This is a genomic window from Gordonia aurantiaca (assembly GCF_039939235.1).
Classification (GTDB): Bacteria; Actinomycetota; Actinomycetes; order Mycobacteriales; family Mycobacteriaceae; genus Gordonia.
Map to the genome: position 1 here is coordinate 171,838 of NZ_JBDUUF010000003.1, position 57,671 is coordinate 229,508.

The window sequence follows — 57,671 nt, forward strand, 5'->3', positions numbered from 1 at the left end:
GTGAAAACGCCGTGGTGTCGGCGTTCGCCGGTGCCGTCACCGCGAACGACGCTGCCATCGCGCATCCGAGAAGCGCGATGGCCGGGCGGCGAACGCGGTCACCCTGGAAGTGGAACCGGCGTGTTTCGGACGTCCCTGACCTGCTCATGGACTGACCTCATTTCTCGATGGTGAATCTCCCATTGTTGAAAACGCTTGACCCCGAACGGTCGTCCTCACGGCCGTGTGCGCGGGTCATGTGTTGATCGAGAACTTCGGCGATCTGCTCGATCGCCTCGTTCTCTGTCATACCCAGGTGGTGCACGTCGACGTCGACGTTCACGACGTCGCCCTGGACGAACGGCAACCACCCGTTGTGCCCCGACGCATCTGCGCGCCGGTCACGTGTTGCGGTGAAATAGGCCAGATCGACGTCGACGACGGGAGGCCGCCAGTCGCCGATGGCCCGGATCAGCATGTTGTACGTCTCGGTGAGACGCTCGATCGCCGCCGCGTCGATACCGGACCCGTCGGTACCGAACATGGCGCCGGCGAAGTCCGCCCCGAGATGGTCGACGATCTGCTGCGCGGCCTCCTGCGCGGTCGCGTCCTCGTCCACGAAGTCGATGCCGAGCACCGGCCCCAGGTTGCCGAGGAGTTCACCGGCCGTGATGTCGCGGATCTCGCCGACGTCCACCGCATCGGCCTCGGTGTCGAGCATCGCCAGCAGGGCGACCTCCTCCCCCGCCGCCCGCATCTGCGCGGCGACCGCGTGGGCGATGACACCGCCGAGCGACCAGCCGAGCAGGTGGTACGGCCCGTGCGGCTGCACCCTGCGGATCTCCTCGAAGTACCGCCGGGCCAGCGCCGAAACCGTTGTGGGCCCTGGTGTCTCACCCGCGAGCTGTGGCGCCTGCAGGCCGTACACCGGATGTCCGGGAGCAAGTCGGCGTCCCAGCGTGTGATAACACCAGGACAACCCCGAGGCGGGATGGACGCAGAACAGCGGCGGCTCGTCGCCCATCGGCCGGATCGGCAGCAGGACGTCGAAGCCGAGCGGCGCCATGGCGTCGAACTCCATGGACTCGTCGAGGTCCTCACCCATCTCCAGACGGTCGGAGATGCGCCGCGCCAGATCGGCCGGGCTCGATGCCGACAGCATCATCCTGATCGGGATGTCCACGTGCAGTTCGTTCCTCAGCTCGTTGACGACCTGCACCGACCGCAGCGAGTTGCCGCCGAGCCGGTAGAAGTCGTCGTCGGCGCCGACCCGCGACACCCCGAGGACACGCTCGAAGGCGTGCACGATCTCGCTCTCCAGCCAGGTCGACGGCGGGCGGTAGTCCGCAGTGCGCAGTTCCGGCTTCGGCAGTCGCTTGCGGTCGAGCTTGCCCGACGAGGTGAACGGGATCTCGTCGAGCACCAGCACCGCGGTGGGCATCATGTAGCCCGGCAGCGACCCCGATGCGAACGCCAGCACGTCGTCGGTGTCCACCGACTCGACCGGTGCGCCGTTGGCCGGGACCACATAGACGACGAGGAACTCCGCGGCGCTCGTCGTCCCGTCGGCGCCCACGTCGTCGGCCGTGGTGACGACCGCGACCGCGCGTGCGACGGCGGGGTGGGCCGCGAACACCGCCTCGATCTCACCGAGCTCGATCCGCAGTCCGCGCAGCTTCACCTGGAAGTCACTGCGGCCCAGGTATTCCAGCTCGCCGGTCCGGCGCCGCCGGACCAGGTCGCCGGTGCGGTACATCCGCTCCCCCGGCACGAACGGATCGGCGACGAAACGCTCGGCGGTCAGTCCCGGCCTGCCGTGATAGCCGCGGGCGACCTGCGTACCCGCGAGGTACAGGTCGCCGACCACCCCGTTCGGCACCGGATGCAACCGCGAATCCAGCACGTAGGCACGGGCATTCCACACCGGGTGGCCCATCGGCACCGGGCCGGCGTCGTCGGGCCGCGCTCGGAATGCGGTCGCGTGCACGGTGAATTCCGTCGGGCCGTACAGGTTGTGCAACTCGACGCCGGGCAGCATCCGCCGGGCGGCGGCGACCACGTCGGGACCGAACGCCTCGCCCGCGACGAGCAGCGCGCGCAGCGAGTCGAGCGATCCGGCCGGCGCGGCGTCGGCGAACACCGCCAGCATCGACGGCACGAACGAGGTGATGGTGACGCGCTCGGCCGCGATGACCCCGGCGAGGTGGTCTGGATCGGTGTGCCCGTCCGCGCGCGCGATCACCAGCCGGGCGCCGACCGCGAGTGTGCCGAACAGCTCCCAGACCGACACATCGAAGGTGGCCGGGGTCTTCTGGAGCACCACGTCGTCGGGGGTGAGCCCGTACTCGTCGCAGATCCAGCGGATCTGGTTGACCACCGCCCGGTGGGTGATCGAGACGCCCTTCGGCCGGCCCGTCGACCCGGAGGTGAACAGGACGTAGGCGAGGTTGTCCGGCCGCAGCGGCGCGCGACGATCGGCGTCGGTGAGCGGTGCGTCGGCGAAACCGGCGAGGTCGATGCCGTCCAGCGAGGTCAGTTCGACGACGGGTTCGGCGGTGGCGACCATGTGGTCGATGCGCTCGGCCGGATGGTCCGGATCGAGCGGCACATAGGCGCCACCGGCCGCGAGGACGGCGTACATCGCGGTGACCTGGTCGAGCGAGCGCCTCATCCGCAGCGCCACCCGGGTGTCGGGTCCGACGCCGCGGGAGACGAGCCACCGCGCCAGCCGGTTCACCCGGCGCGCGAACTCCGCGTAGGTCAGCGTGTCCCCGCCCGCGGTGACCGCGGGGCGGTCGGCGAACCGCTGCGCCGCCCCGGCGAAGACCGACGCGAGGGTCTCGGCGGGATCGAGCTCGTGCGCGGTCGCGTTGCACCGCACCAGCACCTCGTCGCGTTCGGCCTCGTCGAGCAGCTCGACGTCGCCGATCGGCCGACGCGGATCGGCGGCGAGCGCCTCCAGCATCGTCACGAGGCGATCCGCGAACCCGGCGACGGTCGACGCGTCGAAGAGATCGGTGGCGTAGGTGATCCCGCCGGTGATGCCCGCGGGCGCCCCGTGCTCGTCGTAGTTGTCTGCGACCGTGACCTGCAGGTCGAACAGCGACAGACCGGTGTCGGGTTCGACGGCCGTCACAGAGAGGTCCGGCAATTCGATGCCGGAGCCGGCCATGTTCTGGAAGGCCAGCATCACCTGGAACAACGGGTTGTGGGCGTCCGAGCGAACCGGGTTGAGCTCCTGGACGAGTCGCTCGAACGGCACGTCGGCATGCCCGAATGCGGCGAGGTCGGTCTCGCGGACCTCGTCGAGCAATTCGCGGAACGACATCCCGGGCCGCAGCCGGGTCCGCAGGACCAGCGTGTTGACGAACATGCCGATCAGGTCGTCGAGTTCGCGTTCGCCGCGGCCGGCGTACGGGGTACCGATGGTGACGTCGTCGGTCGACGCCAGGCGTGCGAGCAGGGCGGCCAGCGCCGCGTGGAACACCATGAACAGCGTGGTGTTGTGGGCGCGGGCGACCTGTTGCAGCGCCGCGTGCAACTCGGCGTCGATCCGCATCGGGACGGTGTCGCCCGCGTACGACTGCACCGGCGGGCGCGGACGGTCGGTGGGCAGTTCCAGCAGCGCCGGCGCGTCCTCGAGCTGCCGTGTCCAGTACCGGATCTGGGCACGCAGCAGCGAGTTCTCGTCGTCATACGAGCCGAGGACCTCGCGCTGCCAGATCGCGTAGTCGGCGTATTGCACCGGCAGCGGATCCCACCGCGGCGCCTCCCCCTCGACCCGCGCGACGTACGCGGTCATCAGGTCACGGGCCAGCGGCGGCAACGATGAGCCGTCGGCGCCGATGTGGTGGATGATCACCGCGAGCACCCACTCGCCGCCGCCGAGGTCGAACAGCCGGATCCGCAGCGGGACCTCGGCGGTGACGTCGAAGGGCTGGGCGAGCAACTGCGACATCGCCTCGTCGAGCCGGTCCTGTGACACCTGCTCGGTGACGATCGGGACACGTTCGGGTTCGGGCGGCAGGATCACCTGCGCCGGTTCGGAATCCATGTACGGGTACACCGTCCGCAAGATCTCGTGGCGTGCGACCACGTCGTCGATCGCGGCACGCATCGCGTCGACGTCGAGCCGTCCGGACAGTCGCACCACGATCGGGATGGAGTACGCGGCCGAATCGGGTTCGATGCGGCTGAGGAACCACATCCGCTGCTGCGCGAACGAGAGCGGAACCCGCTCCGGACGCTCCCGTGCGACCAGCGGGACACGCCCGCTCGCCGCGTGGGATTCGGCGCGCGCGGCGAGCTTCGCGACCGTGGGTGCCTCGAAGATCATCGCCACCGGGACCTCGGTGTCGAGGGCCGCGCCGATCCGCGACACCACGCGGGTCGCGGCGAGGCTGTTGCCGCCGAGGTCGAAGAAGTCGTCGTCGGCGCCGACACCGCCGGTCACGCCGAGGACGTCGGCGAAGACCCCGGCCACGATCTCCTCGACCGGCGTCGACGGGGCACGGAACCGCTGCGACGTGATCATCGGGGCGGGCAGCGCCTTGCGGTCGAGCTTGCCGGACGGCGTCAGCGGGATCTCGTCGAGGACGACGACGGCCGCGGGCACCATGTACGGCGGCAGCACGTCGGCGAGCAGGCCGCGCAGCTTCTCCCCCGACACCACCGCGCCGGGCGCGGGCACCACGTAGGAGACCAGACGGGTGCCGACCGCGGCGTCGCGACGCGGCACGGTCGCCGCGAAGCTGATCTCGGCGTGGGCGGACAGTGCGGCGTCGATCTCACCGAGCTCCACCCGGAAGCCGTGGATCTTGACCTGGAAGTCGTTGCGTCCCAGGAACTCCAGATTGCCGGCGGTGTTCCACCGGACGACGTCGCCGGTGCGGTACATCCGCTCGCCGGGCCGGCCGTACGGATTGGCCACGTACCGCGACGCCGAGACCCCGGGCCGGTTCAGATAGCCGCGCGCCAGGGCCCTACCGGCGACGTACAGTTCGCCGGCCACCCCGACCGGCACCGGCTGCATCCGGTCGTCGAGGACCAGCGCCTGCATCCCGGCGACCGGGGTGCCGATGGTGGACCGCTCCCCCGCCGGGATCGGCTCGGTCGCGGTCGCGACGATCGTCGCCTCGGTCGGGCCGTAGAGGACCCGGAAGCGACGGGCGGTCGCCGGGTCGTCGCCGACCCAGCGGCTGATGAGGTCGGTGGGGACCTCGTCGCCGCCGGACATCACGAAGCGCAGGTCGTCGAGGTCCTCGGGTTCCACCGACGCCAGGGCCGCGGGGGTGACGAACGCGTGGGTGATGCGCTTCTCGCGCAGGAAGTCACCCAGTTCGCGCCCGCCGCGGACGGCGGTCGGGGCGACCACGAGCGCCGACGACGCGCTGATCGCGTACAGGATCTCCAGCAACGACGCGTCGAAGGACGGGGACGCGAAGTGCAGGACCCGCGACCCGGGGCGCTCGTCGTCGTCGACGTGCAGCGTGGCGAGGTAGTCGGCGATGCCGGCGTGCGTGACCACCACGCCCTTGGGCACGCCGGTGGACCCGGAGGTGAACACCACCCAGGCGGCGTTCTCCGGACGCAGCGGCCGGATGCGGTCGGCCTGGGCGATCTCCCCGTCGTCGGAATCGGCGATGTGTGCCGCCTCGTCCGGGTCGTCGAGGACGACCCACGAGACGTCGTCCGGCAACGCGGACCGCGCCGCCCGCGTCGTGATACCCAGCGTCGCACCGGAATCGCCGATCATCTGGGTGATCCGTGCAGTCGGGTAGTGCGGGTCGACCGGCACGTAGGCGGCGCCGGTCTTGACGATGGCCCACCACGCGACCACCGAGTCGAGCGACCGCTCGATCGCCATCACGACGCGATCCTCGGGGCCCGCGCCGGCCGCGATGAGCCGGTGCGCGAGCCGGTTCGAGCGGCGGTCGAGTTCGGCGTAGGACAGTTCGGTGTCGCCGGCGATCACGGCCGGGCCGCGGGGGTCGCGGCGCACCGCGGCGGCGAACACCTCGGGCAGCGTGACCGTCGCCGGCAGCGGATCGAAGCCGGGCCGCGGCCGGCCGATCCGCGACAGCAGGTCGGCGCGCTCGTCGGCGCCCAGCCAGTCGATGTCGCCGACCGGGGTGTCGGGCCGGACCACGACCGCCTCGAGCACACGGCGCAGGCGCTGGACGAAACCGGCGACGGTCGCCTCGTCGAAGAGGTCGCGGGCGAACATCATCGCGCCCGAGATACCCTGTGGCGCACCGTCTTCCCGGTAGGAGTCGGAGACGACGAGTTGCAGGTCGAACTGGCAGACCCCGGCATCGGCCTGTTCGCGGGTCACCGTCACGTCGGGCAGCTCGACCCGCGCCCCGGCCAGGTTCTGGAAGGCCAGCGCCACCTGGAAGATCGGGTGGTGCGCGGAGGAGCGTTGCGGGTTGAGTTCCTCGACGATCCGCTCGAACGGGACGTCGGCGTGCTCGAACGCCCGCAGGTCGGTGTCGCGGACCCTGCCGAGCAGGTCGGTGAAGGAGCCCTGCCCGTCGACCGCCGTGCGCAGAGCGAGCGTGTTGACGAACATGCCGACGAGATCCTCGAGGCCGGGCTCACCGCGACCGGCCACCGGGGTGCCGATGACGATGTCCTCGCCACCGCTCAACCGGCCCAGCAGCGCGGCGAGTGCGGCGTGCACCACCATGAACAGCGAGGTGTTGTGGGCCCGCGCCAGTTCCGTGAGCCGGGCGTGCAGGTCGGGTTCGATCTCGACCGGCACGTGGCCACCGGCCAGGCTTGCCACCTGCGGCCGCGGCCGGTCGGTGGGCAGGTCGAGCACATCGGGGATCTCCGCGAGCTCGGTGCGCCAGTACTCCAGCTGCGCGTGCATGAGGGACTGTGGATCGTCTTCCTCGCCGAGCACCTGGCGCTGCCAGAGCGCGTAGTCGGCGTACTGGACCTCCAGCGGTTCCCAGTCCGGCTCGTGCCCGGCGTGGCGCGCGGCGTACGCGGTCATCACGTCCCGGGCCAGGGGAGCCATCGACTGCCCGTCGCCTGCGATGTGGTGGACGACCAGGACCAGAAGGAATTCGCCTGAGGTGTCGCCGGTTCCGGCGGAACCCGTGGTGCGGTTCTCGTCGAGGCGGATCAGCGCCACCCGCAGCGGCGGACGGGTCGTGACGTCGAAGCCGCGGCGGACGAACTCGCCGACGACCTGCGGCGCGTCGGTCTCGGGGACCTGCCGCATCTCGACGGTCGCGGCGACCCGGTCGAGGACATGCTGGTACGGCTCGCCGTCGACCTCCGGGTAGATCGTCCGCAGGACCTCGTGGCGGCACATCACGTCACCGAGCGCGGCCTCGAGCGCCTCGATGTCGAGGTGCCCGGACAGCCGCAGGATCACCGGGATGTTGTAGGCGGGTGACTCCGGTTCCATCCGGTTGAGGAACCACATCCGCTGCTGCGCCGGCGACAGCGGGATGCGTTCCGGACGCCGGGCCGGCGCCAGCGGGATGCGGACGCCCTGCAGCGACCCGGCGAGTCCGGCGAGGGACGCGACGGTCGGCGCCTCGAACAGCGCGCGGACCGGGATGCGCACCCCGAGTGCGGAACCCACGCGGGCCGCGACCACCGAGGCGCTGAGCGAATCGCCGCCGAGGGCGAAGAAGTCGTCGTCGGCGCCGACCCGCTCGACCCCGAGCACGTCCGCGAAGGTCTCGGCGACGAGGGTCTCGGTCGGGGTCGACGGGGCGCGATAGGCGCGCGCCGCGAAGACCGGCGCGGGCAGTGCGCGACGGTCCAGCTTGCCGGTCGGGGTACGCGGGATCTCGTCGAGCACGACGACGGCCGCGGGCACCATGTAGGCGGGCAGCCTGTCGGCGAGGGCCTCGCGCAGCTCGTCGCCCGACAGCGTCGCCCCGGGCGCGGCGACCACGTAGGACACCAGCATCTGCGGCGAGCCGTCGAAGCTGCGCGCGAGCGTCGCGGCGTAGGCGACGTCGTCGCGCGCCCCGAGCACGGCATCGATCTCCCCGACCTCGATCCGGGTGCCGCGAATCTTCACCTGGAAGTCGTTGCGGCCCAGATATTCCAGTGCGCCGTCCGCGGTGCGTCGCACGAGGTCGCCGGTGCGGTACATACGCTCGCCGGGTCCGCCGAACGGGGACGCGACGAAGCGGGTCGCGGTGGTGTCGGGCCGGCCGCGGTAGGCAATGGCCAGGCCGGGCCCGAACAGGTACAGCTCGCCGACCACGCCGTCGGGAACCGGACGCATCCAGGTGTCGAGGACGACCGCACCCACCGACGCGATCGCGCGGCCGATCGTCACCGGGCGGCCGGGGTCGAGGACGGACGCGGTCGCCCAGATGGTGCCCTCGGTGGGGCCGTACAGGTTCACCATCCGCCGGCCCGGCGCCCACCGGGCGATCAACTCGGGCCCGACGGCCTCGCCCGCGGTGGCGAGGACACGCAGGCTGTCGAGGCCCTCGTGGGGAACGGTGGCGATCGCCGACGGCGTCAGCACCGCGTGCGTCACCGCCTCGTGGCGGATCAGTTCGGCGAGTTCGGGACCGCCGTAGACGTCCGGCGGCGACACCACCAGCCGCGCCCCCGCCCCGTGCCCGATCAGGAGCTCGAACACCGACGCGTCGAAGCTCGGCGAGGACACCTGCAGGACACTGGCGCCCGGATCGACGTCGAGGACACCGCCCTCGGCGGCGACGATGGCCGACAGGCCCCGGTGGCTGACCTCCACGCCCTTCGGAGTGCCGGTCGAACCGGACGTGTAGATGACGTATGCGGGCTGGTCGGGCAGGATCGACGCATCGCGCTCGGCGTCGGTGACGGGCTCGGTGGGTTGGGCGTCGAGCAGGCCGAGGACCTCCTCGTCGTCGAGGACCAGCCATTCGAGGCCCCTGGGCACGCCGGGACCGTCCAGGGTAGCGATCCCGGCGTGCGTGAGACCCAGCCTGACCTGACCGTCGGAGAGCAGGTATCCGATCCGGTCGGCAGGCAGGGTCGGGTCCACCGGCAGGAACGCCGCGCCGGTCTTGGCGACAGACCAGACGGCGACGACTGCGTCGAGCGAACGCGGCAACACACAGGCGACGACGTCGCCCCGCCCGATCCCGTGGGACAGCAGGAGCCGGGCCAGCTGGTTCGACCGTTCGTCGAGCCGGCCGTACGAGACCGAGGCACACGCGGTGGTCACCGCGATCGCCTCGTGGTCGCGCCGGACGCTCGCCGCGAGGATGTCGGGCAGCGTCCGGGGATTCGGCGAGCGCACCGGTTCGGGCACGTCGAGCGCGCCGCCACCGTGGACGAGCATGCCGAGCCGGGTGTCCGGGTCGTCGGCGATGCGGGCGAGGCATTCGACGAACAGGTCGACGATCTCTCGCGCGCGCCCGGCCCCGAATTCGTCACGCCGGTACCGCAGCGTGACCGTCAGACCCGAATCCCCGTCGTCGACGACGTTCTTCGGCGCGACGACGACGCTCAACGGGTACGGCGTGGCATCGACCCCGGAGATCCCGTCGACCCGCAATCCTGCCGAGGCGACGAGGTCGGCGAGCATCTCCTCGCGCAGCGGGAAGGACTGGTAGGCCAGCGCGGTGTCGAACAGGTCGGTGTGGCCGACGGCGCGCTGGATGGCCGGCAGGCCCACGAAGTGGTGGTCGAGCAGCCGGGCGTTGTCCTCTTGCGCGCGGATCAGCATCTGCCGCAACGTGGACGACGGGTCGAGCCGCACCCGGACCGGCACCGTGGTGAGGAACATGCCCAGGGTCCGGTCGACGTCGGGCAGTTCCGGCGGGCGGCCGGCCACCGCCGACCCCAGGATCACGTCGGTCTCGCCGGTGAGGACTCGCAGCACCAGCGCCCACGCGGTGGACAGCGCGGTGGAGACGGTGACCGCGGAATCCGCGGCGACCGAACGCAGTCGCGTGAACTCCTGGGCGGGCAGCTCGGCGACGATCTCGTCGGCGACGTCCCCGGTCATCGCGGTGTCGAGGCGGCTCACCCGCGTCCCGGCCTCGACGTCGCCGTACGCCCGGGCCCAGGTCGCGACCGAGGCCTCGTGGTCCTGCTCGCCCAGCCAGACCAGATAGTCGCGGTAGGACGGCGCCGGACCGGCCGTCGCGATCCGCGGCGGGTCGCCGTAGAACTCGAGGAGTTCGCCGATGAGCAACGGCATCGACCAGCCGTCGAGGATCACATGATGATTGGTGATGTGCAGCGCGTAGGTGTCGGCGCCGAGCCGGACGAGGGTGAACCGGATGAGCGAGGGGACGCCGAGATCGAAGCCGGTGGTGTCGTCCTCGGCGGCGATCCGTTCGGCCTCGGCGGCCGCCGCCTCGGGCGTCCGGTCGCCGAGGTCGATCTCACGGAAGGCGACGTCGACCCGGCCGACGACGACCTGGCGCGGGCCGCGCGAGGTCTCGACGAACGCGGCGCGCAGGATGTCATGCCGGTCGACGAGGGCCTGTGCGGCGGCACGCAACCGGGCGGCGTCGACCTCGCCGGACAGCCGGATCGTCGACCGGACGGTGTAGTTGTCCACCGCGTCCGGGTCGAGCGTCGAGTGGAAGTGGATGCCCGCCTGCGTCGGGGAGAGGGGCCACACGTCGACCAGGCCCGGGTAACGGTGGCGGAGGACCTCCTCGTCGGTCTCCCCGAGTTCAGCGAGATCGGTTGCCCGCGAGGGCGTCCCGGCCCCGGTTCCGGCGGATGGAACCTCGGCGAGCTCGGCAAGCGCAGCCACCGTCTGGGCCTCGAAGACCTGTCGGCCGGTGATTCGCAGTCCGGCGTCCCGCGCGGCAGCGACCAGCCGCATCGAGACGATGCTGTCGCCGCCGAGTGCGAAGAAGTTGTCGTCGGCGCTGACCTCGTCGACCTCGAGCACCTCGGCGAACAACCGCGCGAGTAGTTTCTCGGCCGGGGTCTCCGGCGGCCGGCCGCCTGCGGTCTCCGCACGGAAGTCCCAGATGGGCAACGCCTTACGGTCGATCTTGCCGGTGCGGGTGACCGGCATCGCGTCGAGTTCGACGACCGCGGCCGGAACCATGTAGTGCGGCAACCACTTCGCGAGATCCTCGCGCAGGGCGTCGACGTCGAGCGCCTCGCCCGGCGTGCCGACCACGAACGACACGATGAGCGGCTGATCCGCTGGGCCCGGCTGGACGACGGTGGCCGCCTGCGCGACCGACCGGTGCCGGCTGAGCCGCGCGTCGATGTCACCGGTCTCGATGCGCAGGCCGTGGACCTTCACCTGGTCGTCGTTGCGGCCGAGGTACTCCAGCTCCAGACCGTCGCGGCCGCGAACCCAACGCACCTGGTCACCGGTGCGGTAGAGCCGCTCCCCCGCCGGCGACCGTGGGTCGGGGACGAAGCGGCCGGCGGTGAGCCCGGGCCGGTCGTGGTAGGCGCGGGCCACACCCGGGCCGCCGAGGTAGAGCTCGCCGACCACCCCGACCGGGACGGGCCGCAACCACGGGTCGAGCACCAACGCCGAGACCCCGTGGATCGGCCGGCCGATGGTCACCGGCTGCCCGGGCCGCAGGTCGTCGGCGGCGGTGGCCCAGATGGTGCACTCGGTGGGGCCGTAGTGGTTCATCAGCCGCCGGCCGGGCGCCCACCGGTTGACGATGTCCGCGCCGGTCGCCTCCCCGACGACGGTGACCGTCGTCAGCGACGGCACCTGTGCGGGATCCATGGTGTTGAGCGCGGTCGGGGTGATGATCGCGTGGGTGACCTGCTCGGTCCGGATGAGGTCGGCGAGTTCGGCGCCGCCGTAGACGTCCTGCGGCGCGATGACCAGGCATGCGCCACAGCTGTGGGCGTTGAGCACCTCGGACACGCAGGCGTCGAACCCCGGCGAGGCGACCTGCAGCATCCGCGACCCCGGTCCCATGCGGAAGTGGTCGGCTTGCGCCACGACACGATCGGCGATGCCGCGGTGGCTGATCTCGACCGCCTTCGACCGGCCCGTCGACCCCGACGTGAAGATGAGATAGGCGGCGGAGTCGGGATGGACGAGGTCCGGACGCATCGGCTCGGTGTCCGGACCTGCCGCGGACTCGTCTGTCGCCTCGTCGATCCGCAGCCACTCCACGCTCTCCGGCAGGCTGGGCAGCATCGACGTGGTGGTGACGCCGATGGCGCACTTCGCGTCGCCGATCAGTTCGGCCAGCCGGTAGGCGGGATTGCCCGGGTCGAGCGCGACGAACGCCGCACCGGTCTTGGCGATCGCCCACATCGCGACGACCAGGTCGACCGACCGCGGCACCGCGAGCGCGACGAACCGCTCGGGGCCGGCGCCCCGCTCGGCGAGGTCGCGCGCGATCGCAACGGCGCGGCGGTCGAGCTCGCGGTAGGTCGACGTCCGACCCTGCCAGCGCACGGCGGGCTCGTCGGGGAACCGGCGCGCGGTGTCGGTCCAGATGTCGCCGAGCGCGCGCGGCGGCACCGGCGCCGGGCCGTCGACCCGGACCAGTTCGGCGAACTCGGTGTCCCAGCAGGGCGACACCGCCGCGACCTTGCGGTCGGGTTCCGCGGTGATCTGCTGCAGCAACAGCGTGAACCGTTCGAGCAGCAGTTCCGCGGACTCGGCGTCGAGGCGCGTGGTCGCGTACTTGAGGATCAGCTCGAAGCGGCCGTCGCCGCTCGGGCGCGGCGGGGTCACCTGGAGGCTGACCGGGTACGGCGTCGCGTCGCGGGCGACCCGCCCCTTCCACTGCAGGCCGGCCTGCGCCAGCAACCGGTTGACGCCCTCGGCGTCGAGCGGATAGGACTCCAGAACCGTTGCGGTGTCGAAGATGTCGGACATCCCGGCGGCCCGTTGCAGTTCCGCGAGACCGATGTTGCGGTGATCGAGCATCGAGGCCTGCTCGGTCTGGATGCGCGCCAGCAGCTCGGCGACCGTCTCGTTCGGCTCCAGCCGCACCCGCACCGGGAGCGTGTTGATGAACAGGCCGACCATCTGGTCGACGCCCGGGATGTGGGCGGGACGGTCGGAGACGGTGTTGCCGAAGACGACGTCGGTGCGGCCGATCATCGTCGACAGCAACAAGGCCCACGCGACCTGGATCGCGGTGTTCGGCGTGACGCCGTGGGCACGGCCGAGTCCGAGGATCGCCTCGGAGGTCGCGGGATCGAGGTCGCAGTCGACCTGTGCGACCCCGGCGGTCCCGGCGTTGCGGTCGCCGCCGCCGGTCAGATGCGTCGGGCCTTCGATGCCGGAGAGCATCTCCTGCCAGGCGCGGACCGTGGCGTCGTGGTCCTGGGAGGCCAGCCACTGCAGGTAATCCCGGAACGAGCGGGGCTGCGGCAGCCCGGAGGTGTCGCCGTCGGCGAGGTAGCACAACAGCAGCTCGTGGACGAGCAGCGGCGTCGACCAGCCGTCGAGCACGATGTGGTGATTGGTGAGGACCAGCGTGTACTCGTCGTCGTCGACCCGGGCGAGGTGGAACCTGATCAGCGGCGGCCGGGCGAGGTCGAAGGGGGCGTTCTCCGCGTCGATGATCCGGCGCAGCTCCCGCTTCCGCTCGACGGGGTCGGCGATGCGGGTGAGGTCGGAGTCGGTCCATTCGACCCAGACCTGACCGAGCACCAGTTGCCTTGGTCCGGAGGGGGTTTCGACGAACGCGACGCGCAGGCTGTCGTGTCGGTCGAGCACTTGCTGCGCGGCCCGCCGCATCCGATCCGGCTGCAGCGTCCCGGCGAAGGCGAGTTCGGCCTGGACGACGTAGCCGTCGGTCGCGGCGTGAGCTTGCCCGCCGGTGCTGTCGGAATGGGGGTCGTTCCCGTCGGGGCCGTTCCCGTTGAAGGTCGCGTGGAACAGGAGCCCGGACTGCAGCGCGGTCAGCGGCCACACGTCGGTCAGCGACGGATACTCGCGCGACCAGCGGTCGATCTCGTCCTGGGTGACCTCCACGAGCGGGAAGTCCGACGGGGTGAACCCTCCGGAGTGCTCGTCGCGCACGTGCCGGGCGATGGCGCCGAGCGCGTCGATCCACAGCCGGGCGAGTTCCTCGACGTCGGCGCGGTCGAGGATCTTCGACGCGAATTCCCAGGTGGCGTCGAGTTCGAGACCGGCGGGCCCCGGGTCGGCGATCGCGTTGATGTCGAGGACCGCGGGCAGCGCCATCATCGGGTCGGCGGTGCCGGCCAGCGCGTCGAACTCGCGCGACGGCGCCCAGGGACCGGCGTGCTCGCGGGTGCCCGCGCGGCCCAGGTAGTTGAAACCGATCTGCGGCTCGGGTCGGTGGCCGAGTGCGCTGCGGCCGGCCGGATCGAGGTGGCGCACCATGCCGTACCCGATGCCGTTGTCGGGAATGGCCCGCAGCGTCTCCTTGACCGCCCTGATCGCCGCGCCCGCGCTCGCACCGCCGGAGAACGCGTCGTCGAGGTCGAGGCCGGCGAGGTCGAGGCGCACCGGGTACCGCGAGGTGAACCAGCCGACGGTCGAGGTGAGGTCGGCGCCGGGCACCGCCGCCTGCTCTCGGCCGTGGCCCTCGAGGGCGATCAGCTCGGCGGCGGGATGCGAGCCGCGACGGGCACGCCAGCGCGCCAGCGCGAGCGCGAGGGCCGCGAGCAGCGAGTCGTTCGGACCGCCGTGGAACCGACCGGGTGCGGTGGTCACGACGGCCTCGGTGACCTCTGTGGGGATGCGCAGCCGGATCCGGCCGGCGGTGGACACGACGTCGCGCCGCGGGTCGAGCGGCCGGGGGCCGAGGGGCCGCTCACCCGGCGCGAGGGTGCGCCTCCAGTGGTCGAGTTCGGCGGCGGTGCGACCCGAGGCGCGTTCGACGAGACCGTGGACCCAGCGCCGGACCGATGTGGTCGGACGACTCAGCTGCGGCGTCATGCCCGACGCGACCTGCTGCCAGGCGACCGCGAGGTCGGCGAGCAGGATGCGCCAGGACACCCCGTCCACCCCGAGGTGGTGGACGACCAACCACAGCAGATCCGGACGGTCGCGGTGCCGCGAGGTCATCCAGACGAACCGGGTCAGCACGCCGGCACGTGGATCGAGATCGTCGGCGGCCGACTGCAGGTGCTGGTCGACCTCGTCGGCGTCGCGGCGTTCGAGGACGACCTCGACGAGCGAGTCCGCGGCGTCGACGGTGCCGCGGTCGCGGACCTCGACGTAGCCCTCCCCCGGCTGCTCCTCGTGGAGTACCGCGCGCAGGATGTCGTGGCGGTCGATGACCGCCTGCAGCGCGCGGATCAGGCGGTCGCGGTCCACGTCGTCGGGCAGCTCGATCAGCGCGGCCTGCCCGAAACGGTCAAAGTGACCGCGTTCGAGCATCTCGTGCATGATCGGCGCGAGTGGGAACGACCCGACCGCGCCGCCGGGCAACTCGTGCAGCGCGGCGTCGTCGGTGACCGCACTCGCCCGCGTCGCCAGCGCCGCAACGGTCTTGCACTCGAACACGTCCTGGGTGGTGAACGCCAGACCGGCCGCCTTCGCGCGGGATACGAGCTCGATCGAGGAGATGCTGTCGCCGCCGAGGACGAAGAAGCTGTCCTCCGCACCGACCGACTTGACCCCGAGCACCTCGGAGAACAGCTGTGCGATCTTGTATTCCGCGGGTGTCGATGGCGGCCGCCCGGCGCGCGTCGACGCGAACACCGGGGCGGGCAGCGCTTTGCGGTCGACCTTGCCGAACGGGTTGAGCGGCAACGACTCCAGCGGGGTGATCACCGCCGGGACCATGTGCGGCGGCAGGGTCTCGCGGGCGTACCGGTTGAGCTCGGAGACGTCGATCCGCCGGCCCGCGGACGGCACCACGTACGACGCCAGCACCGTCGCGCCGGCGTTGTTGCGCACCGGCACGGTGATCGACGCCTCGACGTCGTCGTGCTCGACGAGCGCCGCGTCGATCTCCCCCGGCTCGATGCGGTAGCCGCGGATCTTGAGCTGGAAGTCGGTGCGGCCCAACAGTTCCAGCGACAGTTCACCGTTGCGGACCACCCAGCGGGCGAGGTCGCCGGTGCGGTACATCCGCTCCCCCGGCGCCCCGTGCGGGTCGGCCACGAACCGTGCGGCGGTCTGCGCGAACAGGTTGCTGTAACCGCGGGCCAGACCCGGCCCCGCGAGATAGAGTTCGCCCGCGGTGCCGACCGGGACCGGCTGCAGCGCGGGGTCGAGGATCATCATCGACGCCCCGCGGATCGGGCGTCCGACGGTGAGGTCCTCGTCGGGTGCGATCAGGCCGCCGGCCGCGGTGATCGTCGCCTCCGTCGGCCCGTACTCGTTGATCATCCGTGCCCGGCGCGTCCAGCGTTCGACGACGTTCGGCGCGGTGCGGTCACCGCCGACGACGACCACCCGCAGCCGGGTCAGCGGCTCGGGGTCGACCGTGGCGAGCATCGACGGGGTGAGGGTCAGGTGGGTGACACCCTCGTCGGCGAGCAACTGTGTGAGCCGGTCCCCGCCGATGACCTGCGGCGGCACGACCACCAGCGCGGCACCGCTCGCGAAGCAGGTGAGGAACTGCTCCATCGACGCGTCGAAGCTCGGCGACAGCGCGTACGACACCCTCGACTCGGCGTCGAGGCCGTAGACGGCGATGCGATCGGCGATGAGGTTCGCGAGGCCGTTGTGGGTGACCTGCACGCCCTTAGGCACACCGGTCGACCCGGACGTGTAGGTCATGTAGGCGACGTTGTCGGGGCGCAGCGGCCGGATACGGTCCTCGTCACCGACGGGGTCGGCCGGTCCGGCGCCCGCGTGGTCGAAGTCCTCGAGGATGACGCGGCTCGTCGACTCCGGCAGGCGATCGGCGAGGTCACCGGTCGTGACGGCGACATCGGCGCCGCTGTCGGCGACGATGTGCTCGATACGTTTGCGTGGGTAGTCCGGGTCGACCTGGACGATGGCCGCCCCGGACTTCGCAACCGCCCACGCAGCGGCGACAGTCCACCCGGACCGTCTGAGGAGTATCGCCACGGACGTGTCCGGCCCGCAGCCGGCCTCGATGAGGCGGTGCGCCAGGGACGTCGAGATGGCGTCGAGATCGGCATAGGTCCACCGGTGGTCCTCCGCGACGACCGCGGTGCGGTCGGGGTGGCGCCGAGCGGTGTCGGTGAGGATGTCCGGGAGCATCCGCGGCGCCACGCCCCGCGCGCCGCGGACCGGCAGCAGTTCGGCGCGCTCGGATTCGGTGAGCAGTTGCAGGGTGCCGACCTGGTCGTCGGGTGATGCGCTCAGGAACGCGTGCAGGAAGCGCAGGAAGCGCTCGTGATGCCCGGCGAGTTCCTCGCGTGTGTAGATGTTCGGGTTGCCCTGGAAGTCGATGTGCGTGCTGTCCGGGCCGGCCCCCGGGTAGATGTTCACGAACAGGTCCGAGGTGGGACCGGACGTGAGGACGTGCAGACGACCGGCGACGTCGCCGAACACGACCTCGCTGTCGACGAGCATGAGGTTCACCGCGGGCCCGAACGACGACGCCTCGTCGCGGGAGATCCCCATGTCGCGGAAGATGTCCTCCTGGCGGTAGCGCTGGCGCCGTAGTGCGCTGAGCAACTCGCCCTTGGTGGCGGTCACGACCTCGTCGAGGGTTCGGCCGGCCACCGGGACGCGCAACGGCACGACGTTGGCGACCATGCCGCCGGAGCGGCGGAGCACCGCCGAGTGCCGGCCCGAGACGGGCAGGCTCAGCAGGACCTCGCCACTGCCGGTCATGCGGGCGAGGTAGGCGGCGAACGCCGCGACGATCACCGGGGTGACGCCGCCGTCGCGCGACGCGTCGTCGAGCAACCGGGCGGTCTCGTCGGGCAGCGGCGTGCTCACCAGGATCGGATGCAGCGTCGGCTTGCCGGGACGTCCCGCGAGGCTGACGACCGGCGGTGCGCCATCGAGGTGTTCCTTCCAGTACTTGCGGTCGTTCTCGTATCTCGACGACCCCGGGTACGAGGCGTCCTGCTCGATGATGTCGGCGAGATCGCTTGCGGCGCAGGGCGGTGGCTCCTCCCCGCGGATCGCGGCGTTGTAGCGCTCGGTGATGCGCCGGACCATCGTCACCGCACCGAACCCGTCGAGCGCGATGTGGTGCGCCCGCAGGTACCAGAGCCAGTGCTCGTCGCCGACGCGGTAGACGATGCTGACCATCAGGTGGTCGTCGAGCAGGTCCAGCGGACGCGAATAGTCCTCGGTCATCAGGCGATGCGCGGTGGCAACGGGATCGTCGTGGTCGCGCAGGTCCACCGTGTATGCCGGCGCACCCCGGGACTCGTCGACGTACTGCCTCGGCTCACCGTCGACCACTACCAGTCGCAGGTACCCGGAACCGAACTCGCGGCCGGTGCTCCGGGCTGCCTCCTCGAGCGCGTCGGGGTCGAGCGGGCCGTTGATCTCGACGTATTGCGCAACCGAGATGGGCAGGTCGCCCGCAACGTGCTGGGCGAACCAGATCCCGCGCTGAGCAGCGGACAGAGGGAGGGTGTCGGCTCGTGACCGCACACCCTCCGACGCAGCGTCGTGAGACGTCACGAAGTTCTTCTCCGAGATGGTCACGCGGCCTCCCATGCGTCGTCATTGACTGCACCCGTCGGGACTGGGGGCTGACCCCGAACGGATCCTCAGGACCACACGAGATGCACTTCCACTTCAACGGAAGAATGGGCGTGTGGGCCCCCTGGATAGTTGTCGCCCCGTCGACAAGAACGAACCTTACGCCCGCGATTATTTCCGTCACAACGAATTTCGAGAAGCGGCGCAACACGATCAACGCCGCCGCGAAATGTCTCGGAAAGGTGACGGCGCAGAATTCGTTCGATCGGACTACCCGGTGATGAATATCGATTTCTCACGGTCGGCGACGATATGAGTTCGCGGATCGTGCAGAGACGAGGGTACGTCCGCCATCGGTGACCTGCAACACTCAAACTAGTTGATGTAGACCACATTTCACCGCCCACGCATACCGGCGAAGCCGGACATTCCGCCCATATCTCACGTTCCGGAATGATGATTAGCCATGTTAGCTAAGGGGCCGTTTCAGATCACCTCACGCAATCGTGACCATTCGTACATATCAGCTATACCATTCGGTGAAGTGTCCGAATAATGTTTCGATTTACGCAACTGTCGTCCCATCGATGGACACGACAGAATCGAACGCCGAGCAGCGGATATCGTTGGCGTCTTTTCATTGTCTCAGGCGTCACATTTGTTTCAGACGTTTCTGCCGGAAACCCGGCATGGTGCGCACATCGGCGGTGGTCGCACCGGCATCAACCGGCGCCCGAGATCTCGGACATGCCGGGTCGGCGACGGCTGGCGTGCCGTCGATCATCAGGCGCGCAGGCACATTAGGGTGTGAGCATGGCAGGGCGCAGCATGGACTTCGACCCCATCGCCGAGGCCCGGGAGAACTGGACCCAGGCCGGCTGGGGCGACGTCGCCGACGGCATGGTGGCGGTCACCTCGGTGATGCGCGCACACCAGATCCTGCTGGCCCGTGTGGAGGCCGCGCTGCGGCCGTTCGACCTGAGTTTCTCCCGCTTCGAGCTCTTGCGGCTGCTGGCGTTCTCGCGACAGGGTGCGCTTCCGATCACCAAGGCCAGCGACCGCCTGCAGGTCCACGTCACCAGCGTCACCCACGCGATCCGTCGTCTGGAGGAGAGCGGCCTGGTCCGCCGGGTCCCCCATCCCACCGATGGCCGCACGACACTCGTCGAGATCACCGACCTCGGGCGGTCCACCGTCGAGGAGGCGACGACCGTCCTCAACGAGAAGGTCTTCGCCGACGTCGGGATGTCCTCCGACGAGATGGCCGCCCTGGTGCGGGCGATCCAGTCGTTGCGGAAGCACAACGGGGACTTCTGAGCGGCCTGTGTGACGATGTGCCCGGATCCGGCCCGACGTCATACAGAAGTTGCCGGTCGCACGCCACGGCCCGCGGCTGCGCCCGCTGCGTCGAGAATTCGTGGACATCGCCGAACCGACCGTCGCGACGCCGTGTTCTCCACCGGGGAGGCACGCGAATGAGGTCTCAGCTCATCGTCGATTCAGCGGGGGTGGCCGGCGGGGGTCGGAGGGCGTCGCGCGAGACGTCCGACTCGCGGCCGGGCACGCCCGGTCGGCGCGGACCCGGGCCCGCATCACCGTCCTCTCGGTACACGAGGGTCTGCGGGCCACTGCGATCGCTGGACCGTCGACCCAGGCGCATGCGGGCACACCTGCTCGACTTCACCTGGGCACATCTGACGGAGTGGCCCGGCGCCGTCGTCGCAGAGGTCGATACAGTGCTCCGGCGGCCGGCGTCGTGATCACGTTGCTCTCGTGCCCGGTTGCCGGGCACAAGCGCAGCCGGAGCCGGGCAGTTCCACGAAAAAGATCCCGTTGCGTTCTGCCCCGGCGGCAACCGGGACGGAACGCAACGGGATCTCCGTCAGACCCGGGTCAGTGCAGCGTCTTGATGATCGCGCTGAAGTCCAGGTCGCCGTGCTGTTCGGCGAAGGCGCGGTACAGCTGTGCGGCGTGGGTGCCGAGCGGTGCACGCGAACCGGTGCTGGCGATGGCGTCCATCGCGAGACCGAGGTCCTTGTTCATCAGGGCGGTGGCGAAGCCCGGCTTGTAGTCGTTGTTCGCCGGCGAGGTCGGGACCGGGCCCGGGACCGGGCAGTTGGTCTCGATGGCCCAGCAGTTGCCGGTCGCACCGGTGACCACGTCGTACAATGCCTGGTCGGACAGACCGAGCTTCTCGGCGAGGACGAACGCCTCGCCGACCGCGATCTGCTGGACGGCGAGCAGCATGTTGTTGCACACCTTCGCCGCCTGGCCCGCGCCGGGACCGCCACAGTGGATGATCTTGCCCGCCATGGGATCCAGGGTTCCGCGGGCGGCCGAGAAGGCCTCCTCCTCGCCGCCGACCATGAAGGCCAGGGTGCCCGCGGTGGCGCCCTTGACGCCGCCCGACACCGGGGCGTCGACCTGCGCGAGGCCGTGCTCGACGGCCCGACGATGGATCTCCCGGGCGTCGTCGACCGAGATGGTCGACGAGTCGATGAGCAGGGCACCGGTCTGCGCGGCCGGCAGGATCTCGTCGTAGACCTTCTTCACGATGCCGCCGTTGGGCAGCATGGTGATCACGACCTCGGCCCCGGAGACGGCCTCGATGGCCGCGGGGAACGTCTCGATGCCGTTGGCCTTGGCGGTCTCGACCGCCTGGGGCCCCAGGTCGAAGCCGCGCACGGTGTGACCGGCCTTGACCAGGTTGGCCGCCATCGGGCCGCCCATGTTGCCGAGGCCGATGAAAGCAATCGTCGTCATTGTCTTTGCTCCCTAGTGTTTGCCTGCGAAACCGATGCGCCGGAGAGCCGGTCGCGTCAGTTCTCCCGGTACCGCGCCGCGATCGAGCGACCGAGTACGACCCGCATGATCTCGTTGGTCCCCTCCAGGATGCGGTGCACGCGGAGGTCACGGACGATTTTCTCGATTCCGTACTCGTTCAGATACCCGTAGCCGCCGTGCAGCTGCAGCGCCTTGTCGGCGACGTCGAAGCAGCTGTCGGTGACGAACCGCTTGGCCATCGCACACAGGTCCACCTTGTCCGGGGCGCCCTCGTCGAGAGCGGTCGCCGCGTGCCACAGCATCAGCCGCGAGGTCTGCAGCGAGGTCGCCATGTCGGCGAGGGTGAACCGGATCGTCGACTCGTCGATCAGCGCGTTGCCGAAGGCGCGGCGACTGGCGACGTAGGCGGCCGCCTTGTCGAAGGCCGCCTGGGCGCCGCCGAGCGACGACGCCGCGATGTTGAGGCGGCCGCCGTTGAGGCCGTTCATCGCGATGCCGAAGCCGATCCCCTCCTGCTGTGCCAGCAGGTTCTCCGCCGGCACCCGCACCTCGTCGAGGATGACCTGCGCGGTGGGTTGCGCGTTCCAGCCCATCTTGCGTTCCTGCGCACCGAAACTCAGACCCGGCGAGTCCTTCTCCACGAGGAAGGTGGAGATACCCTTGGGACCGGCGTCGCCGGTGCGGGCCATGATGACGTAGAGGTCCGACGACCCCGCACCGGAGATGAACTGCTTGACGCCGGTGAGCACGTACTCGTCACCCTGGCGTTCGGCGCGGGTCGCGAGCGCCGCAGCGTCGGACCCGGCACCGGGCTCGGTGAGGCAGTAGCTCGCGATGGTCTCCATGGTCGCCAGTCGCGGCACCCACTTGTTGCGCTGCTCGTCGGTGCCGTAGGCGTCGATCATCCACGCGCACATGTTGTGGATGGACAAAAACGACGCCACAGCCGGATCGGCGTAGGCCAGTTGCTCGAAGATGCGGACGCCGTCGAGACGCCGCAGTCCGCTGCCGCCGACCTCGTCGGAGCAGTAGATCGCGCCCATCCCCAGCTCGGCCGCCTCGCGCAGCTCGTCGACCGGGAAGTGTTTGGCCGCATCCCATTCCAGCGCGTAGGGCGCCAACTTCTTGGCCGCGAAGGCCGCCGCGGTCTCGACGATGACGCGCTCGTCACCGTCGAGCCGGGCGACCGCGGCCTCGGCAAGTGTGGTCATGTGGCCGCGCTCAGTCCATGGTCGGGATGACGAACTCGGCGCCGTCCTTGATGCCGGACGGCCAGCGCGTCGTCACCGTCTTGGTCTTGGTGTAGAACTGGATCGACGCCGGGCCGTGCTGGTTCAGGTCGCCGAAGCCCGAGCGCTTCCAGCCGCCGAAGGTGTAGTACGCCACCGGAACCGGGATCGGCACGTTCACGCCGACCATGCCGACGTCGACGCGCGAGGTGAAGTCCCGGGCCGCGTCGCCGTCCTGGGTGAAGATCGCGACACCGTTGCCGTACTGGTGATCCGACGCGAGGGCGAGGGCCTCCTCGTAGTCCTTGGCGCGGACGATCGACAGCACCGGGCCGAAGATCTCGTCGGTGTAGATCGACATGTCCTTGGTGACGTGGTCGAACAGGGTCGGGCCGATGAAGAAGCCCTTCGAGATGTCCTCGTCGCCGAAGGTCTGCTCGTCGCTGGTGCGCTCGCGGCCGTCGATGACGAGCTCGGCGCCCTCCTCGACACCCTTGCCGATGTAGCCACGGACGCGCTCGAGAGCGGCAGCGGTGACCAGCGGACCGTAGTCGGCCTTCGGGTCGAGGCTGTGGCCGACGCGCAGCGCGTTGACGCGGTCGACCAGCTTGGCGCGCAGGCGATCCGCGGTCTGCTCACCGACCGGGACGGCGACCGAGATGGCCATGCAGCGCTCACCGGCCGAGCCGTAGCCGGCGCCGATGAGTGCGTCGACGACCTGATCGAGGTTGGCGTCCGGCATGATGATCATGTGGTTCTTCGCGCCGCCGAAGCACTGCGAACGCTTGCCGTGCGCGGCCGCGGTCGAGTAGATGTACTGCGCGATGTCGGAGCTGCCGACGAAGCCGAGGGCCTTGACGTCCGGGTGCGTCAGCAGCGCATCGACGGCCTCCTTGTCGCCGTGGACGACCTGGAAGACACCGTCGGGAAGCCCTGCCTCGGAGAACAATTCGGCCAGGCGGACCGGAACCGAGGGATCGCGCTCGCTGGGCTTGAGGATGAAGGCGTTGCCGCAGGCGAGAGCCGGCCCGGCCTTCCACAGCGGGATCATGGCCGGGAAGTTGAACGGGGTGATGCCGGCGACGACGCCGAGCGGCTGGCGGATCGAGTGCACGTCGATGCCGCCGCCGGCGCCCTCGGTGAACTCGCCCTTGATGAGATGCGGGATGCCGACGGCGAATTCGATGACCTCGATGCCGCGCTGGATGTCGCCCAGGGCGTCGGCGTGGGTCTTGCCGTGCTCGAGCGACAGGGTGGTCGCGAGCTCGTCGGCGTTCTTGTTCACCAGGTCGATGAACCGCATGAGCACGCGGGCACGGCGCTGCGGATTCCACGCGGCCCATTCCTTCTGCGCCTTCTTCGCGGTCTCGACCGCGGCGGCGACCTCGTCGGTCGAGGCCAGCGGCACCTGCGCCTGCACGGCGCCGGTGCTCGGGTTGAAGACGTCGGCGAAGCGACCGCCCTCGGCGGGGACGCGCTTGCCGTCCAGGTAGTGCGGGATGGACGTGATTGCGGGTGCGGACACTTCAGATCACCTTTGATTCTTGTCGGGGTTGTTCACGGGTCTTCACGGATCGTGAGTCGGTCTCGGGGCATCTGTTCGCGGTGCGCGGGCCACCCCTCGGCCACCGTCGCGCCGGCAACCGGCGCGGTGTGAGGTATGGCCTTCGTCACCACATAGTAGGACTTCCAAGTATTCATGCATAGTAGGACATCCAAGTAATTCTTCCAACCCCGCCTCCACCAGCGATTTCCGCGAAGTGATCGGGGTGGGCTAGCCTCTGTGGGCGAAACGACGACCCTCGAGAGGAGTCCTGCACATGTCGGTCCTCATCCTCTATGGAACCGAGACCGGAACGGGCGAGCTCGTCGCCGACTCCGTCGCGGATGCGCTGAACCAGCACGATCCGTCGATCTACGACATGAGCGAGTTCGCGGTCGAGGACCTCGACCCGGCGGACTTCCTGGTCGTCATCTGCTCCACCTACGGCGAGGGCGAGCTGCCGACCGGCGCCGTCCCGTTCGCCGAGGAACTCGACGAGGTCGATCCGGATCTGACCGGCCTGCGATTCGCCGTCTTCGGGCTCGGCGACACCGTCTACGGCGAGACCTACAACCGAGGCGGCGAGATCATCGCCGAGATGCTGACCAAGCGCGGCGCGGTGCAGGTCGGAGAGCACGGTCGCCACGACGGGTCGTCGGCGGTCAAGCCGGCCGCCCAGGCCGAGGAGTGGGCAGAGGCCATCGCCCCACTCATCGAGGGCTGAGCACCCTTTTCTCGAAGACCTCTGATCAGGCCGCCGGACGACCGGCGGCCTGATTCCTGTCAGCGGCGTCCGCCGCGGCCGCCTGCTCCCACCCGCGGACGGCCGACAGTTTCGCCAGCTCGCTCACCGCTCGGATCATGAGCGCGAGCACGACCCCGAGGAACAGCGCCGTCGGGACCGAGACCTTCAGGTTCTCCCCCAGCAGGAGCACGCCGAGCACCATCGCGACCGCGGGTTCGGCGACCGTCATCGAGGGGAACGAGGTCTGCAGGTCACCGGCTGCGAAGCCGAGCTGCTGGGCGATCACCGCACAGACGACGACCACCACGAACAGATAGATCGCGGGCTCGGTGAAGGTGCGCCAGAAGCCGTGGGTGATCTGATAGACGACGGCCTTCACCAACAGCGCCGACACCCCGAACAGGATGCCCGCGACCAGGCCATAGAACAGGGCCTTGTAGTGCGGGCTGGACCGTCGGGCGACCAGCACCAGCGCGACCACGATGCCGACCACCGACCCGACGGTCGACCACATCAGCAGGGCGTCGGGGCGGCGCACCGACGGCTCGGGCCGGGCGACGGAGAGAAAGGTGGCCACACACACCACCAGGACCCCTCCCCAGGCCCATTCGATACGCGCCGGATGCCGGTGATCGGCCCACGCCTCGAGCGGTAGCGCGAACAGCACCGCGAGCACGATGAGCGGTTGGACCAGCAGGATCGAACCCAATCCGAGTGCCGACGCCTGCAGCGCGAAGCCGCCGAGCGCGATCGCCGCGCCGAGCCACCAGCCCGGCGTGATGGCGCCGTTGACCCGGCTCGCACGCTGACGGAGCACGGTACCGGCCGCGATCATCAACGCGGCCAGCACCGCAAGCAACGCGGGAACCCAGGTGTGCACGCACCCAAGGGTAGGTGTGGCCGTCCGGGCGCGCCGAGGTCGGTGCGCAGGTGGGCGAAACGCCCGGGTGGGTCGCAACCACGACGTGTCGGCCCGGCGTCGTACATTCGGACCATGCGTTATCGGTCGGATCTGGAACGCCTGGCGACACTCGACGCCGCGGCGATCGAGGCGGTCTGCACCGACTGCACCACGCTCGACGAGTTCATCGCCTGCGCCGTCGACGAGTCCATCGAGCACGACGCCCTCGCCGACGAGGCCGAGGCCCGCGACGACGTCGAGGAGGCCGCCTTCCTTCGCCAGGAGGCCGCGGCGTGGCGGGCGACCGCGCGTCTGCTGCGCGGCATCGCCGCCGATCCCGACGCCTACTCCGGGTCGGATGACCGGGGCCGCGCACACGGGGCCGCATGACCGGCACCCGCTGGCTCGTCCTGATGCGGCACGGCAAGTCGGGGTATCCGCCGGCCACCCGCGACCACGACCGTCCACTCGCCGAACGCGGCCGCCGCCAGGCGGCACTGGCCGGGCGATGGATGACCGACGAGGGACTCACCGTCGACGCGGTGCTGTGCTCCACGGCCACCCGCGCCCGCCAGACCCTGGAACGCACCGGCATCGACGCGCCGGTCACCTACGTCGACGACATCTACGGCGGCGACGCCGACGACGTCCTCGAGGCCATCCGCATCCACGCACCCGCCGACGCGACCACGCTGTTGGTCGTCGGGCACGAGCCGGGGATGCCGCTGACCGCGCTCGCCCTCGACCCGGAGGGTTCCATCGACCGCTTCCCCACCTCGGCGTACGCGATCGTCACCGTGTCGCAGCCCTGGGACGAGCTCGGGCTGACCCCGGACCCCGATGCATGTCTCGTCGGCGTCCGGGTACCCCGCGAGGACTGACCCCACCCTCGCAACGGAACGGAGCGCCCATGCGCGAGACGCAGCGGACCATCATCGACGCACTGGGGGTCGCCCCCTCGGTCGACCCGGGCCGGGAGGTCGAGCGCCGCGTCGGGTTCCTCGCCGACTACCTCGGGCACACCGGCGCCCGAGGGTACGTGCTGGGACTGTCCGGTGGCGTGGACTCGACCCTGGCCGGGCGGCTCGCCCAGCTGGCGGTGGACCGGGTCCGCACCGACGGCGGAGAGGCGGTGTTCGTCGGCATGCGCCTGCCGTATCAAGTCCAACACGACGAGCACGACGCGCGGGCCGCCGCCGAGTTCGTCGCCGCCGACGAACTGCTCACCGTGAACGTCGCGCCCGGGGTGGATGCGCTGAACGACGAGATCGCCCGCGCGACCGGCACAGCGCTGACGGACTTCACCAAGGGCAACGCGAAGGCGCGCCATCGGATGGTCGCCCAATACGCGGTGGCCGGCGACCGGGGTCTACTCGTCATCGGCGCCGATCACGCCGCCGAGAACGTCACGGGCTTCTTCACCAAGTACGGCGACGGCGCCGCCGACGTCCTGCCGCTGTCCGGGCTGACCAAACGGCAGGGCCGGTCGCTGCTGCGGCATCTCGGTGCGCCACAACGCTTGTGGGGGAAGGTGCCCACCGCCGACCTGCTCGACGAGAAGCAGGGCCAGACCGACGAGGAGGAACTCGGGCTCGGCTACGACCACATCGACGACTACCTCGAGGGCCGCGCGGTGCCCGACGACGTGGCCGAGAGGATCGAGGCGGCGTGGCACCGCAACCGGCACAAGCGCACCACGCCCGTCGAGGTCGACGACACGTGGTGGCGCCCCTGACCCGGTCCCGGCCGAGGGTGCGGGCACTAATGTGGTCGGCGTGTCTGTCTACGCCAACGGCTTCGCGCGGGTCGCCGGTGCGGTCCCGGTGCTGTCCCTCGCCGACCCGGCCGCCAACGCCGAACGCACCATCGCGCTGATGCGCCGAGCCGCCGACGAGGGCGCCTGCCTGGTCGTCTTCCCAGAGCTGGGACTGTCCGGCTACAGCGCCGACGACCTGTTCCACCAGGACGCCCTCCTCACCGGCTGCCGCGCCGCGCTGTCCGGGATCGTCGCGGCCAGCAGGGGCCTGACTCCGCTGATCGTGGTCGGCCTGCCGCTGCTGGTGGGTGATGGACTCTTCAACTGCGCCGCGGTGGTCCGCGACGGAGCGGTGCTCGGCGTCATCCCGAAGTCGTATCTGCCGAATTACCGCGAGTTCTACGAGCAGCGGTTCTTCGCCGCGGCGCGGGATGCGGTCCCGGACACCGTCACCCTCGACGGCGTGACCGTGCCGTTCGGCAACGACCTGATCTTCGAGGCCGACGACCTGCCGGGCTTCGCGCTGCACGTCGAGATCTGCGAGGACGGCTGGGTTGCGATCCCGCCGAGCACCTGGGCCGCGCTCGGCGGCGCCACGGTGCTGGCCAACCTGTCGGGCAGCCCGGTCACGATCGGCAAGGAGACCTACCGGAAGAGCCTGTGCGCCTCTCATTCGGCGCGCACGATCTCCGCGCACGTCTACGTGGCGGCCGGCTACGGCGAGTCCACCACCGATCTGGCGTGGGACGGCGACGCCCTCATCACCGAGAACGGATCGTTGCTCGCGCGCAGCGAACAGTTCGCGACCGAGGACCAGATCATCTCGGCCGACATCGATCTCGACCGTCTCCGCAGTGAGCGCCTGCGGATGATCAGCCTGCGCGACCAGGCCGGTGACTACGCCGCGCAACTGAAGTCGTTGCGACGCATCCGGTTCTCGTTCGGCCGGCTCGACGCCGATGACGACGTGCTGCGTCGGGTCGTGCCCCGATTCCCTTATGTCCCTGCCGATTCCGCCGACCTCGACGAACGGTGTGCCGAGGTCCGGCACATCCAGGTGCAGGGACTGGCCCAGCGGCTGCGCGCGACCGGCATCCAGAAGATCGTCATCGGCGTGTCCGGCGGTCTCGACTCGACCCTGGCGCTACTGGTCGCCGTCGACACCTTCGACCGGCTCGGCCTGCCGCGCGAGAACATCCTGGCCTACACGATGCCGGGATTCGCCACCGGCGGTGCGACGCTGCGCCGGGCGCACGTGCTCATGGACTCATTGGGCGTGCGCGGCAAGGAGATCGACATCCGACCGTCGTGCGAGCAGATGCTCGCCGATCTCGATCACCCGTACGCGCGTGGCGAGAAGGTGTACGACGTCACCTTCGAGAACGTGCAGGCCGGCGAACGGACGTCGCATCTGTTCCGGCTGGCCAACCATCACGGGGCGATCGTGCTGGGCACGGGCGACCTCTCCGAACTCGCGCTCGGCTGGTGCACCTACGGCGTCGGCGACCAGATGTCGCACTACAACGTCAACGCATCGGTGCCGAAGACCCTGATCCAGCACCTGATCCGGTGGATGATCCGCAACGGCCACCATTCGCAGGAGACCACCGACGTCCTCGCCGAGATCCTCGATGACGTGATCTCGCCGGAGCTGGTCCCCGCCGGCGAGGACGGGAAGATCCAGTCCACCGAGGACGCCGTCGGCCCCTACGAGCTGCACGATTTCTTCCTGTACCACCTGACCCGGTTCGGTTACCGACCGTCGAAGGTCGCCTACCTCGCCCGGCAGGCGTGGGGTGACCGCTCGCGTGGGCCGTGGTCGGAGTTGCTCGACGAGGACAAGCGCAACGAGTACGACGCGGCGACCATCGAGCACTGGCTCGGGGTGTTCCTGAAGCGCTTCATGGGCAACCAGTTCAAGCGCACCGCGATGCCCAACGGTCCCAAGATCGGTTCGGGCGGTTCGCTGTCGCCGCGCGGTGACTGGCGCGCCCCGTCCGACGCGTCGGCGCGGGTGTGGCTGGACGAGCTGGCGGGCGGATCGGGCTCCTGGTCGGGCGATCTCAGTCGCACGCGGCCAGCAACTGCTTGAGCTGGTCGTCGAAGGCGTTGGCGATCGCCCACGGATCGGGGGTCTGGTCGGTGCACGCCAGGATGCCGACGTTGAGGTGCCCGTCGGCGGAGAACACCGTGATGTTCAGTCCGAGCCCGTGGAAGATCGGGCCGAGCGGGTACACCGCGGTGACCCGACAACCCAGGAAGTACAGCGGGAAGTCGGGCCCGGGGACGTTGGAGACCAGCACATTGAAGATCGGCGGATGGGCCGACGCCAGTTTGCGGTCGCCGTAGAGCTTCATCGCCGTCGACAGCGTGGTGCCCGGCGCGAACTGCGCCCACGACCGCAGGATGTTGGCGTCGATCTCGGAGTGGTGCTCCTTCGACGTCCGGCTGAACTCCGCCTGCTTCTCCAGCCGCAGCACCGGGTCGTCGATGTCGGTGGACAGCAGCGTGAACATGCCGGTCACCTTGTTGGTGCCCTCCACCACGAGATCCTTCTCGTCGGCGCCGTGCACCGACACCGGAACCATCCCGACCAGCGGCCGGTCGGGCAGCTCGTCCTTGTCCAGCAGGTAGGTGCGCAGCGCCCCGCCGACCAGGGCCAGGACGACGTCGTTGATCTTGACGCCGAAGTGGTTCTTGACGCGCTTGACGTCGTCGAGGGAGAGCTGGCTCAGCGCGATGCTGCGGTGCGGGGTGATCGGCCCGTTGAACCGGGTGCGCGGCGCCATGAACGGCGCCGGCATCGCCGACTGCTGCTGGGCGCGGCGCAGCCAGCCGACCGGCACGCTCAGCGTGCGCGGCAACAACTTCGCCATGGCCAGCGGACGCTGGACGAAGTAGTTGATCGCACCGGTCGCGGCGATCGTCGCACGCGACGGCGGCCCGGCCGACTCACGGATCTTTCTCGGGTCGAGCTCCGGCGGATCCGGTGTGAGCGTGCACATCTGGGCCAGCATCTCGGCGCTGGTGACGCCGTCGGTGCCGGCGTGATGCATGCGCAACATCGCGAAGATCCGCCCGTTGGACAGCCCCTCGATGATCCACAGCTCCCACAGCGGCTTGCCCCGGTCGAGCGTCTGGCCGGCGAGGTGCCCGACCAGCTCCGCGACCTCTCCGGCACCGCCGGGCGAGGGCACCGCGACGCGGTGGACGTGACGCTGGATGTCGAAGTCCTCGTCCTCGATCCACACGGGGTGGTCGATGTTGAGCACCGAGTCGTCGAGCTTGCGGCGGAAGGCCGGGATCGCGGCCACGCGGCGCTCCATCTCGTCGCGCAGCTTGAGGAAGTCGTAACCGCCGGGCATCGTGGCCGGGTCGATCTCCACGAGGCCGATCACGTGCATCAGCTGGCTGCGGGTCTCCAGGTACAGAAACGACGCATCGAGACCACTCAACCGCTGCATGACACCAACCTCTCTTCCCCGGCCGGAACGCTCGCGTCCCCACGGCCATCATGCCGCACACGCGGGGGCGCCGACGGGTGTTCGCCGAGGCGACGGACCGGGTCATGCAGGGGTCCTGCGGAAACCACCCGGATCGCCCGCTCAGATCGGCATCGAATCGACCATCTGGAGGACATCCTGCGCAGGGGTCTGCAGGACGACGATCATCGCGAGTTCGCGGGACGGGTCGTCGGTGATCTTGAAGACGCCCCGACCCTTCTCGTCGATCAGCCCGGTGCCGTGCCTCCACCGCACCGGCCGCGAGGTGGCCGAGGAGCGCGAGTACTCGGCGTTGAGCGCGTCCTTGGACGCGAACCAGAACACGCCGAACGGGCGGTCGGGGGCGCCGGCGACACACCGGACGACGAAGACCGTCCGCACCCGGCCGCTGCCGGTCTCCGACGGCCCGACCTCGTCGCGTCCGCCGGTGTAGCGGCGCACGCATTCGGTGTCGTTCCACTCCGCCGCGGTGTCCGGGGTCTGCGGGAGCAGATCCGGGAACTGCGCGACGAGCGGCGCGTAGACACCCCAGCTGTCCCCGGTACGGACCGACATCGGCCGGCTCGGCGGCGAACTCGCGTCGCCGCGCAGTGCCACCACCCGGTAGGTGTGTTCGCCCGCCGGCACCGCGGCGTCGACGACCTCGGTCCTGCTGCCGCGATAGACGACGTACCCGTCGTCGCGGACGAGCTGGTACCCCGACGCCCCGGGCACCGGGTCCCACCTCGCGACGAGCCGTCCCGACCCCGAGTCGAGCTGCAGGCCGCCCGGCGTGTCTGGCACGTCGACACCGGTGAGTGCGCGGACGGAGAAGAAGGCCCCGGTCCCGACGGCGACCGCGACCACGACGACGAGCGCGACCGCCCACCACGGGACGATGCGGCGGGGTCGAGGGGAGGGTGAACCCTGCTCGGGAACCATCGGTGCGCCCATCAGATCGGCAGCCTCTTCATCAGGTCGGCGGCCGCGGCGGCGGGCCTGCCCGGCACCGCGACCCACACGACCGACCGCGCGCGATCCCCGGCGTCCTGGGCGAGGATCGCCCTGCCCTGGTCGCGTCCCTCGGACAGGTACAGCGTTCCGGTGTGTCCCTGCGCGGTGGTGTAGGACGTGCCCCGCAGGTTGCCGGCGGTGAGATCCGCGGCCCTGCGTGCTTCCTCCGGGGTGTCGTAGACGTCGACCACGACCTGGTACTCGGCCCGGTCCGGGTCGTCGTCGGCGTAGCGGGTGCACCACACGGTGCGCTTGGAGGACCCGAGGGCCAGATCGCCGGCCTCGCCCCAGCACCGCATGCCGTCGAAACCGTTGGTGGACAAGGGTGTCGCGGGGATCAGGTCGTGATAGGCGTCGGCGACCGGCTGGAGTTCGCCCCAGGTCATGAAGACGTCGACGGCCTCGGAGTTCCCGGAGAAGTCCGACGTGCGGCCGTCCGCCGCCTGCGCGGCGACCTGGTAGGTGTAGGTGCCCGGGATCGGGCGTGGCGCGGAGAACCTCGTGTGCGGACCCGAGTAGATCACCTGGTCGTTCTGGGTGACGATGTAGTTGGTCGCCTCGTCGACGCGGCCCCATGACAACTCGACCGTCGACGTGGTCACCTCGGCGTCCGGTGGGTTCGGGGTCGTCAGACCCTCGGCCGAGCTGCGCAGGAAACCCGCTGCGGCGCCGAGGATTCCGGCGACCAGCACAATCGCGGCGCCCACGGCGAGAAGCCTCGAGGCGCGGCGCCACACCGGCCGGGCCTGTTCCTCGGCGACCGCGGGAGACCAGCCGTACAGCGTCTCCGGCGCCGAGGACGTCCACGACTCCCCGGGCCCCGGCGACGTCGCCGGGGCCGGTTCCGCTGCGGAACCACCGGGTACCGACATGGACACCGAGGACGAATCCTGGTGCGCGGTACTCGATTCCGGGAAGCCGGCGGCCGTCGCACCGGAATCCGGCGTGGGCGTGGGCCCGACCAGCGTGGCGCGGGTGTCGAAGGCATCGGTGAGCGCGCGGGCGAACTCGCCGGCCGACGGGTACCGGTCGTCGGGGTTCTTGGCCATCGCACGTGCGAGCACCGCGTCGACCGCGGCGGGCAGCACCCCGTTGCGCGAGGAGGCCGGCGGCGGATCGTGCTGCAGATGCGCGGTCATCAGGCCGTGCAGCGAGTCGGCCTCGAACGGCGGTGCACCGGTGAGCAACTCGTAGGCGGTGGCGCCGAGGGAGTAGATGTCGCTGCGGGCGTCGACGCGGCGCCCCTCGATCTGTTCCGGCGACGCGTAGTGCATGGTGCCGATGGTGATGCCGTCGCCGGTCAGGTTGGTCACCTCGTCGAGCACCTGCGCGATGCCGAAGTCGGTGACCTTGATTGCCTCCGGCACGAAGAACCCGTCCGGGGCGGTGGCATCGGCCGTGCCCGGGGTGACGAGGATGTTCGCCGGTTTGATGTCGCGGTGCATGATGCCGCGGCGGTGCGCGGCGTCGAGGCCGGCGGCGACCCCGGCGACGATCAGACACGTCAGCCGCGGTTCGAGCGGCCCGCCGGCGCCGAGCATGCGCGCGGCGTCGGTGCCGGGCACGTACTCCATCGCGATCCACAGCTGGTCGTTGAACACCCCGCGGTCGTAGACGGCGACGACGTTCGGATGGTTCAGCGGTGCGACGACGTCTGCCTCGCGTTCGAAGCGGGCACGAAAGACCGGATCGGTGGCGTGGCCGGAGCGCAGGACCTTGAGTGCATCGGCGCGGGGCAGCCGCGGATGCTGCGCCTTGTAGACATCCCCCATGCCGCCGCGCCCGAGCACGTCGAGGACGCGGTACCCCGCGATCAGGTCTCCCACCTGGTACATGACGTCCTCACCGATACCCCCGGGCACCGTCGCCGGTGCGGCAGCTGCGTAGGCCCGAAATGCTACCGAGTCCGGCAAAACGGGGCCGACGACACCGTTCGGTCCTTACGATCGGCCTCGATGGAATCGACCGAGAAGAAGCAGACGTTCACCGCCGACGAGTTGGACGAGGCGTTCGCGCAGTTCCAGCGCACGGTCGCCGAGATCGCGGTCAGCCGCGACTGGGACCGCTTCGCCGACATGTTCACCGTCGACGCCGACTACATCGAGCACGCGCTGGGGACGATGCGCGGCCGCGAGGAGATCCGCGCCTGGATCTGGCGGACGATGTCGACGTTCCCCGGCAGCCACATGACCGGCTTCCCGGCGCTGTGGCACGTCGTCGACGCCCCGACCGGAAGGGTGATCTGCGAGGTCGACAACCCGATGCGCGATCCGGGCGACGGCACCCTGATCACCGCCACCAACATCACGATCCTCACCTACGCCGGCGACGGGCTGTGGAGTTGCGAGGAGGACGTCTACAACCCGCTCGAGTTCGGGCAGGCGGCGATGCGGTGGTGTGAGAAGGCCCGCGAGCACGGCACCCTCGACGACGCCGCGGCGAAGTGGATGGAGACCACCGGCGCGATGTTCGCCCGACGCCGCTGACCTGCGCGGCCCGGGGGCCGGGAGGCCGCACGCCGTGATGCGGACCGGACGAGTTGTCCGCACGGGTCGGGCCGCGACACGTGACGCACGTCACTGCCCGCCGCAGTAACATCGTCACCGCGCGGCCACGACTGCCCTGTCGACGGACTTGGGGGACAACCTTCGGTGCCGTAGGCTAGAGCTTTGACCAGAGGCGTCGGTTATGGGCCGGCAGGTCCGACGCCCCACGGTTCGCCGGGTCGGGCGAGTCCCGACGACGTCGGGGTTTTCCCTCCGCACGTGGCGACGCCGCGACCGTGGAACACATTGACGAGACACGTACGACATACGCGGACACCGTTCGGAGGACATCTATGGCACGGCTGCTGACGCAACTCGAGCTCCTCAAGGAGCTCGAGCCCGTTGCGGAGGAGAACGTCAACCGTCACCTCAAGATCGCGAAGGACTGGAACCCGCACGACTACGTTCCGTGGGATGACGGGCGGAACTTCGCGGCGCTCGGCGGCGTCGACTACGACCCCGAGCAGTCGCAGCTGTCCGACGTCGCCAAGGCCGCGATGATCACGAACCTGCTGACCGAGGACAACCTGCCCTCGTACCACCGGGTCATCGCCGACAACTTCTCCATGGATTCCGCGTGGGGTCATTGGGTCGGTCGCTGGACCGCCGAGGAGAACCGCCACGGCATCGTCATGCGCGACTACCTGGTGGTGACCCGCGGTGTCGATCCGGTCGCCCTCGAAGAGGCCCGGATGATCCACATGACCAACGGCTACGACCCGATGCTGGCCGCCGCCGGCCGCGTGGACGAGCTCGAGGAGCACGCCGACGAGCTCGGCCTGCTGCACTCGGTCGCGTACGTGACCTTCCAGGAGCTCGCCACCCGCGTCAGCCACCGCAACACGGGCAAGGCCTGCAACGACCCGATCGCCGACAAGATGCTGCAGCGCATCGCCGCCGACGAGAACCTGCACATGATCTTCTACCGCAACATCTGCGGCGCGGGCTTCGACATCGCCCCCGACCAGACGCTGCGCGCGGTCACCGACATCGTCACCAATTTCCAGATGCCCGGCGCCGGCATGCCGAACTTCCGCCGCCACGGCGTCCTGATGGCCAAGCACGGCATCTACGACCTGCGTCAGCATCTCGAAGAGGTCGTCATGCCGGTCCTGCGCAAGTGGAAGGTCTTCGAGCGCGAGGACTTCACCTCGGAGGGCGAGAAGACCCGCGAGGAGCTCGCGGCCTTCCTCGAGCAGCTCGAGAAGGACACCATCCGCTTCGAGGAGATGCGCGACCGTTCGCTCGCCCGCGAGGCCAAGACGCGGGAGCAGCAGGCAGCCTGAGCACGACCCTGCCAGCCGGGCCGGCGCCTTCGGATTCCGAAGGCGCCGGTTCTGCGTACTCCCCGCAATCCCCCGCCGCGACCTCGAAGCTGCGCATCGGCTCCATCGAGCTCGCGAGCCCCGTCGTGCTCGCACCGATGGCCGGCGTCACCAACGTCGCCTTCCGCACGCTGTGCCGTGAACTCGAACTCGCGCGGACCGGCACCGTCTCCGGCCTCTACGTCTGCGAGATGGTGACCGCGCGGGCGCTCGTCGAGCGGCACCCGGTCACCATGCACATGACCACCTTCGGTCCGGACGAGAACCCGCGGTCGATGCAGCTGTACACGGTCGACCCCAAGTGGACGTACGAGGCGGCCAAGATGATCGTCGACGAGAACCTCGCCGACCACATCGACATGAACTTCGGCTGTCCGGTCCCCAAGGTCACCCGCAAGGGCGGCGGCTCGGCGATCCCGTACAAGCGCACGCTGTTCCGGAACATCGTCGCCGCCGCGGTGCGCGCCACCGAGGGCACCGACATCCCGGTCACGGTCAAGTTCCGCATCGGCATCGACGACGAGCACCGCACCCATCTCGACGCCGGACGCATCGCCGCGGAGGAGGGCGCCGCCGCGGTGGCGCTGCATGCGCGCACCGCGTCGCAGCGGTACTCCGGTCAGGCCGACTGGGACGAGATCGCCCGTCTCAAGGAGCACGTCACCTCGGTGCCGGTACTCGGGAACGGCGACATCTTCGAGCCCGCCGACGCGGTCGCGATGATGCGGCAGACCGGCTGCGACGGCGTGGTCGTCGGCCGCGGCTGCCTCGGCCGCCCGTGGCTGTTCGCCGAGCTCGCCGCCGAGCTCAACGGCCTGCAGGCGCCCGAACCGCCGAACCTCGGCGAGGTCGCCGAGATCATGGTCCGGCACTGCGAGCTCCTCGTCGAGCACCACGGTGAGGCCAAGGGCTGCCGCGAGATCCGCAAGCACGTCGCCTGGTACCTGCGCGGTTTCCCCGCCGGATCGGAGACCCGCCGACGCATGGCGCTGGTCAAGAGCATCGACGAGCTGCGCGAACTGCTCGCCGAGCTGCCCGCCGACGCCCCCTTCCCCAAGGACGGGCACGGCCCGCGCGGGCGGCAGGGTTCACCGGCGAAGGTCGCGCTGCCCGAGGGCTGGCTCGACGACCCGTACGAGGACGTCGTCCCGGCGGGCGCGGAGATCATGCATTCCGGCGGCTGACGGCCGAGGAGCCGCCGCACGCTGCGCAAACGCCGGCGGCGATGCGAAAACAGTCACAGGGCGCGTCTGCCTGAGGCTTCTTCTCAGGTGCGGTCAGTAGTATGGCGCGGAGGTCCCGGCCGCCGGGATCGATGCAGTCCTGCGCGCACCGTCACGCACAGCCCCGACGTGCGGTGAGCGCCATCTATCTCGGGGCACGAGGAACGTGCATTGAGTCGTTGGACATCGGGACCGGACGATCCGGACGCGGCCGACGAGACCTCCCGGTCTCGGCGGGGCCGTCGTGCGGCGCGTCCGAGCGATGGCGACGACCGTCCACGGTTCGATCCGAATGCACAGGCGCCGGCCCGGGGCGCGCACCCGAGCCTGCGTGAGCCCCGCTCCACCGACCGATTTGTCCGTGGGCGCACCCGACTGACCGTCCGTGAGCTGATGGAGCAGATGGAGGCCGAGGGTGCCGCCCAGGCCGCCGCCGGCTCCCCCGCCCCGGAAGCACCCCGCCGCGTCGACCGTCCGCGGCGCGGCGCGGCGATCCCGCCGACCACGCGGGGTCGCTCCAGGCGTTTCAACCCGTCGCCCACGGATCCGGGTGCAACGCGCTCGCCGCTGGGACGTCGCGCGACCGGCCAGCCGGCGCCCGACGACCGGCCCACCGAGATCCATCGCTTCGACGACGACGTCACCCAGAAGATCCCGACGGTGGGATCGACGCCGGACACCCCGCCCGACCTCTCCGACCGCGCGACCGCACAGCGGGCCATCGAGGAGTCCCGGGCCCAGGACGCACCGATCCCGGCCGCACCCTCGTCCACTCCTGCCGCCCCCGGCATCTCGCGCGAGCCGCTGGAGCCGACACCCGATCTCACCGGCCCGCTGAACCTGCGGTCCGGACCGAGACGCCTCGGTCCGCGGCGCGAGGACCGCAAGCGGTCGCTGATCCGCAAGACCACCGCCACCGGCCGCATCCTGGTGGCCATCGCCTGTGTCACCGCACTGATCGGCACCGGCTTCGTCTGGGGTTACCTGCAATCGTGGAACGGCAACTGGCGCAACGTCACCGCCGTCGACCCGCAGGACAAGAACATCCGCAACAAGGAAGCCCAGCACGGCGACGAGACGTATCTGATCGTCGGCACCGACACCCGCGGAGGCCAGAACTCGAAGGTCGGCGCGGGCACGACCGCCGACGCCGAGGGCGCCCGGTCGGACACCGTCATCCTGGTGAACGTCCCCGCCAACCGCAGCCGCGTCGTCGCGGTGTCGTTCCCGCGCGACCTGCAGGTCGACCGCCCGGTGTGCAACTCCTGGGACAACGAGACCGGCGAGTACGGCGCGGAGATGCCGGCCGAGGACAACGTCAAGCTCAACAGCGTCTACTTCTACGGCGGCCCGCAGTGTCTGGTGCGCGTGATCACCCAGATGAGCGGCCTGAACATCAACCATTTCATCGGCATGGACTTCTATGGCTTCGAGAAGGTCGTCCGTGCCATCGGCGGCGTCGAGGTGTGCTCGACCGTGCCGCTCTACGACTACGAGATCGGCCACATCCTGCGGAAGCCGGGCAAGCAGAAGCTGACCGGCCGCCGCGCGCTCAACTACGTCCGCGCCCGCCACATCGCAACCGAGGGCAACGGCGACTACGGCCGCATCAAACGCCAGCAGCTGTTCATGTCGTCGCTACTGCGGTCGACGCTGTCGGGTGACGTGCTGAAGAACCCGAACAAGCTCAACAGCATCGTCAACACGTTCATCCAGTACAGCTACGTCGACGGTGTGGACACCCAGTCGCTGATCAACCTCGCCGAGTCGATGCAGGGCATGGACGCCGGCCGGGTCACCTTCCTGACGATCCCGACCGCGGGCACGTCGGAGGACGGCCAGAACAACGAGATCCCGCGCACCGACGACATCGACGCGATCTTCAACGCGATCATCGACGACCTACCGCTGCCGGGCGAGAAGAAGGTCGAGAAGAAGCCGTCGTCCAAGGCGCCCACCTCGAAGGCGTCGACCCCGTCGCGCAAGAGCTCGACCGACACCGTCGGCCCGATCACCGTGACCGCACAGAACCCGGCCAATGTCGGCGTGCGCGTGCTCAACGGCACCACCACCACCGGCCTGGCCTCGGAGGTCTCCGACCGGCTCACCTCATACGGCTTCGACGTGCGCGGTGTCGCCGACGCCTCGGAGAACCGCGACGACACGGTCGTCCGCTACGGCGCCGGCCAGCAGGCCGCGGCCGCGACGCTCGCGAAGATGTTCCCGGGCGCCGAGATCCAGTTCGACCGGACGGTGAAGTCGGGTGTGGAGGTCATCCTCGGCTCCGACTTCGCCGGTGAGCTCGGCTCTCTGCCCGACACCGGCGCGACGATCGACGTCGAGCAGCTCGCGCCCGCGGAGAACACCGGTGACCTGCCGAACGACCTCGCGGTCACCAACGCGGGCGACACCAGCTGCACTTGAGGCACGCTCCGCGTCGCCGGCACGCCCGATCACCCGGCACCGGACGTTCATCGGACGTTCACCGGTCCGAGGCGGGACGGTGGTTTCCCCGACGTATCCTGAGCTCATGCGTACCGCCTACCAAGAGCAACTCGAAGCACTGACCGCCGTCCTCGGTGAGATGTGCGAGCTCGCGGGAGTCGCGATGTCGCGTGCCACGCAGGCGCTGCTTCAAGCCGACCTCGCCATCGCCGAGGAGGTGATCGGCGACAGCGAGCGGATGACGCAGCTGTCGGCACGTGCGGAGGAGCAGTCGTTCGCCCTGCTGGCCCTGCAGGCGCCGGTGGCCGGCGACCTGCGCGGTGTCGTGAGCGGTTTCCAGATCGTCGCGGACGCCGACCGCATGGGCGCCCTCGCCCTGCATGTCGCGAAGGTCGCGCGACGTCGCCACCCGGCGAAGGCGCTGCCGGAGGAGGTCAACGGCTACTTCGCGGAGATGGGCCGGCTGGCCGTGGCCCTCGCCAAGAGCGCCCACGAGGTGCTGGTGACCCGCGATCCCCAGGCGGCCCTGCGCCTGCAGGAAGACGACGATGCGATGGACGATCTGCACCGCCACCTGTTCACCGTGCTGATGGACCGGGAATGGCGGCACGGGGTGGCCGCGGCGGTCGACGTGACACTGCTCGGCCGGTATTACGAGCGCTTCGCCGACCACGCCGTGCTGATCGGCCGGCGCGTGGTGTTCACCGCGACCGGCAAGACGCCGGAACAGTTCCGCAGCGTGGGCTGACCGGTACCGGGGACGCACTCGCACGGTCCGTGATCTTGCTCGCTCCTCCGGCCCGGACGAGTTCGGGCACACACCTCCGACCGCGAGAATTCACTTCACCGAACGGAATTCGGTGGGTTCATTCACGTCGGTGAACAAATTCGGTGCCGTTCACGCGCGGAGGATTTCACACATTCTCGGGTCGTGATTAGGGTGGCCACCATGGGCCAGCATCAGCCGATCCAACCCGATTTCAACGCGGTCACCGACGAAGACGCCGCGGCCGCCGCCCAACGACGCCAGATCCTCACCTACCTGGGGGTGACGGCCTCGCTTGTGGCCCTCCTGGTGATCCTGCTGCTCAACATGTGACGCCGCCGATACGCCTCGGTCCCCGGATGCTGCCGCGGCATCGTGCCCGGCTGATCAGCCGAAACGTCCCGAGATGTAGTCCTCGGTCTCCCTCTTCGACGGGTTGGAGAACATGGTCTCGGTGTCGCTGATCTCGACCAGCTGCCCCGGCTGCCCGACGCCCTCGAGGTTGAAGAAGGCGGTCTGATCGCTCACCCGGGCGGCCTGCTGCATGTTGTGGGTGACGATGACGATCGTGTAGTCCTTCTTCAGCTCCCCCATCAGATCCTCGATCGCGAGCGTCGAGATCGGGTCCAGCGCCGAACACGGCTCGTCCATGAGCAGCACGTCGGGCTCGACCGCGATCGCCCGGGCGATGCACAGACGCTGCTGCTGGCCGCCGGAGAGACCGCCGCCCGGCTTGTCGAGGCGGTCCTTGACCTCGTCCCACAGGTTCGCGCCGCGCAGGCTCTTCTCGCACACCTCGTCGAGCACCGCCTTGTTCCGGACGCCCTGCAGGCGGAGGCCGGCGACGACGTTGTCACGGATGGACATCGTCGGGAACGGGTTGGGACGCTGGAACACCATGCCGATGGTCGCGCGGACGCTCACCGGGTCCACGTTGCGGCCGTAGATGTCCTCGCCGTCGAGCAGCACGCTGCCGGTGGCGTAGGCGCCCGGCGTCACCTCGTGCATGCGGTTGAGGGTGCGCAGCACCGTCGACTTGCCACAGCCCGACGGCCCGATGAAGGCGGTGATGCAGCGCGGGGGGACCTCGAGGGTCACGTCCTTCACGGCGTGGAAGTCACCGTAGTAGATGTTGAGGTCTTTGATGTCGAGGCGTTTTGCCATGACGTTGTTCTTCCGTTTCTCGCGGTGAGTGGGAGTGTCCTGTGTCGACGGGCTCTACGAGGACTTGGGGGCGAAGACCCGGGACACGACCTTCGCGCCGAAGTAGACGAGGGCGACCAGGATGACCAGGCACAGGGCCGCGCCCCACACCCGGTCGAGCGCGCTCGGGCCGTTGCCGTATTGCTGGACCATCATCAGCGGCAGCGACTGCTGGTTGCCGTCGAAGGGATTCCAGTTCATCGCGCGGGTCGACCCGACCAGGATCAGCACGGGCGCCGACTCGCCCATGACACGGGCGATCGCCAGCATCACGCCCGTGACGATGCCCGAGAGCGCTGTGGGCAGAACGATCTTCACGATCGTCTTCCATTTCGGGATGCCGAGCGCATACGACGCCTCGCGCAGGTCCTGCGGGACGATCTTGAGCATCTCCTCGGTGGCGCGGACGACCAGCGGGACCATCAACAGCACGAGCGCGATCGCGACGACGAAACCGGACCTCGGCAGGCCGAGGGTGGTGCGCCACACGGCATAGACGAACAGCGCCGCGACGATCGACGGCACACCCGACAGGATGTCGACCATGAACGTCGTGATCCGGGCCAGCCACGACCTTGCGCCGGCGTATTCGACGAGGTAGATCGCGACGAAGACGCCCAGCGGGATGGAGATCGCGGCCGCGAGCGCGGTCTGCATCAGTGTGCCGACGATCGCGTTGGCGGCGCCGCCCTTGCGCTCCGGCAGGATCCACCAGTCGATGTCGAGGAGAGGTTCGATGCCGCGGATGACGACGGTCGCGACCAGCCAGACGAGGGGCACGAGTGCGACGGCCAACGACAGCAGGACCGCGCCGCGGACGACGTGGTCGGCAACCTTGCGGCGTCGGGCGAGCGGCTGGAAACCCGAGCGCTTCTTGACCGGCTCGGTCGCGGGCGTGGTGGTGACGGTCATGGTCACTTCTTTCCGGCGACCACCGCACGGGCGGCGGCGTTGACGACGAAGGTCAGGACGAACAGGGCGAGACCGGCCGAGATGTAGGCGCCGGTCTTGGCGGGCGAGTCGAATTCGGCGGCGTCGCGGGCGATCTTGGTCGCGAAGGTCTGCCCGCTCTCCAGCAGGTTGAAGTCCATCGGGCCGACCGTGGAGATGATGAGCAGCAGGGCCATCGTCTCACCGAGGGCGCGGCCGAGGCCGAGCATGCAGCCGGAGATGTACCCGGAGAAGCCGAAGGGCAGCACCGCGAGCTTGACGACCTCGAACTTGGTCGCGCCCAACGCGAGTGCCGCCTCCCGGTGCCCCTTCGGGGTCTGCATGAACACCTCGCGGGTGACCGCCGTGATGATCGGCAGGATCATGACCGCGAGCACGATTCCCGCGGTGAGGATCGTGCCGCCGGTGGACATGTTCGCGACCTGGCTGGGTTTCTGGAAGAACGGCAGGAAACCGAGATGGGAGACCAGCCACTCGTTGACCGGCACCATCGCCGGGCCCAGGACGAGGATGCCCCACAGGCCGTACACGATCGACGGCACCGCGGCGAGCAGGTCGACGGTGTACGCGATCGGGCCGACGAGGCGCTTGGGGGCGTACTCGGTCAGGAAGATCGAGATGCCCAGCGAGACCGGCATGGCCAGGAGCAGGGCGATGATCGACACCAGCACCGTCGTGTAGAACAGCTGCGGGATGCCGAAGGCGAGGCCACTGCCGCTGGTCACCCACTCGCCGGTGTAGGTGAAGAAGTTCTCCTCGTTCTTCGCCAGCGACGGGATCGCCTGCGCGAGCAGGAAGATCGCGATGAGGCCGATGACGACCGAGACCAGGAAGCCGGACCCGACCGACAGGGTGCGGAACACCTGGTCGGCGATCCGGTGCCGGGCACCGGTGTTCAGGCCGCCGGGGTCGGGACCGTCCGGCGACGCGCCGATGTCCGCGACGGGGTCGGCCGCGTCCCCCTCTTTGCTCAGCGACGTCATGCGTCCTTCTCGTACTTCGGCTCTGGTCATCGGGTGTCAGCTCCCCGGTCCATCTCCCGGCGCCGCCCGGAGTCCGGGTGGATTCGGGAATGTCGTGTCAGTGTGTCAACCGCGAACGCGGGGCCGCAATCGGTCGCGGCCCCGCGATCTCGGTCGGTTCGGTTCACGTCAGGCGTTGCCGCTGCCGGCGAGCGCGTCGATGCTGGTCTGCAACTTCGCCTTGAAGCCTGCGGGTACGGGCACGTAGCCGAGCTCCTCCAGGCCGTTCTGCCCCTCGTTCAGGATCGCGGTGAACGCGTCCTTGAGGGTCGTCGCGGTCTCGGCGTCGTCGTAACCCGCCGAGCACACGATCGAGTACGGGGTGAGCAGCAGCGGATATGCGCCCGGGGTCTTCGACGCGAAGAGCGCGTCGGTGTCGACGACGAGGTCCTTGCTGTCCGGGTTCTCGAACTCCAGCGCGTCGAGCGCCTTGCCCGCACTGGCCGCGTCGAGCGCGACCGGCCCGGCACCGAAGTCGATGTCGGCCACACCGAGGCCGTTCTCGGTGGCGAAGCCCCACTCGACGTAGGTGATCGAGCCGGGGGTCTTCTTCACGGTGTCGCCGACGCCGGTGGACTTGGTGGCTCCCGAGCCGACCTGCGGGCGGGCGAACTCCTTGCTGTGGCCGTGCGTCCAGTCGGCGGGCGCGGCGCTGGCCAGGAAGCGCTGGAAGTTGTCGGTGGTGCCCGAGCTGTCCGAGCGGTAGACGGGCACGATGTCGTCGGCGGGCAGGTCGACGCCCGGGTTGAGGGCGGCGATCGCCGGGTCGTTCCAGGTGGTGATCTTGCCGTCGAAGATCTTCGCGATCACGCCCGGATCGAGTTGCAGCTTGTCGACGCCCTCTACGTTGTAGGCGATCGCGACCGGGCCGACGACCAGCGGCAGGTGCCACGGGTCGTTGCCGTTGCAGCGTTCCCTGGCCCTGGCGACCTCGTCGGCCTTCAGGGCCGAGTCGGACCCGGCGAAGTCGACGTCGCCGACGATGAACTTCTTGATGCCGTCGCCCGAACCGCTGCCGGTGTAGTCGAGGACGATGTCGTTGTCGTCGGAGAGGATCTGGCTGAAGTGCTCCATCGCCTTCTGCTGGGCGGTCGAGCCCTCCCCGCTCACCGTCGGAGTGCCTCCCCCGCCACACGCCGTCACCAGGGTCAGTACCGCGAGACCCGATACCGCCGCGAGTACGCCGTTCCGTTTGATGTTCACCGCAGGTGTTCGCCTTTCCCGTGGATGTTCACCATCCGAGACCGCTCGGCCTCGGACGTCCCTGGGAAACGCTATGCCCGCCGGGTGGACGGATACCCGACGGCAGGTTAACGGCGGGTGAACCGATCAGGTCGGGGTGGTGCCGATCCGCGTGGAGCGCGGTGTCGACGCATGTGATCCCGGCGGCCCGGACGGCGCCGCCCGCGCTCAGCCGTAGGCGACGTCGACCGCGTACCGGGTGAACCCGAGTCGCTCGTAGGTACGTAGGGCGGCGGTGTTGTCGCCCTCGACGTAGAGATTGATCTCGCGGACCCCACGCCGCGCCAGGTGGTGCAGACCGGCGAGCGTCAGCAGACGGCCGAGGCCACGGCCCTGCGCCTGCGGGTCGACACCCACGATGTACACCTCGCCGAGGTCGGCGTCGTGCTGCTTGGTCCAGTGAAAACCCAACAGACGCAGTGGATCTTCTGCGCCGAATGCGAGGAAGAGCCCCTCCGGGTCGAACCAGTCGGAGTTCACCCGCTCGACGATCTGGTCTCGGGACCAGCCACCCTGCTCGGGGTGCCAGTCGAACGCGGCGTTGTTGACGCGCAGGATCTCGGCGTCGTCGTCGGGCCCGGCGTAGGTCCGCAGGATGATGGAGGGGTCGACGACCAACTCGGGCAGCTCGTGCCCGTCGCCGACCGGGCGCCGCAGCTGCAGCAGTTCACGCCGTTTCTGCAATCCCATCGACGCCGCCAGCGCGACCGCGGCCGGCAGGTCGCCGTGCGCCCACACCCGGACCCCGTCGGGGCTCACCGCATGCGCCGCGCCGAAGGCGGTGTCGAGCAGCGCCCGCCCGAGCCCGCGGCGGCGGTGGTCGGGGTGCACGACGGCCTCGATCATCGCGGGCTCACCGTCGCGACCCGGCACGATGTTGGCGTAGGAGAAGTCCGTCCAGATGTGAACGACGGACGAATCCGCCTCTGCCCCAATGGCTTTCACTGCCTCGTCGGACAGCGGGGCCACCCCGTCGACGACCGTGGCGGCACGCACCATCGCGTGCGCGGACTCGGCGACGTCGGCGGGGAGCGCTCCTCGCTGCACTCGGGGCCGCTCAGCTGCCGCTGGCACTGAACTCCTCGTCGAACGGATCCGGGCCGTCGAGCGCATCGCCGAACTCGTCGTCGGCCCCGGCCGCCATGTCCTCGCCCTCCGAGGCGGCGTCGGCGCCCTCACCGGGCGACGTACGGCCCTTGGTGGGCCGCACCGCCTTGTAGCCGACGTTGCGGACCGTGCCGATCAGCGACTCGTGTTCGCTGCCGAGCTTGGCGCGCAGGCGTCGCACGTGCACGTCGACGGTGCGGGTACCACCGAAGAAGTCATACCCCCACACCTCCTGCAGCAACTGGGCGCGGGTGAACACGCGGCCCGCATTCTGCGCCAGGTACTTCAGGAGCTCGAATTCCTTGTAAGTCAGATCGAGGGGCCGTCCCCGCAGCCGTGCGGTGTACGTCCCCTCGTCGATCACCAGTTCCCCGAGCGTGACCTTGCCGGTCGTCTCCTCGGCCGCCACGCCTCGGGTGCGCACGACCAGCAACCGCAGCCGCGCGTCGAGTTCTGCCGGGCCCGTGCCGGGCAGCAGGAACTCGTCGATCCCCCAGTCCGCGTTCACCGCGACCAGACCGCCCTCGGTCAGCACCGCCGCCACCGGTACCGATGACCCCGTGCTTCCCAGCAGGCGGCACAGTCCTCGTGCTGCGGCGAGATCAGCCCGCGCGTCGACCAGCGCCACATCCGCGTTGCCCGCCTCCATGAGCGAGGAGACCTCGGTCGGGGCGACACGTACGTTGTGAGCCAGCAGCGACAACGACGGCAGGACCGAATCCGGATTGGGATCGGCCGTCAACAACAAGAGATCCACCTAGCACTCCGATCTCATTCGTCCCCGTCCCAGACCACTCAATCCGCTCACGACGCTGTGAACGCCTCCGCACACAGCGGAGAATTGTTTACTCTGCCTTACCAACGTGTGCGGGATAGGTGACAGAATAGCGCCACCGGCACAGTTCGCTGTTGACAAGGCAGCCCGGGGCGACCGGCGGGCACGCGGGAGAGGATGGACCTGGTGAGCAAGCCGGGCGTCCGGAAAGTCCTCGTGATCAGCGTCGTCGTGGTCGTGCTCGCCGCCGCGGCCGCGCTCCTGGCCGACGTGGGGGTGGCCATCCGCAGCGAGCATCGCCTCTCCCGGGCCATCGCCGAATCCCCGCGCGTACCTTTCGATCCCGAGGTCACGCTGACCGGATTCCCGTTTCTCACGCAGTCGTCCGACGGCCGGTATTCCGGTGCGACGATCGCCGCGAAGGGCGTCGAGACCCCCGGATGCGAGCCCGAACGCGGGACCTGTCGCGCCGAACTCGGGGCCACGCTCGGCCTTTTCGACGGCCCGCCGGGCGGCCGGTTCTCCGGGAGTGATGTTCTGCACACCTCGTCGATCTCGGCCTACACCCGCCTCGACGCGGTGACCCTCGCCCGCTACCTGCGGATCACCGATCTCACGCTGAGCACCCCCGCTCCCGAGGGAAAGGCCGGCGGCGGAGGCCCCCAGGACGGCGTCGTCTCCCGGTCGGAGGGAGTCGTGCTCACCGGCACGGTCGCACTGCCCCCGTCGGACGGTCTCGACCCGCGCGACCCGCCGTCCGCGTCGGACTACGACGGTCCGAAGGTGCGGGTGAGCGTGTCCGTCGATCTCGCGGTCGAGAACGGGGCGTTGCGGATTCGCGCCACGGATTTCTACACCGGACCCGAACGCCACGTCGACGCCGACGTGCCCGAGGACATGCGGACCGCCGTGCTCGACCGCTTCAGCATGGTCCTGCCGCGGCTGCCCATGGCCTGGGGGCTGACCCCGCAGCGCGCCGAGAGCTTCGGCGGCGACGTGCAGCTCGTCGCATCGCGGGGCCCGGCCGATCTCCGCCTCGACCGGTTCTGAGACCCAGCGCCCCTTTTCTGCAGCTCAGAGCACAAACGACCAGGGCATTCGGAGACCGGAGAACACTGTTGTACCCTCGTGGGCATGCAACAGCGCCGTGAGTACATGCTCACACGTCGCCGGGTGATCGACTTCTGTCGCGTCGCCGACTGTTGCTGTCGCACGCACCGCTGACGGTGTGCCATGACATGCGCTGCCCCGCAGCACATCCATGCGCATCGCCGATGACGACCGGGGTGCGTTTCTCCAGAGGCATCTAGCCCTCTTCTTCGTTGCGCGTTCCGTTCGCCATCACCAGATCCGAGCCGTGGGCTTCTCGTCGGCGCGCTCACCCGTTGTCCGGCAACACTCGTTGTCCGCAACACCACGATCGACTCAACCGAGATAACCATCCGAAAGGAACCAGACATGGCACGTTCCGACGTCCTGGTCAGCGCCGAATGGGCTGAGCAGAACCTCCACGCCGACAAGACGGTCTTCGTCGAGGTCGACGAGGACACCTCGGCGTACGACACCGGCCACATCGAGGGCGCGGTGAAGCTCGACTGGAAGACCGACCTGCAGGATCCGGTCCGTCGCGACTTCGTCAACGCCGAGCAGTTCTCCAAGCTGCTGAGCGAGCGCGGCATCGCCAACGACGACACCGTGATCCTCTACGGCGGCAACAACAACTGGTTCGCCGCCTACGCCTACTGGTACTTCAAGCTGTACGGCCACAACGACGTCAAGCTGCTCGACGGTGGCCGCAAGAAGTGGGAGCTCGACGGCCGCCCGCTGTCGACCGAGACCGTCACCCGCCCGGCGACCGAGTACAAGGCCTCCGAGCCGGATCTGAGCATCCGCGCCTTCCGCGACGAGGTCGTCGACGCGATCGGCACCAAGAACCTGGTCGACGTGCGCAGCCCTGACGAGTTCTCGGGCAAGATCCTCGCGCCGGCCCACCTCCCGCAGGAGCAGAGCCAGCGTCCCGGCCACATCCCCGGCGCCATCAACGTGCCGTGGAGCAAGGCCGCCAACGAGGACGGCACCTTCAAGTCCGACGAGGAGCTCAAGGAGCTGTACGCCGAGGCCGGCCTCGACGGCTCGAAGGACACCATCGCCTACTGCCGCATCGGCGAACGCTCGAGCCACACCTGGTTCGTGCTGAAGGAACTGCTCGGCCACCAGAACGTCAAGAACTACGACGGCAGCTGGACCGAGTACGGCTCGCTGATCGGTGTCCCGATCGAACTCGGAGAAGGAAAGTAATCAACATGTGTGCTGCACCCAAGCAGGGACAGAAGCTGCCCGCGGGCGTCGACGTCGAGAAGGAGACCGTCCTCACCGGACAGGTCACCGACGGCTCGGGCAACCCGGTCGCCGGCGCGTTCGTGCGTCTGCTCGATTCCACCGGCGAGTTCACCGCCGAGGTCGTCGCCTCGCCCACCGGCGACTTCCGTTTCTTCGCCGCCCCCGGCACCTGGACGCTCCGCGCCCTCTCGTCGGTCGGCAACGGCGACGTGACGATCAGCCCCGAGGGCCCCGGCATCCACGAGAAGGACATCGTCGTCGCCAAGTGATGACGTCCCGGTCGTGATGTCTCGCGATCTCACGACGAAGCCCGGTCACCGCCTCACGCGGGGACCGGGTTTCGTCGTTTCCGGGCCTCTCACCACCGGGGTCCCCCACTGAACCACCCCCGCCGCTGCGGGTTAGAATTTGCCTCGTGGTCCTTTTCTTCGAAATCCTGCTGGTCCTGGCTGCCGTGCTGATCACCTGGTTCGGCATCTACACGCTCTACCGCCTCATCACCGACGAGTCGTGACGTCGCCGACCGGTGCCGGTGAGCCCGGCGACGAGGCGAGCGCCCCGTCGGACACCGGCGCAGCGAGCAACGGTGCAACCCCGGCGGCCGACGGTGCCGCCGCACCTCGTCGTTCCGGCGACGAGGCGATAAGTCGGGCCGAGGCACGAGCGGTCGAGTCGGGCAGTCGCGAACGCAACATCCCCACGTGGGACGACCTGCCGGTTCCCGCCGACACCGCCAACCTGCGTCAGGGCGCCGACCTGCATCCCGGTCTGCTGGCGCTGCTCCCCCTCGTGGGGGTGTGGCGCGGTGAGGGTGAGGGACACGATCCCGACACCGACACCGACTACCACTTCGCGCAGCAGATCGTCGTCTCCCACAACGGGCAGAACTTCCTCAGCTGGGAATCGCAGTCCTGGGTGATCGACGAGGACGCCAACTTCGTGCGCCCGGACCTCCGGGAGACCGGTTTCTGGCGCATCAGCGAGGACGACACCATCGAACTGCTCCTGGCCCACGCGGGTGGGTCGGTCGAGCTCTTCTACGGTGCGCCTCTGAACCAGACGTCGTGGGAACTGTCCACCGACGTCGTCATCAAGTCGCAGACGGGTCACCGCACCGGCGGCGCCAAGCGTCTCTACGGCGTCGTCCCCGACGGCGACCTCGCCTACGTCGAGGAGCGCGTCGACGCCGACGGCGATCTCATCCCACGCCTGTCGGCCAAGCTGCGACGCCACGTCGGCTAGGTCCGCACCCCGACCTCATCGTCCCTGGCCACGGCGCACCGACGTGCGCAGGTGGACGATCTCGTCCGCTAGGTCACGCACGTCCGGGTCCGACGAGCTCACCGCCGCTTCGTACGCCGCCACGACGCCGGGGACATGACCCGGTCCGACGCCGCGTGCGTCGTCTTGGGTCGACCACCACCTCGATCGCCAGCACCAGTGCGTAGATCGCCGCGACGACGATGAACAGACCCGCGGCCTCCCAGTACGGCACAGCCGCGGGCGCGCCGATCGCGATCGCCGCTATGAGCATTGCCTGCATCGACCCGACGGAGACGGTGCTCGAGTACCCGCTCCCGAGTCCGCAGGCGAACGCGATGCCGGCCATCACCACGACCGTCAGCACGTGCGGCGTTGTGCGAGAGTTCGCCGAGGAAGTAGGCGGCCGACGCGAGCGGCGTCGTGACCGCGATCTGCCGAAAACGGACCGGGTAGGCGACCGACCGCTCGCCGGCGGCGAGCAACCGGGTGCCCATGCTGATTCACATGCCGATCAGCGTCTGGTCGAGGAGCGCACCGATCAGGAGCGGACCGCCGACCGTGATCGCAGCCTGATCGATCGGCGCGTCGGCCACCTGGCGGACGCGCAGGACAGCAGCGTCCGAAGCCGAATCGAGGGCCGCCACGGCGCCTGAGGGGCCCCAGGACGTGCAGTCACCAATGCCGGTCTCCCTTATGCGGTCGGGGCTTTCCCGCCTCTGGAGACTCGAACATTAGCAGTGCGATGCACCTGCGGGGATGAACTCGGTGCCGCGGATCGGACACCGTCTCAACCGGACGCCTCGTCGTGATCGGCGGTCGTGATCGGCGGTCGTGATCGGCGGTCGTGGCGGCTGTCGTGGGCGCTGGGTAGCTGTGTCGGGCGTCGTCGGGTCGGGTGTCGTCGGGTCGGGTGTCGTCGGGTCGGGTGTCGTCGGGTCGGGTGCAGACATGGAACGACCCCCGCACCGTGCTCGCAGAGCACCGGAGCCGACCGGACCGGGTCGGGATGCGGGGGTCGGGTGGCCACCTGGTATTCGTTCGCTGCCTGCGGTTCCCCGTTGTTGCCGGGGCGGGTTCCGCCCGCGGGGCGACACGAATGCCAATGCGGTCAGCAGCTAACGGGTGGTCACCTCACATGTCCGATGAAAACTCACTACCAGACCACCTCCTTCCCTGTGTACAGGCGAACCTACGCCCGCACCGAACTCCCTGCAACGGGTTTTCCGAACGCTCGCAAAATCGCAGGTTGACCGACGTTATCGCGAGTTCCGGCCCACGATTCTGCCGTCAACCCGCGAAGCCGCAGGGAGTCGGGCTGCGGCCGTCAGGGGACGGGGACCGGGGCCGGCGACGATCCGGCCGGCGCGGACGGGACCGGCGACGCAGGCGCAGACGACGGCGCGGTCGACTGGCCGGGTAGCGGCTTGGCGTCGGGCGGCAGCGACTCGACGACCTCGATCTTCGACCGGAACGTGTCGTCGGTGATGACCTCGATCTGGTTGATCAGCCACCGGTCGCCCTCGCGGCGCATGTCGAAGGTGAGCCGCGACGGGTTGATGCTGACCAGTTCCTTCTTGCCGCGGGTCACCGACTGGTTCATGAAGATGAGCACCTTCGAGGTGTCGGCGGTGTTGGTGACCACGCCCGCGTCCTGGATGGTGACCTCGGAGACGACCTGTTGCTTGCGCACCTCGGCGGCGAGATTGCTCTCGGTGACCAGCTTGGAGTACTCGGGCTTGGCCGGTCCGGTGAGCACGCTCATCGACTTGTCGATATGCTCGCTGACGTTGTCGGCGTCGTAACCGAACATCGTTGTCGCATAGTCGCGAGCCGCGGCCAGCGAGGACTCGCGGGCCTCCTCCACCGATCGTCCCTCGGCGTACCGGTAGCCGAGGAAACCGGTCACCACGACCGCGGCGACGGTCAGGACCGCCAGGCCGATCGCGGCCAGGCGGCCCTTGCTCAGCACCGACCTCCTGGTGCCGCCGGGGCGTCGGGGCCGTGCGCCCTGGTCGGCGACCGGCGACGCGGGGTTCTCCGTGCTCTTCGGGTCGGTCATCACGCCACCCACTCGAAGTCGGTCATCTTCAGTTCACCGTTGATCCGGGTCATGTCGACGCGCCAGCGGAACACCTTCTCCTGCGACGGGATCTGTCCGTCCAGCGACCGTTGGTGCCAGCCGAAGACCATGATCACCGATCCCTCGTCGGGCTCGGCTTTGGTGACCGCCGAGCTGAGGATGATCGTCTTGGTCTCGAGCTTGCCGTCGCGGACGAGCGAGGCCACCTGGGAGATGTTGTTCTGCACTTCCTCCTTGACCTTGCCGGAGGTGTCCTTCTGCACCGACTCCAGCGTCTGGTCGACGGTGTCGGGGTTCATGCTGGTGAGGTTGAGCAGGACCTGGGAGGCGAAGGTGGAGTACTCCGCGCGCAGGTCGTCGACCTCGTCCTGATGGGCGATGCCGAGCGCGAAGACGATCGACGCGACCGCGCAGACCGCGATGATCACGATCGAGAGGACCACGCCGACGACCGTGCGCGCGGAGGTGCGCCCGGAGCCCTTGTAGCGGACCCCGGACGACTCGGGCCCGGTGGCGGCGAGGCGCGCGCGCCGACGCTCGCGGTAGCTGATCGTCCTCTCGACCTCGGAGGGATCGGGCGCGGCCTCCTCGGCGAAGTCGTGCGAAACGGGGTCCGTTCCCGCGGCCGGCTTGTCGAGCGAGACCATCGACGCGGCCTCCTCGCGACCCGTGCCGGCCTGCGCGACCTCCGCCCCGGTGACCTCCGAGGTGATGTTCTCGGCCCGGTCGTCCTCGTCCGCTGCTGCAGCGGCGGAGGTCTCCGCCCGCGGCGCCGAGCCGGCGACCGGTTTCCCGGCCTTCTTCGACCCTCCCCGACCGCGTCGGATCGGTGCCGACCGGACCGGGCGCCTACGGCTCGCGGACCCGCCGGCGGCCCGCGCCTCGACCATCTCTTCCGACGTGTCGGCGGCACCGGCTGGGGTCGTCGTCGACACGTCCGGCGTCACGAACTGACCGTCCCGCTGATCATCTTCTGCCATGAACTGCTCTGTACCTGCCCCCCACGGCCGGTTCCGGCGTTGTAGGTCTTTCCGTCGGGACCGATGAAGTCACCCGACTCGGGGTCGTATGTCGTGGCGTACACCGCGGGCTCCGGATCGAAGTCCTTCGGTGTGCCCGGTGTCACGGTACCGAACGATGCGGGCTTCCATTCAAGGCCGCCCGGCAGGCCACTCTGGAAGGGATCGACCGACCCGGGGAGCGGTTTGTACCCGGTCCGGCACTCGGCCGGCGTCGGCGCGCGGCGGCCCGGGAATTCGGCACACGGGTAGTTGCGGGCTCCACGGACGGCGATGTTGGAGTTCTGCGGCACCCGGCACAGCATTCCCGGCGGCAGTTCACGCGCGTCCTGCGCGGACTGGAAGCGCCACTGCTCCTTGGGCAGGAAGCCGATGTTGCACGTCGGACGGTCCTGGAAGCCGAGCGAGAAGTTCACGTTGGCGCCGAAGTTGTTCGTGCCGGTGTTCAGCGCGGTGATGAGCGCGGCGGTCAGACGCGGGTAGAGCACCAGGATCTGCTTCCAGTTCGCCAAGTACACCACCTGCGTCTGCGCGATCGTGCCCAGGTTCGAGACCAGCAGCGGATACGAGCCGCCGAGCGACTCGAACAGCTCCTGGCTCTTCGACGCCGTCGACGGGCCCTTCTCGAGGATGTCGCCGATCTCGGGCCGGTTCGCGCGGAGCTGGTCGGTGAAGGCCGTGACGTTCCGCGTCCAGGCGCGGATGTCGTCGGCCGTGCGCGACTGGGTGGCCAGCAGCGGCGCGCCCTGCTCGACCAGCTTGATCGTGGTGTCGGTGTTCTTGTTCGCCTCTCCGATGAACAGCGCCATCGAGTCGAGGAGACGCTGCAGCGCCTCGCCGGTGCCATTGAACGCGACGAACGCCTCGTCGACAAGGGCACGGAGCTTGGTGTCGCCGATCTCGGCCAGGAGCTGGTCGGCCTGGTCGAGCATCGACGAGATCTCCACCGGGACGTCGGTCGAGTCGACCTGCGAACCGTCGTGCAGGTAACCGGTCGGGGCGTCGGCCGGCGGGTTCTCCGGAGGTGTGAACTCGACGAACTGCTCACCGATCGCCGACACGCTGCGCACGGACGCCTGTGAGTCCGCCGGGATCTTCGCACTGTTGTCGATGGTCAGGGTGGCCTGCACGCCGTCCTCGGTGAGCTTGACCGACTTCACCTTGCCCACGTACACGCCGCGATATGCGACGTTGGCGTTCTGGTAGAGGCCGCCGCTGCTCGGGAGATTGAGCGCGACGTTGTAGCTGCCGATGCCGAACATCGACGGGATGCGGATGTAGAACAGCGCCATCACGACCATCGCGATCACGGTGACGATCGAGAAGATGATCAGCTGCATCCGGACGAAGCGGGTGATCTTCATCGGCCACCCTCCTCGGGATAGTCGGGAATCGTCGGCGGGGCCGTGGGCGAGGGCACCTGGACCGGCGGGATCAGGTTCGCCGGAACGGGTTCGGCGGAGTCGGGCAGCTTCTCCCCACCAGGGATCAGCGGCGCGGTGAACGGGTTGAGTCCACGCGCGGCCGCGCCCGCAGGCTTGCCGAAGACGCCCTCCGGGCCGGTGACGCCCAGGCTGGCGAACATGGTCTCGTTCATACGGTCGACCGTGAGGTCGAGGGTCAGGTCGGAGTTCACGAAGTCGCCCTTGACGATCCGGCGGATCGTCGGCTCGTAGAACGGGAAGGTCAACAGGATGTTCAGCGACTGGGTCATCGCCGGACCCGTCTGCTGCAGCTGGTCGAGCGCGGGTTCGATGCCCTTGACGATGGTCACGATGTCCTCGGAGTTGGCGTCGAGGATGTCGTTGGCCGTCTTGGACAGCTTCGACACCGAGGCGAGGGTGTCGAGGAACTGCTGCCGCTGGTCGACGAGGAGCTGCAGGATCTGCGGGCTCGCGTCGAGCGCCCGCTCGATGGTGCCCTTCTGCTCGTTCATCGTCTGCGACAGCCGGTCGAGGCCCTCGGTCGCACGGATGATGTTGTCCTTCTGCGCGTTCAGGTCGGCGACGAGAGTGTTCAACCGCGGGATGAGCTTCTTGATCTGTTCCTCGCGACCGCCGAAGACGTTGCTCATCTCGTGCACGATGTCGCCGAGCTGCGAGAGACCGCCGCCATTGAGGACCACCGACAGCGAACTCAGCACCTGCTCGGTGCTCGGGTAGGTGCAGGCCGCCACCTGTTGCGCGGCGTTGATGTCGGGAACCGCGGGCACCGACGGGTCGGTGATGATGTTGGACTGCTCCGGGCACTTGGTCAGCGGGATCTCGTCGCCCTGCTGCAGCCGGCCACCCTCGGGGTCTGCCGGCTGGACGATCTCGAGGTGCGTCGAACCGAGGACGCTGGTCATGCCGACCATCACGTGCGACCCCTTGGGCACGATGACGCCCTTGTTGAGGCGGATCGTGACGAGGGCGTTCCAGTCCTTGACCTCGATCTTGCCGATGCTGCCGACGGTCGCGTCGTCGATGAGGACCGGAGCGTTGTTGACCAGGCCCGCGGCCGACGGGATGAGCGCGGTGATCTGGTACGAGCCGTTGCCCGTGCCCTCGGCGCCGGGAACCGGCAGCGAGTTCGGTCCGTCGAAGGAGCATCCGGCGAGCGTCGTGACGAGCGCGGTCGCGCCCGCGACGAGCCCGGCACGCGCGCGCCCCGACCGGGAGCGGAACGGTTTCATCGGTCACCCCCGAACGGCACCAGCAGGTTCCCGAGCGGCGTGTTGCCGTTGTCCTTGCGGGTCTGGGCGTCGATGCGCTGCACGCCGGCCTGCGCACGCGCCTTCACACTGGCGTTCTGGTACTGGATCTGGCTGGGCAGGGCATTGGCGCCCTGGACCGGATTCGCCAGGAACGGCGGGTAGTTCATCGAGATCGACGAAAGCACCGGCGCCAGGATCTCGACGCACTTGTCGATGTCGACCTGCGAGGTGCCGGGCCGGTTGGTGGCCTCCATCGAGCCACACAGCAGCGTGATCAGGTTGGTGCCGTTGGCCAGGCCGAACACACCGGACAGTGAGCCGGACAGCGGGTTGTAGATGTTGTAGAAATTCGCGAGCTGGTTGGGCGCCGAGTGCAGCACGCCCCGGACCTGTTCGTCCTTGTCCGCGACGATCTTCGTCGACGCCGCGAGCCGCTCGACCGACGACGCGAGGGCGTCGGCGTTGGTGTCGATGAAGTTCTGCACGTCGGTCATGGCGGAGTCCAGACCCTTCAGCGCCTCGTCGAGCTGGGTGGTGTTGTCGGCGAGAACCGAGCTGACCGAGGCGATCCGGCCGTTGAACTGCACGAGTTGCTCGTGGCTCTGCGACAGCGCGTCGGTCAGTTTCTGCAGGTTCTGGATCGTCGCGAAAAGGTCGCCGCGGCCGGCGGCCAGCGTGCCGATCACCTCGGACATCTCGGTGATCGACTTGTTGATCGCGGCCCCGTTGCCCTGCAGGTTCTCGTCGAAGACCTCGATCGCCTCGGCGGCCGCGCCCCGCTGTTCGCCCTTCGGGCCGATGGCCTCGGTGAGGCGGGTGAGCTGGGCCTTGATGTCGTCCCACTCCATCGGCACCGCCGTGCGCTCCATCGGGATGTCGTAACCGTCGGGCATGACCGGACCGCCCGAGTAGACGGGGGTCAGCTGCACGAAGCGTCCCGACACGAGGCTCTGCGCGACGATGACGGCCTTCGCGTCCTCGGGCACCTTGATGTCCTTGTCGACGCGCAGCTCGACCTTCACGTCGTTGCTGCGCGGCTGGATCCTGGCGACACTGCCGACGTTCACGCCGAGCACGCGCACCGGGTCGCCCTCGTAGAGGCTCGCGACCGAGGTGAAGTAGGCGGTGTAGGTCTTGGTGGTGGTCTTCACGAAGACCTTCCAGCCGACGACGACGAGAGCGACGGCGAGGACCGCGGCGATCACACCGAAGGCCACCTTGCGTCCGATGGTCATGCTCACCTCCCTCTCGTGGTCGGCACGGGCTTCGGATAGGTCGGCGTCGGCAGCGGGCCGCGCGGGCTGTCGGTGCCGTCGGGCGGACCCGGCTTGTAGTAGTCCGGGATCAGCGGGAAGCCCGAGTACATCAGCGACTGCCACACCTGCGGGTACCGGCCACGCAGCGCGTTCAGGAAGATCGCGGTGTAGTCGCCGAAGGTGTTCAGGCCGACCAGCGAGTCGAAGTTCGGGCCCGACGCCACGGCCTCGCCGAGCGTGTTCGCGAACGGCCCGAGCCGGTCGATGGTCTCCTTCAGGTCCTTCTCGCTGTCGGTGAGGATCGTCGCTACGCGGTCGAACTTCTCGAGCACCGGGGTCAGCTGGGCGTTGTTCTCGGCGATGAACCCGCGCAGCTGCGTGGTGAGGTCGCCGATGCCCGAGATCAGCTGCTGCAGCGCATAACGCCGCATCTGGATCTCGCCGACCAGCGCGTTGGCGTCGATGAGCAGGCGGTTGATCTGCT

39 protein-coding genes (2 of these 39 only partly in view) are annotated in these 57,671 nt (G+C 69.4%); 17 read left to right on the forward strand and 22 right to left on the reverse strand.

Annotated features, from left to right (window positions below; genetic code table 11):
• Together ABFT43_RS08230 and ABFT43_RS08235 are read right to left on the reverse strand one after the other, a co-directional pair.
• Nucleotides 1-148 carry the 5' portion of an ABC transporter permease family protein gene (locus ABFT43_RS08230; RefSeq protein WP_347959888.1) on the reverse strand. 1,073 nt of this gene lie to the left of the window's left edge, so 148 of the gene's 1,221 nt are visible here — the first part of the coding sequence; its start codon is at nucleotides 146-148; the stop codon falls past the left edge of the window.
• Nucleotides 149-157: 9 nt separating this feature from the next.
• Complete coding sequence (locus ABFT43_RS08235; protein WP_347959889.1) at nucleotides 158-18,478, reverse strand: amino acid adenylation domain-containing protein; 18,321 nt, start codon at nucleotides 18,476-18,478, stop codon at nucleotides 158-160.
• A gap of 810 nt (nucleotides 18,479-19,288) precedes the next feature.
• Between ABFT43_RS08235 and ABFT43_RS08240 the strand changes: the two genes are divergently transcribed.
• Nucleotides 19,289-19,792 carry a MarR family winged helix-turn-helix transcriptional regulator gene (locus ABFT43_RS08240; RefSeq protein WP_347959890.1) on the forward strand — a complete coding sequence of 168 codons (504 nt, stop codon included), beginning with the start codon at nucleotides 19,289-19,291 and terminating at the stop codon, nucleotides 19,790-19,792.
• A 576-nt stretch (nucleotides 19,793-20,368) separates the two neighbouring features.
• Here the strand turns inward: ABFT43_RS08240 and mmsB are convergent.
• From mmsB to ABFT43_RS08255, 3 genes are read right to left on the reverse strand one after another with little or no spacing between them, the layout of a single operon-like run.
• The gene (gene mmsB, locus ABFT43_RS08245; RefSeq protein WP_347959891.1) at nucleotides 20,369-21,238 is read right to left on the reverse strand and encodes a 3-hydroxyisobutyrate dehydrogenase; all 870 of its coding nucleotides are present in this window, start codon (nucleotides 21,236-21,238) and stop codon (nucleotides 20,369-20,371) included.
• Between the two features lie 56 nt (nucleotides 21,239-21,294).
• Nucleotides 21,295-22,470: an acyl-CoA dehydrogenase family protein gene (locus ABFT43_RS08250; protein WP_347959892.1), complete on the reverse strand. Its 1,176-nt coding sequence runs from the start codon at nucleotides 22,468-22,470 to the stop codon at nucleotides 21,295-21,297.
• A 10-nt stretch (nucleotides 22,471-22,480) separates the two neighbouring features.
• Nucleotides 22,481-24,013, reverse strand: a complete 1,533-nt coding sequence (locus tag ABFT43_RS08255; RefSeq protein ID WP_347959893.1) for a CoA-acylating methylmalonate-semialdehyde dehydrogenase — start codon at nucleotides 24,011-24,013, stop codon at nucleotides 22,481-22,483.
• A gap of 295 nt (nucleotides 24,014-24,308) precedes the next feature.
• Here ABFT43_RS08255 and ABFT43_RS08260 point away from each other — a divergent pair, with 295 nt between their 5' ends.
• Nucleotides 24,309-24,755, forward strand: coding sequence for a flavodoxin family protein (locus ABFT43_RS08260; protein ID WP_347959894.1), 447 nt, complete (start codon nucleotides 24,309-24,311; stop codon nucleotides 24,753-24,755).
• Nucleotides 24,756-24,780: 25 nt separating this feature from the next.
• Here ABFT43_RS08260 and ABFT43_RS08265 read toward each other — a convergent pair whose 3' ends face one another.
• Entirely contained in the window at nucleotides 24,781-25,656 is an 876-nt protein-coding gene (locus ABFT43_RS08265; RefSeq protein WP_347959895.1) for a DMT family transporter, read from the reverse strand.
• A gap of 114 nt (nucleotides 25,657-25,770) precedes the next feature.
• On the opposite strand from ABFT43_RS08265, the gene ABFT43_RS08270 reads away from it, so the two are divergent.
• From ABFT43_RS08270 to ABFT43_RS08285, 4 genes are read left to right on the forward strand one after another with little or no spacing between them, the layout of a single operon-like run.
• Nucleotides 25,771-26,067 carry a hypothetical protein gene (locus ABFT43_RS08270; RefSeq protein WP_347959896.1) on the forward strand — a complete coding sequence of 99 codons (297 nt, stop codon included), beginning with the start codon at nucleotides 25,771-25,773 and terminating at the stop codon, nucleotides 26,065-26,067.
• The gene (locus ABFT43_RS08275) at nucleotides 26,064-26,558 is read left to right on the forward strand and encodes a SixA phosphatase family protein (protein WP_347959897.1); all 495 of its coding nucleotides are present in this window, start codon (nucleotides 26,064-26,066) and stop codon (nucleotides 26,556-26,558) included. Before ABFT43_RS08270 ends, ABFT43_RS08275 begins: the two co-directional genes overlap by 4 nt.
• A gap of 29 nt (nucleotides 26,559-26,587) precedes the next feature.
• On the forward strand, nucleotides 26,588-27,412 hold the full coding sequence (gene nadE / locus ABFT43_RS08280) for an ammonia-dependent NAD(+) synthetase (RefSeq protein WP_347959898.1): 825 nt from the start codon (nucleotides 26,588-26,590) through the stop codon (nucleotides 27,410-27,412).
• 40 nt (nucleotides 27,413-27,452) lie between these two features.
• Nucleotides 27,453-29,525: an NAD(+) synthase gene (locus tag ABFT43_RS08285; protein WP_347959899.1), complete on the forward strand. Its 2,073-nt coding sequence runs from the start codon at nucleotides 27,453-27,455 to the stop codon at nucleotides 29,523-29,525.
• Here the strand turns inward: ABFT43_RS08285 and ABFT43_RS08290 are convergent.
• From ABFT43_RS08290 to ABFT43_RS08300, 3 genes are all read right to left on the reverse strand, one after another.
• On the reverse strand, nucleotides 29,497-30,897 hold the full coding sequence (locus tag ABFT43_RS08290) for a WS/DGAT/MGAT family O-acyltransferase (protein WP_347959900.1): 1,401 nt from the start codon (nucleotides 30,895-30,897) through the stop codon (nucleotides 29,497-29,499). The two genes, ABFT43_RS08285 and ABFT43_RS08290, sit on opposite strands and share 29 nt — an antisense overlap.
• A 141-nt stretch (nucleotides 30,898-31,038) precedes the next feature.
• Nucleotides 31,039-31,869, reverse strand: coding sequence for a fibronectin type III domain-containing protein (locus tag ABFT43_RS08295; RefSeq protein ID WP_457590118.1), 831 nt, complete (start codon nucleotides 31,867-31,869; stop codon nucleotides 31,039-31,041).
• Entirely contained in the window at nucleotides 31,869-33,764 is a 1,896-nt protein-coding gene (locus ABFT43_RS08300; protein ID WP_347959901.1) for a serine/threonine-protein kinase, read from the reverse strand. The genes ABFT43_RS08295 and ABFT43_RS08300 overlap by 1 nt, the downstream gene beginning before the upstream one ends.
• Nucleotides 33,765-33,884: 120 nt before the next feature.
• Here ABFT43_RS08300 and ABFT43_RS08305 point away from each other — a divergent pair, with 120 nt between their 5' ends.
• From ABFT43_RS08305 to ABFT43_RS08330, 6 genes are all read left to right on the forward strand, one after another.
• Nucleotides 33,885-34,415, forward strand: coding sequence for a nuclear transport factor 2 family protein (locus ABFT43_RS08305; RefSeq protein ID WP_347959902.1), 531 nt, complete (start codon nucleotides 33,885-33,887; stop codon nucleotides 34,413-34,415).
• 353 nt (nucleotides 34,416-34,768) lie between these two features.
• Complete coding sequence (locus ABFT43_RS08310; protein WP_347959903.1) at nucleotides 34,769-35,761, forward strand: acyl-ACP desaturase; 993 nt, start codon at nucleotides 34,769-34,771, stop codon at nucleotides 35,759-35,761.
• Nucleotides 35,762-35,850: 89 nt separating this feature from the next.
• On the forward strand, nucleotides 35,851-36,984 hold the full coding sequence (dusB, locus tag ABFT43_RS08315; RefSeq protein WP_347960094.1) for a tRNA dihydrouridine synthase DusB: 1,134 nt from the start codon (nucleotides 35,851-35,853) through the stop codon (nucleotides 36,982-36,984).
• 210 nt (nucleotides 36,985-37,194) lie between these two features.
• Nucleotides 37,195-39,447: an LCP family protein gene (locus ABFT43_RS08320; RefSeq protein WP_347959904.1), complete on the forward strand. Its 2,253-nt coding sequence runs from the start codon at nucleotides 37,195-37,197 to the stop codon at nucleotides 39,445-39,447.
• A gap of 106 nt (nucleotides 39,448-39,553) precedes the next feature.
• Entirely contained in the window at nucleotides 39,554-40,216 is a 663-nt protein-coding gene (gene phoU / locus ABFT43_RS08325) for a phosphate signaling complex protein PhoU (RefSeq protein ID WP_347959905.1), read from the forward strand.
• A gap of 201 nt (nucleotides 40,217-40,417) precedes the next feature.
• Nucleotides 40,418-40,567 (forward strand): hypothetical protein, encoded by a 150-nt coding sequence (locus ABFT43_RS08330; RefSeq protein WP_347959906.1) that lies wholly within the window; start codon nucleotides 40,418-40,420, stop codon nucleotides 40,565-40,567.
• Nucleotides 40,568-40,621: 54 nt separating this feature from the next.
• Here ABFT43_RS08330 and pstB read toward each other — a convergent pair whose 3' ends face one another.
• The 6 genes from pstB to ABFT43_RS08360 all read right to left on the reverse strand — a co-directional run bounded on the left by pstB (nucleotide 40,622) and on the right by ABFT43_RS08360 (nucleotide 46,516).
• Complete coding sequence (gene pstB, locus ABFT43_RS08335) at nucleotides 40,622-41,398, reverse strand: phosphate ABC transporter ATP-binding protein PstB (protein ID WP_347959907.1); 777 nt, start codon at nucleotides 41,396-41,398, stop codon at nucleotides 40,622-40,624.
• A gap of 54 nt (nucleotides 41,399-41,452) precedes the next feature.
• A complete protein-coding gene (gene pstA, locus ABFT43_RS08340; protein ID WP_347959908.1) occupies nucleotides 41,453-42,349 on the reverse strand; it encodes a phosphate ABC transporter permease PstA in 897 nt (298 codons plus the stop codon).
• A 2-nt stretch (nucleotides 42,350-42,351) separates the two neighbouring features.
• Nucleotides 42,352-43,401, reverse strand: a complete 1,050-nt coding sequence (gene pstC / locus ABFT43_RS08345) for a phosphate ABC transporter permease subunit PstC (RefSeq protein ID WP_457590119.1) — start codon at nucleotides 43,399-43,401, stop codon at nucleotides 42,352-42,354.
• Between the two features lie 138 nt (nucleotides 43,402-43,539).
• Nucleotides 43,540-44,613, reverse strand: a complete 1,074-nt coding sequence (gene pstS, locus ABFT43_RS08350; protein ID WP_347959909.1) for a phosphate ABC transporter substrate-binding protein PstS — start codon at nucleotides 44,611-44,613, stop codon at nucleotides 43,540-43,542.
• A 207-nt stretch (nucleotides 44,614-44,820) separates the two neighbouring features.
• Nucleotides 44,821-45,726 (reverse strand): mycothiol synthase, encoded by a 906-nt coding sequence (gene mshD, locus ABFT43_RS08355; RefSeq protein ID WP_347959910.1) that lies wholly within the window; start codon nucleotides 45,724-45,726, stop codon nucleotides 44,821-44,823.
• Nucleotides 45,710-46,516, reverse strand: coding sequence for a winged helix-turn-helix domain-containing protein (locus ABFT43_RS08360; protein ID WP_347959911.1), 807 nt, complete (start codon nucleotides 46,514-46,516; stop codon nucleotides 45,710-45,712). The genes mshD and ABFT43_RS08360 overlap by 17 nt, the downstream gene beginning before the upstream one ends.
• 195 nt (nucleotides 46,517-46,711) lie before the next feature.
• On the opposite strand from ABFT43_RS08360, the gene ABFT43_RS08365 reads away from it, so the two are divergent.
• The 4 genes from ABFT43_RS08365 to ABFT43_RS08380 all read left to right on the forward strand — a co-directional run bounded on the left by ABFT43_RS08365 (nucleotide 46,712) and on the right by ABFT43_RS08380 (nucleotide 50,116).
• The gene (locus ABFT43_RS08365; RefSeq protein ID WP_347959912.1) at nucleotides 46,712-47,584 is read left to right on the forward strand and encodes an LmeA family phospholipid-binding protein; all 873 of its coding nucleotides are present in this window, start codon (nucleotides 46,712-46,714) and stop codon (nucleotides 47,582-47,584) included.
• Between the two features lie 408 nt (nucleotides 47,585-47,992).
• Nucleotides 47,993-48,832 carry a sulfurtransferase gene (locus tag ABFT43_RS08370; RefSeq protein WP_347959913.1) on the forward strand — a complete coding sequence of 280 codons (840 nt, stop codon included), beginning with the start codon at nucleotides 47,993-47,995 and terminating at the stop codon, nucleotides 48,830-48,832.
• 5 nt (nucleotides 48,833-48,837) lie between these two features.
• Nucleotides 48,838-49,143, forward strand: a complete 306-nt coding sequence (locus tag ABFT43_RS08375) for a DUF1416 domain-containing protein (RefSeq protein ID WP_347959914.1) — start codon at nucleotides 48,838-48,840, stop codon at nucleotides 49,141-49,143.
• Nucleotides 49,144-49,384: 241 nt separating this feature from the next.
• A complete protein-coding gene (locus ABFT43_RS08380; RefSeq protein ID WP_457590120.1) occupies nucleotides 49,385-50,116 on the forward strand; it encodes an FABP family protein in 732 nt (243 codons plus the stop codon).
• 73 nt (nucleotides 50,117-50,189) lie between these two features.
• Here ABFT43_RS08380 and ABFT43_RS08385 read toward each other — a convergent pair whose 3' ends face one another.
• Nucleotides 50,190-50,483 carry a hypothetical protein gene (locus ABFT43_RS08385; RefSeq protein ID WP_347959915.1) on the reverse strand — a complete coding sequence of 98 codons (294 nt, stop codon included), beginning with the start codon at nucleotides 50,481-50,483 and terminating at the stop codon, nucleotides 50,190-50,192.
• On the opposite strand from ABFT43_RS08385, the gene ABFT43_RS08390 reads away from it, so the two are divergent.
• Nucleotides 50,473-50,790 carry a hypothetical protein gene (locus ABFT43_RS08390; protein ID WP_347959916.1) on the forward strand — a complete coding sequence of 106 codons (318 nt, stop codon included), beginning with the start codon at nucleotides 50,473-50,475 and terminating at the stop codon, nucleotides 50,788-50,790. The two genes, ABFT43_RS08385 and ABFT43_RS08390, sit on opposite strands and share 11 nt — an antisense overlap.
• A 671-nt stretch (nucleotides 50,791-51,461) precedes the next feature.
• On the opposite strand, the gene ABFT43_RS08395 is transcribed toward ABFT43_RS08390, so the two are convergent.
• The 6 genes from ABFT43_RS08395 to ABFT43_RS08420 form a co-directional block, all read right to left on the reverse strand.
• A complete protein-coding gene (locus ABFT43_RS08395; RefSeq protein WP_347960097.1) occupies nucleotides 51,462-52,106 on the reverse strand; it encodes a hypothetical protein in 645 nt (214 codons plus the stop codon).
• Nucleotides 52,107-52,195: 89 nt separating this feature from the next.
• Nucleotides 52,196-53,197: a hypothetical protein gene (locus tag ABFT43_RS08400; RefSeq protein ID WP_347959917.1), complete on the reverse strand. Its 1,002-nt coding sequence runs from the start codon at nucleotides 53,195-53,197 to the stop codon at nucleotides 52,196-52,198.
• Complete coding sequence (locus tag ABFT43_RS08405) at nucleotides 53,161-54,600, reverse strand: MlaD family protein (RefSeq protein ID WP_347959918.1); 1,440 nt, start codon at nucleotides 54,598-54,600, stop codon at nucleotides 53,161-53,163. Before ABFT43_RS08405 ends, ABFT43_RS08400 begins: the two co-directional genes overlap by 37 nt.
• Complete coding sequence (locus tag ABFT43_RS08410; protein WP_347959919.1) at nucleotides 54,597-55,910, reverse strand: MCE family protein; 1,314 nt, start codon at nucleotides 55,908-55,910, stop codon at nucleotides 54,597-54,599. The genes ABFT43_RS08405 and ABFT43_RS08410 overlap by 4 nt, the downstream gene beginning before the upstream one ends.
• Entirely contained in the window at nucleotides 55,907-57,166 is a 1,260-nt protein-coding gene (locus tag ABFT43_RS08415) for an MCE family protein (protein ID WP_131734039.1), read from the reverse strand. The genes ABFT43_RS08410 and ABFT43_RS08415 overlap by 4 nt, the downstream gene beginning before the upstream one ends.
• 2 nt (nucleotides 57,167-57,168) lie before the next feature.
• On the reverse strand, nucleotides 57,169-57,671 hold the final stretch of the coding sequence (locus tag ABFT43_RS08420; protein ID WP_131734040.1) for an MCE family protein. 718 nt of this gene lie beyond the right edge of the window; 503 of the gene's 1,221 nt are visible here — the last part of the coding sequence; the start codon falls outside the window, past its right edge; the stop codon is at nucleotides 57,169-57,171.

What these genes read in the sequence shown, in the direction of transcription:
- ABFT43_RS08385 (WP_347959915.1), bottom strand. Translation starts at nt 50,483, where the DNA reads ATGGCCGGCATCGCGTTCGCCTGCGGACTCGGGAGCGGGTACTCGAGC.
- ABFT43_RS08310 (WP_347959903.1), top strand. Translation starts at nt 34,769, where the DNA reads ATGGCACGGCTGCTGACGCAACTCGAGCTCCTCAAGGAGCTCGAGCCC.
- mmsB (WP_347959891.1), bottom strand. Translation starts at nt 21,238, where the DNA reads ATGACGACGATTGCTTTCATCGGCCTCGGCAACATGGGCGGCCCGATG.
- ABFT43_RS08275 (WP_347959897.1), top strand. Translation starts at nt 26,064, where the DNA reads ATGACCGGCACCCGCTGGCTCGTCCTGATGCGGCACGGCAAGTCGGGG.
- ABFT43_RS08375 (WP_347959914.1), top strand. Translation starts at nt 48,838, where the DNA reads ATGTGTGCTGCACCCAAGCAGGGACAGAAGCTGCCCGCGGGCGTCGAC.
- ABFT43_RS08300 (WP_347959901.1), bottom strand. Translation starts at nt 33,764, where the DNA reads ATGTACCAGGTGGGAGACCTGATCGCGGGGTACCGCGTCCTCGACGTG.
- ABFT43_RS08250 (WP_347959892.1), bottom strand. Translation starts at nt 22,470, where the DNA reads ATGACCACACTTGCCGAGGCCGCGGTCGCCCGGCTCGACGGTGACGAG.
- ABFT43_RS08410 (WP_347959919.1), bottom strand. Translation starts at nt 55,910, where the DNA reads ATGAAACCGTTCCGCTCCCGGTCGGGGCGCGCGCGTGCCGGGCTCGTC.
- ABFT43_RS08260 (WP_347959894.1), top strand. Translation starts at nt 24,309, where the DNA reads ATGTCGGTCCTCATCCTCTATGGAACCGAGACCGGAACGGGCGAGCTC.
- nadE (WP_347959898.1), top strand. Translation starts at nt 26,588, where the DNA reads ATGCGCGAGACGCAGCGGACCATCATCGACGCACTGGGGGTCGCCCCC.
- ABFT43_RS08330 (WP_347959906.1), top strand. Translation starts at nt 40,418, where the DNA reads ATGGGCCAGCATCAGCCGATCCAACCCGATTTCAACGCGGTCACCGAC.
- ABFT43_RS08270 (WP_347959896.1), top strand. Translation starts at nt 25,771, where the DNA reads ATGCGTTATCGGTCGGATCTGGAACGCCTGGCGACACTCGACGCCGCG.
- ABFT43_RS08415 (WP_131734039.1), bottom strand. Translation starts at nt 57,166, where the DNA reads ATGACCATCGGACGCAAGGTGGCCTTCGGTGTGATCGCCGCGGTCCTC.
- pstA (WP_347959908.1), bottom strand. Translation starts at nt 42,349, where the DNA reads ATGACCGTCACCACCACGCCCGCGACCGAGCCGGTCAAGAAGCGCTCG.
- phoU (WP_347959905.1), top strand. Translation starts at nt 39,554, where the DNA reads ATGCGTACCGCCTACCAAGAGCAACTCGAAGCACTGACCGCCGTCCTC.
- ABFT43_RS08365 (WP_347959912.1), top strand. Translation starts at nt 46,712, where the DNA reads ATGGACCTGGTGAGCAAGCCGGGCGTCCGGAAAGTCCTCGTGATCAGC.
- pstC (WP_457590119.1), bottom strand. Translation starts at nt 43,401, where the DNA reads ATGACCAGAGCCGAAGTACGAGAAGGACGCATGACGTCGCTGAGCAAA.
- pstB (WP_347959907.1), bottom strand. Translation starts at nt 41,398, where the DNA reads ATGGCAAAACGCCTCGACATCAAAGACCTCAACATCTACTACGGTGAC.
- ABFT43_RS08405 (WP_347959918.1), bottom strand. Translation starts at nt 54,600, where the DNA reads ATGAAGATCACCCGCTTCGTCCGGATGCAGCTGATCATCTTCTCGATC.
- ABFT43_RS08305 (WP_347959902.1), top strand. Translation starts at nt 33,885, where the DNA reads ATGGAATCGACCGAGAAGAAGCAGACGTTCACCGCCGACGAGTTGGAC.
- ABFT43_RS08390 (WP_347959916.1), top strand. Translation starts at nt 50,473, where the DNA reads ATGCCGGCCATCACCACGACCGTCAGCACGTGCGGCGTTGTGCGAGAG.
- ABFT43_RS08295 (WP_457590118.1), bottom strand. Translation starts at nt 31,869, where the DNA reads ATGGGCGCACCGATGGTTCCCGAGCAGGGTTCACCCTCCCCTCGACCC.
- ABFT43_RS08370 (WP_347959913.1), top strand. Translation starts at nt 47,993, where the DNA reads ATGGCACGTTCCGACGTCCTGGTCAGCGCCGAATGGGCTGAGCAGAAC.
- ABFT43_RS08400 (WP_347959917.1), bottom strand. Translation starts at nt 53,197, where the DNA reads ATGGCAGAAGATGATCAGCGGGACGGTCAGTTCGTGACGCCGGACGTG.
- ABFT43_RS08290 (WP_347959900.1), bottom strand. Translation starts at nt 30,897, where the DNA reads ATGCAGCGGTTGAGTGGTCTCGATGCGTCGTTTCTGTACCTGGAGACC.
- ABFT43_RS08240 (WP_347959890.1), top strand. Translation starts at nt 19,289, where the DNA reads ATGGCAGGGCGCAGCATGGACTTCGACCCCATCGCCGAGGCCCGGGAG.